Below are 57,671 nucleotides of genomic sequence, written 5' to 3'. Positions count from 1 at the left end.
GCACAAGCAAAACCCCTACCACAATGCGCAGCCACATGCTTATCGGTCCCCTTTCAACATCGGTGACAAGCGGGACACCCAGTACGCCAACCCGAGCAGCAGCAACGTTGTCGCAAGCAGCACGAGCGAAAGCGCTGCGGCCAGATTCCAGTTGAGCGTCGTTTGGATGTTTTCCTGAATCAGCTTGGAAATCATCATGTTGCCTTGCCCGCCCAGCAACGCCGGCGTAATGAAATAACCCAGCCCGAGTACAAACACAATCAATGATCCTGACATGACGCCCGGCAAGGAGAGCGGCAACATGATGTGGACAAAGGCCTGCCACGGCTTTGCCCCCATCCCTTGCGCCGCCTGGACCAACCGGCGATCAATCCGCTCCATGACCGCATACAGGCTCAACACCATGTATGGCAGCAAAATGTGGGTCATCCCGATGGTGACGCCGACCGTATTGTACAGCAGCTTGAGCGGCTCCTTGATCACCCCGAGATTCAACAAAACCGAATTGATCACACCATGCTCCTGCAAAATTACGCTCCAGGTGAACGTACGAACCAGCAAACTGATCCACATCGTAATCATGACCGTTCCCATGATGACTTTTTTCCATGTCCCGGATTCAATGACGACCAGCAAATACGCGATCGGATATGCCAGCACCACAGTCCACACGGTGACGAAAAACGCTTGTTTCAGCGTATTCCACAGCACTTTCAAATAAAGCGTATCCGTCAGCACATCCTTTACGTAGGTCAGCGTAAATCCGGTATGATCGACTACAGAGAGCTTCAGCACGCTGATCATCGAGTAGTACAGAAGAAACAGGACGTACACAAGCGGTACGATCAAAAGCAGCCACTTGAGTCCCGGCATTTTGGCGATTTGCAGCGTGGGCACTGCGGGCAGTGCAGCTGCCTCTATTTTACCTTTAGACATAAAGTTCCCCCTTACATATGGTCCGAACCTGGTCGTCTGCGCGTTCGATGATTCGGAGTGCGATTCCCACTGCCCGACAGAACCTTTTTATTGCAGCAGCCACTTATTGAACTTCGCGTTTACCTCATCGAAGTTCTTCGCCCAATAGTTGACGTCGAGGATCACCTGGTTCTCCTTGTCCTTCTTCAACTGCCCAAGCCGCGCTTTCAAGTCGTCAGACAGCAGGTCCAGCGCCTTGGCATTGGTCGGCGCATAATCGATCAGTTTGGAATATTCGGCCTGCGGTTCAGGCTCGGACACATAGGCGATGAACTTCATCGCCAAGTCTTTATGCGGCGTCCCCTTCGGAACGACCCATGAGGTCGACATGGCAAGTGCCTGATTGAACTCATTGTCGATTTTGGAGCCTTGTGCCTTCGCCGCAGAAATGCGTCCGTTCCACGCCATGGAAGCTGCCACTTCTTTGGTTGACAGCAGCTGTGGCGGCTGCGCGCCCGCTTCCCACCATACTTTCACGTCTTTTTTGATTTTATCGAGGCTTTTCAAAGCGCGGTCGACATCGAGCGGATACAGTTTGTCAGGAGCTACGCCATCGGCAAGCAGCGCCGCTTCCAGCGTCGACATCGGCGTCTTGTACAAGGCGCGAGGGCCCGGATACTTCGCGGTATCCCAGAAATCCGCCCAGCTTTTCGGATGGCTGCCCCCTGGAAACAGCTCGGTGCTGTATCCGATATTCGTATAGAACAGCTCCTGCCCGATGGAATAATCCGTGACAAGCTCCGGATACACATCCTTGGCATTGATGACGCTGTAATCCAGCTTTTCGAGCAGCCCTTCGCTGCCGAGTCGAATCGCCACATCGGTATCGGAATTGACGACATCCCACTCGACATTACCGCTCTCGACCATCGCCTTCAGTTTGCCTACATCGGTCGGGGAAACAACCGTAATCTTTACGTTGAATTTCTTTTCAAACGGCTCGTATTCCGCCTTTTTCGCCGCGTCTGACGAAGCGCCTCCCCAGTCGACGACGACCAGTTCCTGCTGTTCCCCACTCGCTTGTCCGCCGGTAGCGGAGGTGCTGGCTGGCTGCTCGCTCCCTCCCCCGCCGCAGCCCGCGACCACAAGTCCTGCAACAAGCGTAACCAAGCCGACTTTCAACCCTTTGCCCATGAAAATTCCCCCATTGTTTTTTTGTATTTTGTTATGCTAAGATCGCCTCGCGCTCGTACGGAATCACGGTCGATTCCGATCGGTTCCAGCCCAAGAGGATCGTATCACCGGCTTTGCAGCTTCCGGAGAGGCGCGTCGGGATCTTGACCGTCATCTCCTGTCCGCTTGCGGTTTTGGTCTTGACTTTGCACGCGTCCCCCACATAAATCGTCTCGCAAACCTGCACCTCCATCGTGTTTTCAAACGCGCCACGGTCAGAGGCGAGCTGAAGATTTTCCGGCCGGATCGCCACGTATGCTTCTCTTTCGCTGAAAACACCGTCATGATTGGAATGCAGCGTGATGCCGTCATCCGCAAACAGCCGGATCGCCAGCTGGCCTGCCTGGTTTCCAACGACCTCGCCTGCAAGCAGATTGATTTCGCCGATGAATTCGGCAACGAACTTGTTGACCGGCCTTTGATACAGTTCCTGCGGAGTGGCGATTTGCTCGATTCGCCCCTTGTTCATCACGCAAACCCGATCCGACATGGTTAGCGCTTCCTCCTGATCGTGCGTCACGCTGATCGTCGTGATCCCGATCTTTTCCTGAATATGCTTGATCTCCAATTGCATCTTTTCGCGCAAATTTTTATCGAGGGCACCCAAAGGCTCATCCAGCAGCAAAAGCGGCGGATTGAAGACGATCGCCCTCGCCAATGCCACTCGCTGCTGCTGACCGCCGCTCAACTGCCCGGGAAACCGGTTGCCGTACTCGGACAGATGCACCAGATCGAGAATTTTTTGGACCCGCTCGCGAATCTCCTGCTTGTTGACTTTTCGCAGGCGGAGCGGATAGGCGATATTGTCTGCTATGGTCATATGCGGGAACAGCGCATAGTTTTGGAAAAGCATGCCAATATCCCGCTCATACGGTTTTTTGCCCGTAATATCTTGATGGTTCAAGTAGATCGAACCGGCGCTCACTTCCTCGAACCCGGCGATCAGCTTCAACAACGAGGTTTTGCCGGAACCGGACGGCCCCAGAATGGTCAAAAACTCCCCTTTTTTCACCTCCAGATTGATCCCGTCGACCGCTTTGAATTTCTTGTACCATTTCGTCGCATCCGTGATGGCAAGATGTGTCTGATTCATGGCGCGCACACCCCTTTCGACTGACTTTTCGCTTTTTGTCGCCGACAAACAGAAAAAACCAGTCCAAGCTCCCGTACGCCAGAGGCATTCTGGTAACGGAAATCGGACTGGTGTCTACGTCTGTGATCTCGCAACGGGCATGAAGGAGGACAAACGTTTACAGTCTTGTCATTGTTTCTCTCATTTTAGAGCAAATTGAAAGCGCAGTCAATTACGTTTACAGAAAAATCTTATTTTTCGTATAATTTTTATTTATTTTGGATCTTCACCCAATGAGCGCTCATAATTGCGCACCTTGCGGGATGTGACAAAAAAAGCGCACATCCCCATCGCGGAATGCACGCTTTTTGCCTTGCTGATCTTTATTGCTTTACCTTTATCCGATCGAATGCTTGCTGACAAGCTCCAGTTCCTGATGCTGCATGATCATCTCGCAGACGGCCATCGCGCTGGAGAACGACAGCTCGGACAGCTGGCCTTGGCCTTGGCACCAGTCGCCTGCGAAGAACAGGTTGCGATAATCCGGGAAGAAGACCGGCATCGCTTGCTGGTTCATCGTCCATTTGATTTCCTGTACCACTGCGCGCTGCGATACGCGCGGCACGACCAGTTCTTCTCTCCAGCCCGGGAAGTGCTTGTCATACATATGCTCGATTTTTTCCTTGTACGCTTCCAGCACTTCTTTTTTGCCCATGTCTTCTTGGCGCAGGTACGCGGTCGCTTGCAGCAGCTGGCCGCCCTCCGGCGTACAGCTTGTATCGTAGTACGAGATGTCGGTGATGAACATGTTGTTTTGCTTGTCGTAAATGTAGGTATACGGGCTTTCGATCCGTTTTTTCAAGCCGATATCGTACACCATGACATAGGTTGGATCGTATTGCGCATAGTGCTTCACGAGACCTTCCAGACGGGAACCGGCCATGATTTTGTCCAGCTCCTTCGGCGGAATGCACATGATGAACTGATCGCCGGTAAACGTCGTTTCCTCGCCCGCATGTACAGCGGTGATGCGGTTGTCTTCAAAGGAAACGCGGTCGATTTTGGTTTTGGTGAAGATGGTGCCGTTGTTCGCTTCGATCACGCGCACGAATTCCTGGATCAGCGATTGCCAGCCCCCGCCGATGTAGGCGACCGGCTTGTTGGTCAAAAACAGGCGGGAATAGTAGCGGAAGAACACATCCGACGGGATTTTTTCCGGCTCTTTCGTAAAGAAGTTGGAGGACGCCAGCGTCAGCATCATCTCGCGCACTTCTTCATTGACTTCTTTTTTCTCCAGCCATTTTTGGATCGAGAGGTGCGGGTGGCCGGACTCCAGTTTGAGCATCGTTTTCAAGATGTTGAAGGTGAAGCTCACTTTATCTAAACCTGTCAGCACTTTTGTGCGGAAAAGACCTTGAATATTGGCTGGCACGTCCGTCACTTCGTCGCCGATGTCATATTTTGCCTTGCTCGGCGTAAAGTCGCGCCAATTGATGTGGATGCCCAGTTCTTTTTCAAAGGTGCGCAATACGGACGTATCGCGGCCATAGATCGCATGGGCTCCAAAGTTGAAGTGAAAACCTTTTATGGGTAATGTCACTGCTCGCCCGCCAAGTGCGCCACGTTCCAGAACAGCGACCTTTTTTCCTTTATTCGCTAAATAGGCGGCTGCAGACAAACCTGCAAGTCCTCCTCCAACGATGACGATATCGAAATGATGTGTTTGAGCAGTCATGGTAGCATCCCTTTCATCCAAATGTTTCTTGTTTGTGGAGCGGTTCTCTTATTGAAATGATGTAATTAATGTACCGAGTATATTTTTAATCCTACACTATTTTATTAGATCAGGGGGAGAAAAGGAAGTGGGAGATTGAAATATTTTTTTGGTTTGGGGAGGGGAGGGGATTTTCACAAGAAAGTTCCACGGAAGCGGTGACCATGCCTGCAGGATGTCGGTGTTTGTATCTGGCAATACCCCACAATGGTGAGGCAGAAACATTCTGAAAAATCTTCATTAAAAAATGGTTGAGGAGTATGTATTACCTTTGGTAAAATTACCCTAACTTCACATAAGCATCGACATACATTTAAGACGGGATTCCACATTGAAAATGGTACTGACCCGGTTCCCATACAAAGAGCTATACTTCGCAAAAACATTCTAACGACAATGGTTTATTCTTACAAAGTTATGGCTTGATTTATTCAAAAATGGTCTTTCAATAATCATATTAGAAATGAGATAAACCCACTGTACCTTATGATGTACAATGGGTTTATCTATGATATCTAAGTTGTTATTTTAGAGCGACAATGTTTTTTTGGATCACTAACCTTACTGAACTGATTCATACTTCACTGGTCTAAGTAAGGTTTCAATCAGGATTCTGCTCCTTTAATTCATCAGCCTGAATCCTAAGGTTTTCATAGTAGACATCATCGTAGTCAGGTGTATTAAAGTATAGTTCCGCCACATACTCATAGATCAATGACTCCTTCCCCTTCAACCGAGACGATCCCAGAACCTCTGAAATAAGGCTATCAGCTGCCTCAATAGGCGGCAATCCATCAGCCAAGTATCCTTCCCAAAAACGCTTAACGATAGATTTTACTCTTTCATCAGTAAGAGGTTCCCTAGTTACTGGTTCTGAAACTTCAATTCTTTTGGGAGCTGTTAAGGCCCCAAAATCTAAAGCTGCTGGGAACTCTCTTGGCTCAAAAACAGAAGTAACTACTTTTGTCGTTAAGTGCTTTTCAATAACTGCTGAAGTTATAAAAGGGTGTCTACTTTTTGCCAATGCGCGTCTAATTGCAAATGTACGTCTTGAATAAACCTTTGGAGCACCCTTTACTAATTTCACCAGAACATCTGGAGATAGGCTAGTAACAGCCACCTTCATTCTTTGAATTTTTCCGTCAGACCGTTTGCCTTTTACGTTTTTCTCTGCAGAAGAACCATATAGGTGTTTCATACACTATCTCCCTCCTCCATGTTTCTTGGGCCATTTAGGGTAGTGATCTTCAAAATAAATATTAAGTGATAATTTCGTATATTTTCTTAAAAACTGAATCATAACGTTATCGCAACTCAAGCATGGCTCTCGGTAAGTATATAAGTTCACTACACCATCACAAAAATAACCAATTCCTTGCTGCTGAAGCGTTAAGTCTAGAGCCAATAATATTCTCGCTTCGGAATCATTTTCCCGTATTGATCCCCTATTCAACTCTCGATGAACATTAACTTTTAGATACTCATATTGTGGAAATGTAGTTGGAAGTTGCGAATATATGAAAGTTGTTTTAGGAATCCAGGTAACAGCGTCGTTATTGATACGACTATGTGCAGCCATTTCGTAAGTTCTTCCATCTATCTCGGCTTTTGCAAAAGCAAGGTTACCTCCTAAAAGATCACCAATTTCGTCGTATGTTAGTCCAAGTTTCTTACATGTGTCGTCTAATAACCCATCGGCTTTTTCCTTTAAATCTCTCCCGATCATGCACTGATTGCAAGAACAAGAAATCTGGGAATTTGCATTTACATCAAACTTTGTAAGCGTTCTTGTACCGGTTTCCATTATCAAACGGAATCATTTCCTTATTATCAGTATAGTCCAACATTTACTTGTATATTCAGTATAACATATATGTCGAGAGTGGAGATTTTATTGAACAGCAAAACACGAAATTTGGGGATTGTACTTTTTTTGACCAAAGTCATTTGAAACGCCGCAGACAAGCTAATCGTTGTCAACCAAACATTCCCAGGTACAAAAATAAAAAAAAGACAGAGCCAAAAAGCTGGCTCTGTCTGTCGTCCCTATTACCTTTACACAACCCATTCCAAAAAATGAGTGACAAATCGTTCGACGTCGACCTCCAGGCAGACGTCCATGTTGGGAGCTTGTGCCGGGTTGGCGCGCAGGTCGCCGATTGTGCGGCCGATGGACAAGGCGCCTTCGGTGTCGACCTGCACATGCATCGCGCGCGTTTTGACGAATGTCGGGTCCAGGACTACGCCGACTGCGAGCGGATCGTGCAGGGCACAGCCGCCGAGCGTCGGATTGAATTGGTGGTAAGCGTCCATGTAAAAATCGCACATGTCAGCCAGCGTGCGGCCAAGATCCGTTCCTTTTGCCCGCCAGTCTGCGAGATGCTCGCGCGTCAAGAGCGTTTGCATCGTGACATCCAGGCCCACAAGCGTGATCGGGATGCCCGATTGGAAGACGTAAGCGGCCGCTTCCGGATCGGAATAAATATTGGCTTCCGCTACAGGCGTTACATTCCCGGGAACCGTGACGGCGCCCCCCATGATCACCACTCGTTTCACCAGCTTGACGATTTCCGGGTCTTTCATGATTGCGAGCGCCAGATTGGTTTGGCTCCCGACCGTGACCAATGTCACTTGCCCCGGGCGCTCACGCACCGTATTGACGATAAACGTGGCAGCGTCGATCGCCAGCGCCTCGGATTTGGGCAGCGGCAACTCCACATCGCCGATGGCATTTTCGCCATGAATCGCGGTCGCCTTCTGCTTGAGCGGAGCCCGCAGCAGCGGATGCGGCGCTCCCATTGCGACCGGAATGTGCTCCGCGCCGAGCAGCTCCAACACCTGCAGCGAGTTGCGGGTCGCTTCTTCGACAGACGTATTGCCGAAGCAGGTCGTCAGCCCAAGTACCTCAGCCAGCGGCGAACGAACTGCATAGGCAATGGCCAGCGCATCATCGATCCCGGTGTCCACGTCCAAGATTATAGATTCCATGTGACTTCCTCCTCATCCCGTCCTGCCAGCACAGCGACAAACCGTTTGATAAACCGCTCCGCATCGACGCTGCGGCACGTCGTAAGCACCCTGCCTACCCGCGGTACCGCCCGCATATCGGCGATGGTCGCGCCAGCCGATACGCTTCCTTTGCATTCGATCGCCACATGCAGTTGTTCCGTCTCCACCAGTGTCGGATCGAGCGCCACAGCTACTGCGAGCGGATCATGCAGCGGGCTGCCGTCGGTGATTCCGTTGCTTTTGGCATACGCCTCGAGGCGGAACGTGAGCAGTTCGCGCACCGTGCGGACAATCTGGCTGCGCTCCGGTGCGGCGATCCGCTCCAAAACACCCAGATGGGCCAATGTCAGCCGTGTTTTCATCGTGACGTCCAGGCTCACCAGTGTCAGCGGAATGCCGGACTCGACCACGAAATACGCCGCTTCCGGATCGCCCCCCATATTCGCCTCCACGACGGGTGTTACGTTGCCCGGCACCCGAATCGCGCCGCCCATGACGACGACTTCCTTCAGCTTTTCTTTCAGCGACGGATCATGTGCCAGGGCGTTTGCCAGATTGGTCATGCGACCGACCGTAACAAGCGTAATTTCACCAGGATATGTGTTCGCCAAGCGCGAAAGAAACACCGATGGATGCTCCGTGCTGACTGCCTGCTTCGGTTTGGGCAGCTCTACGTTGCCGATGCCGTTTTCACCGTGAATATGCGTGACAGGCCCCTTCCAGGCGCGTATAAGCGGCGCTTTTGCCCCAACCAGCACAGGCACCTCATAACCGCAATCCGCAAGCTCGACGATTTTCAGCGTGTTTTCGGCTGCCAGCTCGGCGTCCACATTGCCGAAACCCGCGATGATTCCTTCCACATGCGCCTCTTTTGCTTTCAGCAGATAGAGAATCGCCAGCGCATCGTCAATCCCCGTGTCCACATCCAATATGATTCGCTTCCGTTCGCTCATATGTCCCTCCTATGAATACTGTTTCAGCGCGTCGCAAAGCATCGTCCAAAATTTTTCCTGGTCCAGCTTGTCCGCCACTTCAACATTGGGTTCTCTGCCCGTCACCCCGTACAGGTCGACAACCGTCATCCCGTACGTGAACTCGCCTTTTGTCTCAATATCCACCCGCCGCTTGATCGTTGTAAACACGCTCGGATCATTCACATAGGCGATCGCGCAGGCATCATGGATCGGGGCGCCGCCAAAGCCGAATACATGAAAATACGTATCGCGAAAAAAGTTCAGCAGCTCGACCACGAATGTGCTCACCTTGTTGTCGATGGCAGCAATGCGTTCCACAATGTCGGGGGTCGCCATCGCCTGGTGTGTCAGGTCAAGTCCGACCATCACCAGCGGGACACCGCTTTCAAACACGATTTTGGCCGCTTCCGCATCGACGAAAATATTGAATTCCGCAGCAGGCGTGGTATTCCCGAACATGGCGCCGCCCATCAGCACGATCTCCTGGATTTTGGGAATGATCGCCGGTTCACGGCGCATCGCCAGGGCAATATTGGTTAAAGGTCCCACCGGAACAAGTGTAATATCCCCATCCGATGCAAGCAAGTGCCGGATGATCAAGTCTACCGCATGCTCCTCCACCGGGCTTTTCGTCGGCTGCGGCAGCAGCGGGCCATCCATCCCCGAGTCGCCGTGAATGTCCGGCGCGGTCCGACGCTCGCGCAAGAGCGGCTGTCCGGCGCCACGGGCAACCGGAACGTCGCCAAGCCCCGCGATCTCACATACTTTCAGTGCGTTGACCGTTGTTTTTTCCACCTCCGCATTGCCGGCGACGGTCGTAATTGCCACCAGCTCCACGTTTGGCGCCTTGGCCGCAAGCAAAATCGCGATTGCATCGTCATGGCCCGGATCGCAGTCCAGGATCACTTTCCGTTTCGTTTGATTCACACTCATTTCACGTAGCCTCCTCTGGTGGTTCTATGGTTCATGCTCCCGCTCCGGACATGGCAAGCTGCTTCCGATGCTTGCGCAGCGCCAAAATGACGAGAGCGACAATCGTTACGATATACGGAATCATTTTGACAAATTGGCTCGGCACACCGCTGCCGGCGGTCGTTTCGATCATCGTCGTCACCGCTGTCGCCAGGCCGAAGATCAGCGAGCCGAAAAAGACGCCGAGCGGATTGCGGTTGCCGAACACCACGACCGCGAGCGCCAAAAAGCCTGTGCCCGCCGTCATGTCTTTTACAAACATGCTGGTCATGCCCATCGATAAGTACGAGCCGGCCAATCCTGTGAAAACCCCGCTCCACATGAGCGCCGAATACTGCACCCGCTCCACCGGAATGCCCAAGGAACGCGCGGCATCAGGCGCTTCGCCGATCGAGCGGAGATGTCCGCCATACGGCGTGCGGTACAGCATGTAATAGCAAAACAGAACGGCCAGAAGCGCGATCCACACCATCAGGTTGTGCCCGCTCAATAGCTTGCCTACGACCGGAATCGCCTCGATTCCCGGGATGATGACCGTCGGGATTTTGTCCAGATCGCTTGGATTGTAGTTGCCCGTCGCCCCAAACAGCACGTTGAGCAAAAAGACCGTCACACCCGAGCCGAAAATGTTGACGGCAAACCCGGCGATGATGATGTTCACCTTGAGCCGCAACGTGAAAAAGCCCATCGCCAAGCTGATCAACACCGATGCGGCGACGCCTGCTGCGACCCCGAGCACCCAGCTGCCGGTCAGCGAACCAACAGCGATGGAAGCGAACGCGGAGATGAGCATCAGCCCTTCCAGCCCGATGTTGATGACGCCGGCCAGATCAGAAATGAGGCCGCCCAAAGCGGATAACAGAATCGGTACCGTCACCCGCAAGAGCACCGCAAACAGGCTCAAATTGATCACTTGTTCCCACAGATTACTGAGCAACATCAACACCCCCAGTCACCCTGACCGTTTTGCGCTGCCGCAAATAAGCGAACACCGCTTGCGCCGAAACAAACAGAACCAGGAGCACTTGAATGATGATGGCAAGCTCGCGCGGCACATCGGTGTTGGCTTGCATCAGCTGACCGCCCACCTGCAAATACGCGTAGAAAAAGCTGGCGACGACGACGCCCAACGGATGATTGCGGGCCAACAGCGCGATAATGATGCCGTCAAAGCCAAGCCCAACGGAGAAATTGTCTTTTAACGTGCCATGGATGCCGAGTACCTCCACGATCCCGCCCAGACCCGCCAACGCCCCGGACAGCACGACCGAAAGGACCACCACCCGCTTGATGCGAATGCCGCCATACTCGGCGAACAGCGCATTTTTGCCGACGAGCCGAATCTCATAGCCCCACCTCGTCTTGTACAGCAGCAGGTAGACGATCGCCACCGTCCCCAACGCGATGAACAGCCCGCTGTGCGCCGGGAAACCGTCGATGAATTTGCCCAGAAGCGACTCCTTGTCGATGAAATTCATCCGGGCATAGCCGCCGCTCGTCGGGTCTTTAAACACATTGTTCAAAAAATACGAAACGCCGAGCGTCGCGATGAAGTTGAGCATCAGCGTGCTGACGATCTCGTCCGCGCGAAAATACGCCTTCAACACGCCGGGAATCAGCCCGTACAAGGCGCCGCCCAGCACGGCGCACAACAAAATCAGCGGGATATGCACCCAAGCCGACAAGCCGTGTACATAAACGGCCACCAGCGAGCCGGTAAAAGCCCCTGCATACAGCTGCCCTTCCGCCCCCATGCTGAAAACCCCTGCCTGGAACACGACAGCGAGCGCCAGCCCGGTGAAAAGAAGCGGTGTCATCTTGTTTAAGACCGTGCCAAAATTGAAAGGGTTTGCAAACGGGTCAAACAGAAAGGACTGGATTGCTGTGAGCGGCTCCGTGCTGATGCACAAAATCACCAGAAAGCCGATCGCCACCGCAGCGATGGCGGCGCCAACAATACCTGTAAGCTCCAAGGTCAATTCACTCCGATTTTTCATGATCCCATCGCCTTCTTTTCATGCTTTTTCACACCGAGCATATAGAAGCCAATCTCTTCTTCGGTCAATGCGTGATTGTTTTCCAAAATGGCCACCAGCTCTCCGTTGTACATCACGCCGATGCGGTCCGACAGGCTCATCACCTCGGACAGCTCTGCCGAAATGAGCAGCACGGCGGTCCCTTCATCCCGCTTGCGGATGATCTCGCGGTGGATGAATTCGATCGCGCCGATGTCGACGCCGCGGGTTGGCTGCGCAGCCACCAGCAATTTCGGGTCTTTGGACAGCTCCCGTGCGATGACCACCTTTTGCAAATTTCCCCCGGACAGCGAGCCGGCCAAAAAATCCCCGCTCTTGGTCCGGATGTCATAATGGGCGATCAGCTCATCGACTTTCTGTTTCAAGCTGGACTGATGCAACAGCCCGCCCCGGTTGAACGCTTTTTGGCGATACAGATCAAGTATCAGATTCTCCTGAATGCTGGCGGTGAGGCACGCGCCGCGTGACTGCCGATCCTCCGGAATATGCCCGATGCCCAGATTTCGGATGCCCAGCACATCCAAACCGGTCAGTTCTTGCTGCAGGAAGCGCACAGACCCGCCGACACGCGCACGCAAGCCGGTGATCGCCTCCACCAATTCTGTCTGTCCGTTGCCCTCGACTCCGGCAATGCCAAATATTTCGCCGCTCCGCACAGAAAAGGAAAGTTGTTTGACTGCGATTGATCCGCGGTTGTCCGCAACCGACAGATTTTCTACCGCGAGAACGACATCCTGGGGATTCGCTGCTTTTTTCTCTACGCGAAGCAGCACGTCCCGCCCCACCATCAATCGTGAAATCTCTTCCTTGCTGGTTTCCTTTGTCGCAAGCGTCCCGATCGTCTTGCCGGCCCGCAGAACGGTGACCCGATCGGAAATTTCCATCACCTCGCGCAGCTTGTGTGTGATAAAAATGATCGTGTAGCCTTGGGTCACAAGCTGGCGCAGGGCTACAAACAGCTCGTCCGTCTCCTGCGGGGTCAACACCGCTGTCGGCTCGTCGAGAATCAGCAGCCGGGCCCCGCGATACAGCGCCTTCAAAATTTCCACGCGCTGCTTTTGTCCCACTGAAATCGTTTCTACCCTCGCCTCCGGCTGTACGCGCAATCCGTAGCTCTCGGACAACTGCTGGACCGACTTCACTGCAGCCTTGCGATCGGTGAACAGCGAAAGCGGTCCCCGCCGCTTCTCGATCCCCAGCACGATGTTTTCCGCTACGGTAAAGGAGGGCACGAGCATAAAATGCTGATGAACCATTCCGATCCCGTGCGCGATGGCGTCCTTGGGATTGTGAAATGTGACGGGTTGTCCTTTGTAGCGCAATTCGCCTTCTGTTGGCTGTTCGAGGCCGAACAAGATTTTCATCAGCGTGGATTTGCCTGCGCCGTTTTCGCCGACCAGCGCATGAATCTCCCCTTCACGGATCGTGAGGTTGACGCCTTGGTTGGCCTTGGTGCCATTCGGATACGTTTTGTGGATGTTTTTCATTTCCAGCAGGTCTGCCATCTTTCGCACCTCTTTAGCGTAATAGCGAGGGAAGCTTTCACTTCCCCCGTTATCCGTTCTAGATTATTGCATGATCGATTTCACCTGGATTTCGCCGCTGCTCAATTTCTTGGAGATTTCCGCCATTTTCTCTTGGATCGATTTCGGCACATGCTGTTTGTAGAGGTCGTCCTCAGCGAGGCCGACGCCCCCTTCCTTGATTCCCAGCACTTCATTGGTGCCGTATGCGAGCTTGCCTTGGATGTGCAATTCAAGCGCGCGATAGATCGACTGGTCGATGTTTTTCATCATGCTGGTCAGCACGCTGCCAGGGTAGAGCGGATTCTGGTTGCCATCGACACCGATCGAATATTTGCCCACTTCTTTGCCTGCCTCGAGCAATCCCAAACCGGCGCCGCCCGCTACGTTGTAGGAAATGTCCACGTTTTGCGTGTTGTATTGGGCAAGACCCAGCTCTTTGGCTTTCGGCGCATTGGAGAAATCGCCGACATACGATGCGATCACCTTCACATCTTTGTCCACGTACTGGGCGCCTTGCTCATAGCCTGCTTTGAAGTCGTTGATGATCGGAATATCCATACCGCCGACGAAGCCGATCACTTTGTCCGGATTCGCACCCGGCAGCTCTGTGCTGGTCGTCACCAATGCGGCGAACGCGCCTGCCAAAAACGAACCTTCGCTTTGCGAGTAGAGCATCGAGTACAAGTTCGGCACATCTTTGATCATTTCATCAAAGAAGATGAATTTCTGGTTCGGGTAGCGCTTGGCGATGTCGATCGCGATTTCTTTCATTTGGCTCGTGCCGGCGACGATGACTTCATACTTGCCGCCGGAGACGAGCGATTCCAGTCCGGCTGCCCAGTCTGCCTGATTGGTGCCGCCCTCGACTGTTTTCAGATCGATGCCCAAGTCTTTTTTCGCTTTCTCCAGACCGGCTTGCGCGGAATCGAAAAATCCTTTGTCACCCAAAGTACCATTCACGTAATAGGCCACTTTCAAAGCCGCTTTGCCGCTTGCACCGCCTGAATTGTCTGTAGAAGACTGTTGCTTTGCACCGGACGCACATCCGGCAAGAATCAACATCGCCGCAAGGAAAAGTAGTGCCGCTTTCAAAAACCTTGCTCTCATATGCCGTTTTCCCCCTCATCTTCTTTGTGTAATCGGTTACATAGTGATGTTTCTACGCTCGAACGCGAATTCCTTCTTGCAAATTCATATATTTATAAATTTTCAAACAAATATTTTTGCGGTAAGTTTGTTTCCCGTCTGGGCATAGTAGACGTAAAGTGAGGTGCACAACATGCAGAAACGTTTGCTGCTCATGGCAGCCTTGATCTCGCTGCTCCTTTTGCCGCTTGCCGCAGGTGTCCAGGCCGCTCCCCCTGCGACCCCGACGAAAGCCGCCTTTATCCGCGATGACACCTTGTGGCTTGGCGAAAACGGCAAGGAAGTCCAGCTGACCACCATAAAAGGCGCCCAATATCCCCAGTGGTCGTACGATGGGCGCTGGATTTCTTATGAACAGCCGGACGGCATTTGGGTGTATGACACTTTGGAGCGCCGGGCATCCCGCGTCTACCAGCAGCATGGCACGATGGCGCGATGGGCGCCGGATAAAAACGTGCTCGCGTTCCTCGATGCTCCCGTCTTGAACACCGTCGATTTGCGTCAAGGACGTCCGAAGCCGTTTGAAAATGTGGCGCTCGGGGTGAGTACATATTCCTGGCTGCCGGACGGCACGGGTTTTCTCGCTTCCGCCAATGCCGATCTGCTTCCGGATGGCTGGACCAGCCCCAAGCTGTATACGATCGCTTTCAACCAGAAGCAGGCGGATTTGTTTAAAAACGCAAAGCTGTTTTATACGATCCCCCAGCCGTTGACGTTGGGCCCAATCAACCTGCTGTCGATCCACACCTCACCGTTCAAATGGTCTCGCGATGGCCAGTGGGTCGCGTTCATCGTCTCTCCGACTGCATCTTGGTCCATGGACAGCAATCTGCTCTGTGTGCTGTCTGCAGACGGGAAGTCGTTTTCCACCGTCGCTGAAATGCTTGCCGATCCCCAGTGGTTCCAATGGGCGCCTACTCGCAGCGATCTCGGCTACATCCGGGGAGGCGACCGACTGGTTGCAGGTTTTACCAATAAAAAGCTGACCATCACCCGGCTGCCGCAAAAAAAGACGACGGACTTGACGCCCCCTTCGTTCATCGAGCTTGATTTCGACTGGTACAGCGCCGAGATTCTTGCGACTTCTCGCGCGAAGGAAGGCGAGTTTTCCCATGATCCTGCCAAACGGCCACACCCTGCGCTCTATCAGGTCAACGTCAAGACGAACCAGCAACATGCTTTGACCGCTCCGCCCGCAGGCTACGGCGACTATCAGCCGCATTACTTGAAAAAAACCGGCAAGCTGACCTGGATTCGCACGAGCATACGCGACTATGATGCGTGGCTGTCCCGTTCCACTCCGAAATCGAGCGACGTCTGGATGGCCGATGCGGATGGGCGAAACCAACAGCTTTTGATCAAGCAGGTGCAGCAAATCAGCTGGTATGAAGGCAAACCCTGATAGACGAAAACAAAACCCTAGCTCATTCACAGGCTAGGGTTTTCAAGGCTTCGAGGCAGAGGCTGTCTTTTTTCTGATTGTAGTCGTCAAGCAGGGCGTCAATCCGTTCCTTGCGCATCTGTTCGAACTCCGCGCGCCATGTTTTGCGTACATGTTGAAAATAATGCAGATTGTCTTCCTCCCACTGCATCGCGTCAGCAGGACTATGAAATGGATACAGCTTTTTTTCATGAAGATAAACGAACAAAATCTCCGCGTCGGTCTCGCATGCGCGCAGTGAGCGCTCCAGGTCCCGCTCCTCAGCATCGAACTTGCACAGATTGGGCCGGATCGTCAATACGCAATTGCGCCACGAGATGAGGGAGACGATTTGCGTTTTGGCGAGCAGTGCCGGCGATTGCAGCAACAGCGTCAACGCCTGCTGCGATGCATCGCACAGCATAACCTGCTTGCGTTCCAGCTTCCAGATGAAATGGAGCAGCTTTCGTTTTGCTTCCAACGCGTTGTCAACGATGACCGTGTTTCGGATATACTCTTCCAGCGTCTTTCCATACGGAGAGGGGCAGAAATTTTCCTTATACGGCGGAATACTCATCACAGCACCACTTTTCAGAATAATACAACTATTATAACAAGCGCTTTCATGAATCCGCCAGCCGCAAATAATGGGGACGAACAAAAAAATCCTCCACCTTGGGCGGATCGGTGGAGGAGCGTGTGTTAATGCCTTATACGGTTACTTGTTTCGCTGCGAATGCTTTCGCTACTTGCTTCGCGTTTTCGATCGCTTTCGCCTTGATCGCTTCCGCTTGGTCAGGAGCAGCGTTTTGGCCTTCCACGATCACGGATTCAACATCGGTGATGCCGACGAAGCCGAGAACGGTGCGCAGGTAGCTATCGCCAAACTCAACGGCTTTTGCAGGGCCTTCGGAGTAGAAGCCGCCGCGCGCCTGGATGTGTACAGCCGGTTTGCCCGTCATCAGGCCGACAGGACCTTCTGCTGTGTAGCGGAACGTTTTGCCTGCTACGCAGAACGAATCGATGTAGGCTTTCATTTTTGGCGGGAAGCTGAAGTTCCAGAAAGGTGTGACGAATACGTATTTGTCAGCGGAAACGAATTGATCGCTCAGTTGGGCCAGCGTACCCACTTTTGCTTGTTCCACTGCTGTCAAGGAATCGAACGCCTGGCCTGCTTGCAGTTTGCCCCAGCCGCTGAATACGTCCTGGTCGATGAAAGGCACTTCCATGTTGTACAGGTCGAGATGCACGATCTCATCTTGCGGGTTTGCCGCGCGGTATGCGTTCAAAAACTCTTCCCCGACGGTCAAGCTATAGGAAAGTTCAGTTGGTTTTGGGTTAGCGGTAATGTAGAGAACTTTTGCCATGGTCAAAATCTTCCTTTCAATGGTTGGTTGTCAGGCGGAAGGCAGGTCAATCAGCATGAATGATGCGCCTTCTGCCGTTTCGATCTGAAGCTTGGTGATGTCGGTGATCCGCGCAGCGTCGCGTCGGTTCAGAACCGCCTCGCCGTTTACGCGCAGCGTTCCTTCCATGACGAAAACATACGTATAACGATCTTGCGCTTGCTCAAACGTAATTGTATGATTTGCCTCCAGGTCAGAAAGATACATGGTCAAATCCTGGTGGATATGGACCACGTCTTCCTTCAGCGCCTTGCCGGATACGACAGGAAGCAGGTTGTTTTTCCGTTTGCTCATGTCATACGCCTTTTGCTCGTAGGAAGGGGTAAGCCCCTTCTCGGCGGGCAGGAACCACAATTGCAAAAAGTTGACTTCCTCGGTTTGCGACGGATTCATCTCGGAGTGGACAATCCCTGTCCCCGCGCTCATGCGCTGAATTTCCCCCGGGCGAATCACCTCTTTGTTCCCGGTGCTGTCCTCGTGGCCCAATTCGCCTTTCAGCACGACGCTGACGATCTCCATCTCTCTGTGCGGATGGGCGCCAAAGCCGTACCCCGGCTGGACGATATCGTCATTGAATACGCGCAGCGGTCCAAACAGCTGGTTGTTCGGATCATAATATTCCGCAAAGGAAAAGCTGAATTTGCTTTTCAACCAGCCGTGATCGGCTGCAAATCGAGATTCGGCAGGATAGATACGAATCATGTGATTGCCTCCTTCCTCAGTAGTGTGCGGGTTTTCGCGATGATTGTTGAGGGCGAAAAGTAAATCATGTCAGTAACTTACTTTCAGTTAGTATCATAACTTCACTCACTTACTTTTGTCAAGTAGCTTTCAATTAAGTTTTTTCTTTACATTACCGTTACGGAAAGGTTTAGTTGTAAAGAGTGAAAGGATGTGCATGCCCCGTGAAAATCAACGAAATCGCGCAAAAACTGAACATCTCGACCCGGGCCATTCGCTTCTATGAAGAAAAAGGCCTGATCGCCCCCCGGCATGCCGAGAACCAGTATCGGCACTTTTCCGAGCAGGACGTGTGGCGGCTGCAAACCATTATCGCCTTGCGCGAGGTGGGCATGACGCTCGACGATATTGCCAAAGCGCTGAACCATGTCGACTCGGGAAACAAGGACCTTTTGCTCGATTATCTCGAGCTTCAGCGCTCCGTCATGTATGCGCAATGGGTGGAGATGAAGCAGATTTTGTTTACGACCGATCAGATGATCGACCTGCTCAAAACGAACCAGTCGCTCGATATGGCCGACATATTCCAGCTGGCCGACGGCTCCAAACGGTTGCGTGAAGCCCGGAGCGCCTGGTACGATCGCTGGAATTATGACCATCGGGCCGAATCGCACGATGATCGGGTGCGGCCGAAAACAGAGGAGTTTTCCATCTACCGGGACTATGAGGAAACGCTTGCGCTGCTTGTTCGCCTGATTGGCCCGCGCCCCGGCGAATACGGGCTTGATCTCGGTACCGGCACCGGCAATTTGGCGGGCCTCTTTTTGCAGCAAGGCATCCGCATGGCAGCGGTCGATCAATCGCGGGAAATGCTCCGGCATTGTCAGCGCAAATTCCCCATGCTCACAGCGAAGCTTGGCAACCTGCTGTCCATCCCCTTCCTCGATCATCAGTTTGATTTTTTGGTCACAAGCTTTGCCCTGCATCATTTGACCGACGAGCAAAAAGCGGTGGCAGTAGCGGAGATGAAACGCGTGCTTGTCCCGCACGGGCGCATTTGCATCGCCGACCTGATGTTTGCCGATCGCGAGAAACGCGAGGCTTATTTTGACAGCTTGCTTCGCGAGGGCAAGCTGGAGCAGCATGCTCTCTTGTCTGAATTCCACTTCACCGATCTGTCGGTCTTTCTGCCGCTGCTGGAGCAGCACGGCTATTTGTACAAGCATCAGCAAATCAATGAGCTTTTGCACGTGGTGTATGCGGTACCGATGCGCTGATGTTTTTATGCTTGCCGGAATGTGCTGGCGGACTGCATCATGTTCCAGACAATTTGTATAATGCCGACTCCTATATTACACTAAGAACAGCCGTGTATATTGGGAGGAATTGGAATGAACGTTCTGATCTTTGGAGGCTCCGGCTTCGTCGGGCAGCATCTTGCCCGCACCTTGCAAGATTGCGGACATGCCGTCTTTATCGCTTCGCGCCATGACCGGCCCGTTTCTGCGGGGACCGTTCGGCCTTACCAGCTCGATCGCTTGCCCGCCTTGCTTGATTCGCTCGGTGACGATTATGCGATCGTCAATCTGGCGGGAGAATCGATCAATTCGGGACGGTGGTCGCCAGCACGCAAAGAGCGCATTTTGACATCGCGGGTGCGTTTGACCCAGGCGATCGTTCAGGCGATCTCGCAAACGAACAAAAAGCCGAGCGTACTCATCAACGCGTCGGCTGTCGGTTATTATGGCTATTCGGAAACGACTGTATTTACCGAAAACTTCCCACCCGGAAAAGGCTTTCTTGCCGATGTGACAAGCCGGTGGGAACATGCTGCTCTGCCTGCCGAGGAATACACCCGTGTCGTCCGTTTGCGACTGGGGGTCGTGCTGGGGCAAAACGGCGGTGCTCTGGGCCGGATGGTTTTGCCGTACCGGCTTTTGATCGGTGGAAAGGTCGGCACCGGCAAGCAATGGCTGTCCTGGATTCATGTCGAGGACGTTGCCCGCTTGATTCACTTCTGCATGCAGACCCCTGCAATCAACGGCCCAGTGAACGCCACCGCCCCGAAGCCGGTTACCATGAACCAGTTCGGCCGATCCGTAGCAAGCGTGCTGAAGCGCCCCCATTGGCTGCCCGTGCCAGCCTTTGCCCTGGAGCTTTTGCTTGGCGAGATGGCGGAAATCATTTTGCAAGGCCAGCATGTCGTGCCGCAAGCCGCGCTCCAACACCAGTTTGCGTTTCGATACGCAGATTTGGACACCGCTTTAGTAAACCTTTTGGGCAGCGGTCGCTAACGGCAGGGTCAGACGAAACACCGTCCCCTGCTGCTCACGGGACTGGACCTCGATCGATCCGCCATGGTCATTCATGATTTTATGGCAGATGGAGAGTCCCAGCCCGGTCCCCGTCTCTTTTGTTGTGAAAAAGGGATTGAAGATTTGCTGCAGCTCCTGCTCGGACATGCCTGTACCGGTATCCATCACCTCGATCGTGCACCACTCATCGGTACGGCCTGACGTAATCGTCACCGTACCTGGTTCAGGCATGGCATCAAACGCATTTTTGAGCAGGTTGAGCAGCACCTGGACCAGCTTGTCCCGGTCCATCCGCACATAAAGCGCCTCGCTTTCCGGTTCATAGCAGATCAGATGGCTGTAATAGTTCGCTTCTGCTTCTGCGAGCGACACGGCCCGCTGAATGCTCTCCTGCAACTGAATCACACGCACATCGCCCGCATGCGGTTTGGAAAATTGCAACAGTTCCGAGGTCAGCTCGCTCACCCGCGATACTTCCATCATCAAAAGCTCGTAATACGGCTCGATGTTGTAGCTGTTTTCCTTCGCGATTTGCAAAAAGCCTTTCACCGTTGTCATCGGGTTGCGAATCTCATGTGCCATGCCTGCCGCCAATTCGCCGACGACCCGCAGCTTTTCGGCGCGCAGCATATTTTCCTCCCGCTTCAGCCACAGCTCGCGCTTGACCAAAAACAGCTTGCGCTCGGCTGCGGAAATCATTTCGTCCCGCGTCCCGCCTTCTTCCGGAAAAACCGCCTCGCCATAGATCAGCTCTACTCCCAGCTCTGGCCCCACCCGATGATCGAGCAATTCTTTGCAATTTTGTACCGTCCTGCCGTTTTGCGTTGCCGGCACCACCAGCGCGAAATCGTCTCCGCCGCAGCGGGCGATCAGAAGCGCGTCGGGAAATGCCTTTTCTAAAGATTCTGCCAACTTGATCAACAGTTGGTTCCCTCCGGAATAGCCTTGCTCAAAATTGATCGTTTTCAGATCGTGACAATCAAGCAAAAACAAAATGAACGGCTCCGTAGAACGTGTCAATGCCTGCAATTGCTTATGGAACTCCGTAAAATTCATCAACCCTGTAAGCGCGTCCCGGCTGACCAGACGGCGCGTCTCCTCTTCCAGCTGCCGCCGTTCTTTTTGCACCTGCAAGAAGAGAAAAATAAGAAAGACGACAAACAGGGAACTGAACAAATCAGCGATCGTCACCAGCAAATCGTACGCATTGGCCGGAGAATAGCTGAGTCGAATGCTTGAATAGAGGACAAAATAAAAGACAGCCACCCCGACGGAGCGGTGGATGCTCTGCGTCCGATGGTACTCCCGTGCGGTCAAGATCAGATAGAGCGGGTGGCACCAGTTGATTTGCGCGGTGAAATGGAACGCAACGAGAAAAAGAATCTGCATGCTCTGCATATGCCTGGAGCGGTTTTCATTCAAGACGGTGCACATGAAGCAAGCGGCTGCCACAATAACCCAGACAGGGTGCAGGGCCCGTTCCAACCAGATCGATGAAAAGACGACGAAGCTTACATACAAAGCGATTGAAAGAGGGTAAAGCATCAGCAATTCACTCCAGTGAGGGATATAAGATGTCAGAAAATATCGCCTATCCGTCTATAGTTCGCTGTTGCTCCCCTGCCCCCCTTCTTTCGCTTCCTTACAAATACTTATCCATGAAATGATAGTAAAAGGACGCCGCTCCGAGCAGCAGCACACGCTGGCTGTGAAACGGAACGATACGGATCGGCAGCCGCTCCAGGCTGGTTTTTTCCCGCAGCGGGTCGCACACGTTTTCCGCAAGCAGCTTGCCCATCAATGTTGAAATCGATGCGCCGTGCCCGCAATAGCCGAGCGCAAAATGAATGCCTTCTTCCGTTTGACCGATATGCGGCATGAAATCGAGTGTAAAGCCGAGCAGTCCGCCCCAGCGATAATCGATTCGCGTCTGGGCAAGCGTCGGAAACACCTCGATCAAGCTTTGCTGCACCTGCGTAAACAGCGCATCGCCCTCTTTTCCGTTAAAATCGACGCGCCCGCCCAGCAAGATCCGGTCATCCGGCGTTCTGCGGAAGTAGTAGAGGAAATTTTTCGTATCCGCAATCATCCGGTTATGCGGGATGAGCCGTTCCACCGTTTCACGCGACAGCTGTTCGGTCGCCACGATGAAGCTGCCGATCGGCACCACTTTCCTGGCCAGCGATTTGGCCAGCGCTGTCGTATAGCCGTTGGTCGCCATCACGACATGTTTGGCCCTGATGCGGCCGCTTGGTGTGGTAACGAGATAGCTGCTTCCCTGTTTCGCAATCCCGGTCACCTCTGTCCGGTCATAGATGACGGCTCCAGTTGCTTCCGCCGCATCCGCCAGCCCGAGCGCATAATTAAGCGGATGGAAGGAATAGCTGTGCGGGTCCACCAAACCGCCGTGATACAAGTCCGAATTGACTTCCTCCCACTTCATCCGTTCTTTGTCGATCACATACGTTTCGTAGCCAAAATTCGTCTGCATATACTCCTGGTTTCGCTTCAGCGCCTCCAAATGGGCCGGCTTGAAGGCGGCATCGAAATTGCCGCAGTTTTCCAGCGAGCAGCTGATGCGATGCTTCCGCACGATGGTTTCCACCAGCTTGATTCCCTCGACCGACATGTGCAACAGCTCGCGCGCCGTTTCCTTGCCGTGCTTCTTGGCCAATGAGTCGATGCTCGGCTTGTAGCCGGTCAGCACCATCCCGGCGTTGCGCCCGCTCGCCCCCCAGCCTGCCTGCTGCTGCTCCAATACGACGCAGCCCACCTGCTTTTGCGCCAGATGGTAGGCTGTGGACAATCCTGTGTACCCCCCGCCGATAATCGCAACATCTGTCGCGAGCTCCCCTTCAAGAGTAGGCCTGATCCGGTGATCGTTTGCCGTCGCTGCCCAAAGCGAGTCGATATGTGCCATCTCGCATTCACCTGCTTTCACGCTTCTTTTCCCCACTATACCGTCGTCATGCACAGCACACATTAGACGCAATGTTAAAAATCCTCTATACTATTTTTAACATTTTTGTCTGCAGCACGAACGCAAACGGTCCAAGCCACGTTTCGTAGATAAGGGGGTACGCAATCATGTCAGACATGACCGTTACATTGGACGAAGCGCTGAAACGTCCCCTCTTTGCGCATGCAGAGGTTGTTGCCGGCAAGTCGGGTCTGCATCGCAGCGTACGATGGGTGCACATTTTGGAAATTCCGCTTTTTGACGAAACGATCATTCAAGGCGACGAGCTGATCCTTTCCACAGGAGTCGGCTTGCCGTGGGGGGACATTTCGCACACCGAATTTTTGCAAAACCTGATCGACCGAAAAGCAACCTGCCTCTGTATCGAGCTGGGTCATTACTTTTTAACCATTTCGGATGAAATGAAAGCGCTGGCGGACGCGCACCATTTTCCGCTGATCGTCTTTCGCCAGCCGGTCAACTTCATCGAAGTGACGCAGGTTTTGCATTCGCTGATCATCAACCGCCAGCATCAGTCATTGGTGAAGCTTGATCTGATCTCGCGCACCTTCCATACGCTGTCGCTCACCTCTCGCGCGACGAGCGGCATCATCAAGGAACTGCAGCACCACACCGGGGCACAGGTCGTGTTTTTGCCTGTGCAAGATTCGCCCTTCTTCTTCCCCCGCACGCAGCCGCAGCAGGAGGCCGCGTGGCTCAAGGCCATCCACAACCATCGCGCTGCCCTGCCTGTCGCGAATGCCGCCGATGAGCCGCTGCAATGGCTGGAGCCGGACGAGACGACCTTTTTGCTTCACCCGATCGTGGCGCTGGAGCAAACATTCGGGCTGATCGGACTGATCATCTCGAGGCGGGCGGCAGACCGGTTTGACTCGCTGATCCTGGATCGGGCAGCTACTTCGCTGGCCCATGATTTTTTACGCAAGCATTATATCGAAGAAAAAAAGGCGCAATCGGAAGCAGCCTGGCTGGAAGACTTGATTCACGGTCGCCATACGAACGAAGAGGACGTCCGACAGTTCGTCAGCCGCACGGTGAAGCGTCCCGCTGCCCGCAACTACCGAATCGTGCTCCTTGAACTGGAGGAAGCAGCGCTGCCTGATCACCAGGAGCGGCCAGACAAGGGCGACTCGCTCCGCATCCACTTGGCCCTCCAGATCCGATTCGCGTTTCTCTCCCAGCTGTTTCAACCGTTCATCTCCATGCGCGCGCAGCAGATCATCGTGCTCGCCCTGGATGTCGGCGCGCCCGAACACGCGACGTCCCGGCTGAAAAAAGCGGTCGAGACGCTGACGGAGCCTTCCCGCTACGCATCATTCGGGTTTGCCCATGCGTACGCAGGGATCGGTCGGATGAAACAGTCGTTTTTGCAAGCGAGCGAAAGCTATCGCGAGGCTGTGCAAATGCTGCGGATCAGGCGCTTGCTTGATCGTCCCGTCAGCCCGTTTTATGAAGAAGCGGGCATCTACCGCCTGCTGCTGCTGATTGAAAAGGAGGCTGCTACCGTTTCGTTTGTCGAGGACACGCTCGCGCCGCTGCTTGCCTATGATCGGGCGAAAGGTACAGAGCTGCTAAAAACGCTGGAGGTGTACCTGGCCGAGGACGGCTCCAAGCAAAACACGGCACAGAAGCTGTTCATCGTCCGGCAGACGCTCTATCATCGGCTGGAAAAAATGAAAGAGCTGCTCGGCCACGATTTCATGGCTCCTGACAAACGGCTTGCATTGGAAGTGGCGCTGCGGGTTTACGCTTTGGGGAAACGGCAATGAACCCTTCCTTGCTGTCAGCGCATATGATAACGGGAAGCTGCCCGAAGGAGGGTTTACCCGATGTCAACGCTATACCTTTCGCCGCGAGCCGCCCGGCAAATCCAGCAAGCGGTCAAGCGCAATCCCGGCGTGGAAACCGGCGGGATCATGATGGGCTACCAATTGAACGCCCGCGACTGGCTGGTCACATATGCGAGCGAGCCAGGCCCGAAAGCGGTTCATCAACCGCTCACCGTCGTCTTTGACGATTCATATTTGCACAACCTGGTAACGCGATTGCAGGCGCGAAGCACGCGCCGCTGGCAATATATCGGCGACTGGCACAGCCATACCGTCCGCAACCTGTCGCCAAGCCGCGCAGACAAGCATACGATCGCTACAAAGGCACTCGAGGCCAAATACGGCTCCAAATCCCCTATCATGCTGATTGTCGGGCTGGGAAAACAGCAGCAACTTCAGGCCAAAGGCTTCATTTTGGCAGGCTCGCTCCGGCCGTTCCGTCAAGTGACTTTGTATGATCGTGAAAAGCAAGGCGATCCACAACCGATTTGAACAATTTCGTGGCCAAATGAGTGCTGCCGTTTGGCCGATTTTCAGCCACCACAGCGATGGCGTAACGCGGTTCATCGGCGGGAGCATATCCGACAAACCATTGATGGTTGCGGGGCTCGCCGTTTTTTTCTGTCTCGGCGGTCCCGCTTTTGCCGGCCACACTCCATGCCGCCTGCTGCAGCAGCTTGCCCGTTCCGTTTTCCACGACCTGGCGCATCATCCGCCTGAGCTTGTACGCGGTGACGGGATCAATCCCTTTTGCCGGGGATGGCTTGGACTCGAACGTGAAAAAATTGCCCCCGTCCCGATACAAAATATGGGAGACAAGCCGTGGCTGATAGACGCGCCCGCCGTTTGCGACCGTCACCATCATGTTGGCCGCCTGAAGCGGCGTCATCCGCACATCGCGCTGCCCGATGGCGGTCTGGATCAGCACGCCTTCATCCTCGCGCGATACAGCAGGAGAAAATACGCGCCCGGCTTCCTCGCCCGAAAGCTGGCGGAACTGCTCCTGTTTGAAAAGCGCTGCCGTCACATGCCCCACCTCAGCCCCTAACCCAAACCGTTCGGCATAAGCGGCGATCGTGTCTCCCCCGACCTGTTTGGCAATTTTGGCAAAAGCGATATTGCAAGATTCGGCGAACGCTTCCTCCAACGTAATGCTGCCGTGCCCCGCTTTGTTCCAGCAGGAAAATCCGAACTTGCCGTATTCGCCCTCACACAAAAAACGGTCAGTGGGCGAAACGATCCCCTCTCCCAATGCCGCCGCAGCCACTACCGTCTTGAATACAGAGCCCGGCGCCAGCTGCTTCGTCGCATGGTTTTGCCAAGACGCATCGCCGGCCTGCAGCTTGGTGGGATCAAACTGCGGACGGGAAACTATCGCGACGATGTCGGCATTGGTCACGTCGAGCACGACGATCGCGCCTTCGGCAAGCCCGCTCTCATCGGCGGCTTGTTCAAGCTGCTGCTGAATTGTCCGATCGAGCGTCGTTTTCACAGACAGCGGATAAAACTGGTTGTGCCCCGCATGGTGGCGGAGGTCCAATCCGCGCAGCAGATGCCCCTGCCCGTCCACATAATAAGAGACTTCATCAGGCTCCACCCCCTGCAAAAAACGGTCGAAGCTTTTCTCAAGCCCCGATGCCCCGACCTGTGTGGCGAGCGTCATTTGATTGGCTTTCCATTCCTGCAAATAGCGCTCTTTCACCAGCTCAGGGCTCTGGTGGATGTAGCCGACCACCTGCCTGGCGATTTCATTTTCTTGATACCGCTCGGCAACGGTGATGGCGACAATCCCCGGAAGTGCGAGGCGGTTGATTTGCGCCATCTGTTCTGTCGTTAACCGGACAGGCTCCCCTTTTTCATTGCGCGCAATCTCGGGCTGTCTTGCCGTTTGCAGCTGCTTGCGCAAGCGTTGCTCGGGCTGCGCGATGATCCGCGCCACCTCTTTGAAAGCTTTTTCATCCAGCAGATTTTTGCGGGCAAGCGGAAACAGCGCCAGCACCCGCTCTTCTTTTCCTGTCAGCGACACGCCGTCCTTGTCCACGATCTCGCCGCGCCCGCTGGACAGCTTGATCGTCTGCTCCCGCTGCTTCACCGCGCTTTTGACCAAATCGACATCATGATCGGAAAAGTGGTGGGTAGCCACGACCTGAATCCACCCGAGCCGTGCCACCAGCCCGGCCCATAACAATGTAAAAAGGAAAAGCGCAAGCGTGCTGCGCTGTTTGATTTGCCTCGTCTTGTGCAACAAAAAATCCCCCCAATCGGCACTTAGTATTTGCCAAATGGAGGGAACACACGCATCTTATTGCTCCTGATATTCTCGTTTTTCCGCCAAAATGCTGTCGATCTTGTTCGCGAGCAGATCAAGCGCGACACGGTTGTAGCCGCCTTCAGGTACGATGATGTCCGCATAGCGTTTGGTCGGCTCGATGAATTGCAGGTGCATCACGCGCACCACATTCAAGTACCGGTCGATGACCGATTGGAGCGTCCGGCCCCGTTCCTCGATGTCACGCTGGATCCGCCTCACGATCCGCACGTCGGCATCCGTATCGACGAAAACCTTGATGTCCATCAAATCGCGGATGCGCTCGTCCTCGAAAATCATCATCCCTTCCAGGATGATGACATCTTTCGGCTCAACCAGGACGGATTCTTTGGCGCGGTTGTTCACCTTGAAGTCATAGACCGGCTTGCGGATGCTTCTGCCTGCCATCAGCTCTTGCAAATGATGCAGCAGCAAATCATTGTCGAACGCAAGCGGATGATCATAATTCGTATTGACCCGTTCCTCCGGGAGCATGTGCGACTGGTCTTTATAATAGGAGTCCTGCTCGATCATCGTAATGCTTTCATGTTGAAACTGTTTATATAAGGCGGAAGCAACGGTCGTTTTGCCGGAACCGCTTCCTCCCGCAACCCCGATCAAAATTGGGTGGTGCGCCATCTTGTAAATTCCCCTTCCTTACGTACGCAATACGCTGACAGCCAGTCCATCGCCGATGGGGATGAAGGTCGTGTCGAGCTGTGGATGCGCTGCCAAATAACGATTAAAACCATCGATTTTCTCAACCATTGGCCGCTGACGTGGCGTTGCGGATTCAGGATCAGCCACCTGACCGCGAAACAGCACATTATCGCTGATAACCAGGCCGCCTGGATTCAGGTGCGGCACATACAGATCGAGAAACGTGCGGTATTGCCCCTTTGCTGCATCAATGAACAGGCAGTCGAAGCGATAGCTCTCAGGCAAGCCTGTCGTCGCATCCTGATCCAACAGCTCGATGCGCTCGGTCACGCCCGCTTCAGCGAAATTTTGCCGTGCGCGGCTGATCCGCTCCTGGTCGATCTCCATCGTAACGATCCGGGCAGCGGGTGCTGCTTCCGCAAGCCAGATCGTCGAATACCCGATCGCCGTGCCGATTTCCAGAATCGATTTGGGCTGATGCTGCATCACCAAAAAACGCATCAGCTGCGCGGACGGCAGCTGGATGATCGGAATGTGCTCGGCGTGAGCCTCTTCCTCCATCCGGGTCAACAGCGGCGAACGTGCCGGAATGAGCGAGGCGATATACGCCTCAATTTGCGGTGCCGTAATCATACAAAAAAACCTCCTTCACACATTTGCTTACCAGTTTCCTCTGCTCTTTGCATCCTTGGCCAAATGCTCCGCGAGCGTTTTGGAAAAAAAGTGCTCGGAGGACCCGTCCTTTTTGGTGACGAAAAAGAAATAATCGGTTTTTGCCGGCTCCACGACAGCGGCCAGCGAAGCTCTGCCCGGATTGGCGATCGGTCCAGGCGGCAAGCCTTTGTGGATATATGTGTTATAAGGGCTGTTGATTTTGAGATCGTCAAACGTGATCCGATCCCGCTGCTTGCCCAGCACGAACTGAACGGTCGCACAGGACTGCAGCATCCAGCCATCGCGCATCCGGTTAAAAAACACACCCGCGACAATCGGACGCTCCTTGTCAACGACCACTTCCCGCTCAACGATCGAAGCCAGATTGACCGCGTCATCCACTGTCAAATTGTGCGCCTTCAGTGCGTTTTTCCATTCTGGCTTGAATTCCTTGTCGAACTGCCCCAGCATCTTGGCGAGAATGTCATGTGCGTTCGCGCCTTTGTTCACATCGTACGTTTCCGGAAACAAATAGCCTTCCAATCGATTTTTTCGCTCTTTGTTTTGCGGAATTTGGGCGACAAACGGAAATTCGGGAAACTGTCCTTCATTCGCTTCCTTTAAAAAATCGGCTTTGGCCACCAGACCTTTTTCCTCCAGCGACGCTGCGATTTGCTCGATATTCCAGCCTTCCGGAATCGTGAAACGGACCGAATTGTCTACCACGTCGCCCTCTTGGATCGGTGCGATCAGCTGCTCGATCGGAAGCCCTGCCGTGAGCTTGTATTCACCGGCCTGCAAATGGTTGCCGATTCCTTTCAGCTTCACATAATAGCGAAACAACGTACCGTTTTTGATGAGTCCGGCTTGCTCCAGAATCGTTCCGATCTCGGCGACCGATGAGCCTGGAGGAATTACAACCTGCTTGGTACCCGTGCCTTCGACGGGCTGCAGCTCGCAATAAACATAGAGTCCCCCTGCGCCCAATGCCACTATACCCAAGATGATGACACCGAGAATCAGCTTGATGATCCGATTGCCCCGGCGCCTCATCCCGTTATTCGCCGATCTGATCACAACCGGTCTCTCTATTTTTTTGTTCGGTTGGTTCAAGCACATAGCCTCCTCTGTCCCTCGTCGCCATACATTATACCGAAAGATTGTCCCGCTTGCACCATCTCGCGGCAGAAAAGTTGTCATCTTCCAACTGGCGATTGCAGCCAGCAAAAAAGCCGGCGGCCATGATGGCCCACCGGCTTTCCTCTTAGATGTCGTCTTTTTCCAGATCCGCGATCAGCGTCTCGAACGTAGCCTCGACGCGCTCCCACTCTTCATCGTCCTCGATCGGCTGGAGCATGTCCGTACCGTCGTAACGCAGGAAGTGCACCTCGTACTCTTCGTCCTCTTCTTGATCTACCGGGACCAACACCAGATAGGACTGGTCCTCGATGTCAAAAATGTACATGATCCGAAAATCGCGGGACTCGTCGTTCCCTTCCTCGGTCAACGCGATTACGTCGCCTACTTCAAACTCTTCCATCATCTCTTCACTCATGTTCGTCACCTCGAATTGGCGTCCAGGTATCCCTGCAAAATGAGGGTCGCCGCCATTTTATCAATTACTTTTTTGCGTTTTTCCCTGCTCACATCGGCGGAGATCAACATTTTTTCGGCTGCCATCGTGGTCAGTCGTTCATCCCATAGTGTAACCGGAAGAGAGAATTCCCGTGCCAATTTGTCAGCAAATTTTTGGCAAAGCTCGCCTCGCGGGCCGATCGTCCCGTTCATGTTTTTCGGAAGACCGACGACGATCTTCCCTACCTGATACTGTCCGATCAGCTCGCGCAGACGTGCCAAATCTTTTTCACCCGATTGGCGCCGGATCGTTTCGACCCCCTGGGCCGTCCAGCCCAATTCATCGCTGACCGCGACGCCAATCGTCTTGTCGCCATAATCCAAGCCAATTACTCGCATAATCCTCCGCTACGATTCTTTCTTCTGGTTGGCTAAATAGCCCCGCACCAATTCTTCAATCAATTTGTCGCGTTCGATCTTGCCGATCAGGCTGCGCGCGTTGTTGTGCCGTGGAATAAACGCCGGGTCCCCGGAGAGCAAGTAGCCCACGATCTGCGTGATCGGATTGTATCCTTTCTCCTGCAGCGCTTTGTACACCTCGGTCAAGGTTTCCCTCACCTCAGCTTCGCTATTGTCTTTAGGAACGGAGTATTTCATCGTATTATCCATGAAATTCATCTGTAACACCTCGGTTCGTCAAGGGTTTGATACCCAGTTTATTCGTCTGGCACCCCAAAAACTCCTGCTTGTTTATTTTGCAACCGCCTGGGTTTGTACCATTTCGAGTGCAGCTGCCAGCGCTTCGTTCAATTTGGATGGATCTTTTCCGCCGGCTTGCGCCATGTCCGGACGTCCGCCGCCGCCACCGCCGCAGCGCGTTGCCACCTCTTTGATGATTTTGCCGGCATGGAAGCCTTGGTCGATCAAATCTTTGGTGACGCCTGCAACCAGGTTCACCTTGTCGCCTTCCGCAGCTCCAAGCACGATGACGGCAGAGCCCAATTGGTTTTTCAATTCATCCATCATGCCGCGCAAGTTGTCCATATCGGTTGCGGATACGCGCGCAGCCAATACTTTCACGCCGCCGACTTCCTTGACTTGCTCGACGAGCGATGCAGCCTCGATGTTGCCCAGCTTGGCACGCAGCGATTCGTTTTCACGCTGCACTTCTTTGAGCTGCTGCTGGACCGCTTCCACACGGGCAGGCGTTTCCGCCAGAATTGGCGATTTAACGGCATGTGCCACCTCGCGCAGCGTCGACAGCTGCTGGTTCAGGTACTGGAACGCGCCGCGTCCGGTTACCGCTTCGATACGTCGCGTACCTGCGCCAATACCGCTCTCGCTCACGATTTTGAACAACCCGATTTCCGCTGTGTTGTTCACATGGCAACCGCCGCACAATTCCAGGCTGTAGTCTTCCACTTTTACCACACGCACGATGTCGCCGTATTTCTCACCGAACAGCGCCATGGCGCCCATTGCTTTCGCTTCCGCGATCGGTTTGAGCGAAATGTCCACAGCCAGATTCGCCCACACCTTTTGGTTGACGATCTGTTCGATTTGCTCCAGCTCCTCAGGCGTGATCGCGCTGATGTGGCTGAAGTCAAAGCGCAAACGCTCCGGCGCAACCAGCGAGCCTGCCTGGTTTACGTGTTTGCCCAGCACATCTTTCAGCGCCTGGTGCAGCAAGTGGGTCGCGGTATGGTTTTTCACGATATCGAGGCGCGCTTCGCGGTCAACCGCGCTGTGTACCTCTGCTCCTTTGGACAGGGAGCCTGCCTCAATCACGACGGTATGCACGTTTTGGCCCATCGGCCCTTTTTGCACATCAAGCACGCGCGCTTTGACCAAATCGGAGGTCAGCGTACCTTGGTCATTGATCTGACCGCCGCTCTCCGCATAAAATGGCGTGCGGTCGAGCACAACCTGCACGGTTTGCCCTTCCTCGGCTGTATCGACCAGCTGGTTGTCGGCAATGATCGCCACGACGGTGGAAGTGCTTTCCAATTCAGTATACCCAACAAATTCGCTTGTAACCGTCAGCTCGCCCAGCGGGCCGCCTTGAGTCTTCATGCTGTCCACATCTTGGCGGGCAGCGCGGGCACGCTCACGCTGTTCGTTCATCGCCTGGTCAAAGCCTTCGCGGTCAACGGTCAGCCCTTGCTCCAATGCGAAATCCTCGGTCAAATCAACCGGGAAGCCGTATGTGTCATACAGCTTGAACGTGTCTGGTCCGGAGAGTTGCGTGCCGCCGGCTGCTTTCGTCGCCTTCACCATGTCGGAGAGAATGTTCAAGCCGTCATTCAATGTTTCATGGAAACGCTCTTCTTCGGCGCGAATCACTTTTTCGATAAAGGAGCGCTTCTCGGTGATTTCCGGATAATGGTCGCCCATCATGTCGCAGACAACACCGGTCAATTGCCACAGGAACGGCTTCTCGATCCCGAGCAGCTTGCCCATGCGGACAGCGCGGCGGAGCAAACGGCGGATGACATAGCCGCGGCCTTCATTGGATGGCAGCGCGCCGTCGCCAGTCGCGAACACGACGGTACGCACGTGGTCGGCGATCACTTTCAATGCCACATCGGTTTCCGCGCTCGCTTTGTAAGCGACGCCGGACAGTTTGCTGGTTGCCTCGATCAGCGGGAACAGCAAGTCCGTTTCGAAGTTGTTGTCTTTTCCCTGGATAACGGATGCCATCCGCTCCAGCCCCATGCCGGTATCGATGTTCTTTTTCGGCAATGGCGTGTACGTGTGGTCCGGATTATGGTTGAACTCGGAGAACACCAGGTTCCAGATTTCCAGATAGCGTTCGTTTTCTCCGCCAGGATACAGTTCAGGATCATTCGGATCGTTGCCGAAGCTCTCGCCGCGGTCATAGAAAATCTCGGTGTTCGGACCGGATGGGCCTTCGCCGATGTCCCAGAAGTTGCCTTCCAAACGGATGATCCGCTCTGCCGGAATGCCGATCTCGTTGTGCCAGATCGCATACGCCTCGTCATCTTCCGGATGGATGGTAACGGACAGCAGCTCAGGATCGAAACCGATCCATTCCGGGCTGGTCAAAAATTCCCATGCCCAGTGAATCGATTCTTTTTTGAAATAATCGCCGATGGAGAAGTTGCCCAACATTTCAAAGAACGTATGGTGGCGGGCTGTGCGGCCGACGTTTTCGATATCGTTGGTGCGGATCGATTTTTGCGAGTTCGTGATGCGCGGATTGTCTGGAATCTCGCGTCCATCGAAATATTTTTTCAGCGGCGCCATCCCGCAGTTGATCCACAAAAGAGACGCATCGTCATGCGGCACAAGCGGTGCGCTCGGCTCCACATGGTGCCCCTTGCTTTTGAAGAAATCGAGATACATTTGACGAATTTGATTACCGGTTAATTTCTTCATCATTACCAAACCTCCTAAAAAAATAAAAAAAGCCCTCATCCCCTCAGGGACGAGAACTGTTTTCTCGCGGTACCACCCTGCTTACAGATTCGCCGTGGCGCACATGCGCGTCGTGGCAAAACTGTCGCTTTCAGAGACGATAACGGCGTCTGACCGCTGGTTTTTTCCCAGTCTTCGGATTAGCCTTCGGCAACTCTTCTTTTGAACGCCCTTGCAGCCGGGGGGCGCTCTCTCTGGAAAAGGTCTGCTGCCTACTCGATCCTTCATCGATCACTATTCCATTTTGCTGGAATGGTAGTTCATTCGTATTATAGATTTTTCCTGCAGCGATGTCAATCTTCGCGCATGATCAGGGCGATTCTGCTGATGACGACCTTCAGGATGGCCAGCACTGGCAGCGCGACGATCAGCCCGACAATCCCGCCGATCGCCTCCCCGGTGAGCAAGGCAAGGATGATCAGGAGCGGGTGCAGATGAAGCGAACGTCCGACGATGTTGGGCGAAATGATGTTGCCTTCCAGCACCTGAATGACCAGGTTGACGGCCAAGACGACCAGCACGGTTTTCGTCGAGATGGTAAATGCGATGACAAGCGCAGGCGCCGCCCCGATGATCGGCCCGATGTACGGAATGATGTTCGTCAGGCAAACGAACGAAGCGAGCACAAACGGATACGGCATATCCACCAGCCAATACGCCAAATAGGCGCACGCCCCGACGATTAAGGCCACGACCATTTGCCCGTGCAAATATTTGCCCAGCGAGTCGTTTACATCGCGCAGCAATGCCTGTGCGTGCTTGCGGTAGCGCCGCGGGATGATCAGCATGCCGCCCTCATGGATCGACTTCATGTCTTTAAGCAAATAAAACGCGATAAACGGAATCACCGCATAGGCAAGCAGCTTCCCGATCGTGCTTTTGGCATTGTTGACGATTTGTCCGATCCCTGCCGCCATCTTCTCCTGCGACTGGACGATGACACGGTCCACCCCGTTGGAGATGCTTTGCGGCAAAAAATATTTGTGATATTCCCACTCCTGCAGCCACGAATGGTACCAATTGGTCAGCCGGGGAATATCGTCTGACAGCTCGATCAGCTGTTTGGTGAACACCGGGATCGCATTGACGCACGCAATCACGACGACAAGCACGAACGACAGGTAGATCAGCAGCACGGCCACCATCCGTGGAACCCTTCGCCGCTCGAGCATGCAGACGATCGGGTGAAGCAGGTACGCGATCAAAATGCCGAACAAAAACGGAACGAGAATTTCCTCGATGACATGCCAAGCCTTGGTCCAGATCGGCCGCAGAAACCATAGCAGGCTCAGAATCACGAGCACCAGGATCACATTGACCGCGATCTGCACGAAGCGGGATTGCCGCACCGTTTCCATGCCCGAATCCCTCCTATTCTTTCCTCTCCACTAGCATGTGCAGTGCCAAAAAGAAACATGTACACCTATTGACAGCCAGCCAGTAACAGATTAGAATCAACTTATATGATTCACCTCCAAAGGGGAGTAGCTGGACTGTACAGTCGTCATTACGGGAATCACATTCCCCGGTTGTACAGACAACGGACACGTTGTAAGCAAGACCTTTGCCATTTACGGTAAAGGTCTTTTTTGCGCAAAAAACGACCTTTGCCAAGCCTTGGCGAGGTCGTTTTGGTTTTTCGGCCTTGCGTGAGAAAAAAACAGAAAGAAAAAGGAGATGGGAGTATGGAATGGTTGTCACTTGATTTTTTCTCCGCGCTGTTGGCCATCGTTGTGATTGATTTGGTGCTGGCCGGCGACAATGCGATTGTCATCGGCATGGCCGCGCGCAACCTGCCGAAAGAGCAGCAGAAAAAAGCGATCGTGTACGGGACGGTCGGCGCGATCATCATCCGTGCGCTGGCGACGCTTGCGGTTGTGTATTTGCTCAAAATACCCGGCCTATTGGTCGCAGGCGGCCTGATGCTGGTCTGGATCGCCTACAAGCTGCTGCAGGAAGACAAAGAAGCGCACGGGAGCGGCATGAAGACCGGCACCAGCCTGATGGCGGCGATCCGCACCATCGTCGTGGCAGATACGGTCATGGGCATCGACAATGTACTCGCCGTCGCCGGTGCCGCGCACGGAAGCTTTGGGCTGGTCATCACCGGCCTGGTCATCAGCGTTCCGCTGATGGTGTGGGGAAGCAGCTTCGTGTTGAAGCTGATGGAGCGGTTTCCGTCGACGATTTACATCGGGGCCGCGGTGCTCGCTTATACGGCTGGCAGCATGATCACGAGCGAAGCCTTGTTGAAGCCGTATGTTGGCGAAAACCCGCTGATCAAATGGGGCATCATCCTGGTCGTGATCGCCGGTGTCCTCTGGTTTGGCCGACGCCGTCCGCAGTCTGCGCAAGCCGATGCGCATGAAGTGGACGAACGCAGCGCAATGTAATGACTCCGCAAGGCAAACGTGAAACCCCGTCCGGGCAGCCAGACGGGGTTTTTCCATTCTCACTTCATATCGACCCATTTCAAATCGCTGTTGCCAAGCGGATCTTGGTAAATGCCGTGGGCCACATTGTCCCCTTCGACCCATGCGCGCGTATAGTAATAGATCGGGATGAACGGCATTTCATCCATGATGATCTGCTCTGCCTCCGCGAACAGCGCTTTGCGTTTCTGTGGATCAGTCTCTTTGCCGGCCTGGTTGACCAGCTCCTTGTATCTTGGATTTTCCCAGCGCGTATCGTTGTTGCCGCCGTTTTTGTCCTTGAACACCTCAGCATAATTGATCGCGTCGTTGAAGTCCGGAATCCAGCCGATGCGGCCGACCTGGTATGTTCCTTGATGCAGCGTTTCCAGGTAAACCTTGAATTCCTGACTCTCGATTTTGGTATCGACCCCGAGCGCTTTTTTCCATTGTCCCTGAATCGCTTCCGCAATCTTTTTGTGCCCGTCTCCGGCATTGTGCGAAATCGTGATAGGCGGCCGCTTGGTAATGCCGAGCTCCTTCATTCCTTCCGCCAACAATTGCTTGGCGGTCTCGACATCGTTGTCTTTAAAATATCCGTCAGGCTTCACGGCCATCGATGGTGGAAAAAGTCCCATCGCCGGCAACTGGTCAGCTTGCGTGACATTGTCGATCAGGCTTTTGCGGTCGATCGCATAGGCGAACGCTTTGCGAATCTTGGCATTGTTGAAGGGAGCTTTTTCTGTGTTGAATTTGTACCAGTACGATGTGGCGATCGGTTTGATTTTCACCTTGCCGGAATCTTTCAGCGATGGCATCGCATCGAGCGGAATGGTGTTGTATGGCGCGCCATCCCAATCCAATTCGCCATTATCAAACATGGACAAAGCGGTGTTTTCGTCCTCGATCATGCTGACATCGATTTTATCCATTTTGACGTTGTCTTTATCCCAATAGGTGTCGTTTTTCGTCAACTCGATTTTGCTTTTGTGCTGCCAATCGGCCAATTTGTACGGTCCGTTGCCAACATGCGTCGCAGCCTCGAGCGCCCATTTCGGATTGGCTTTGACCACCTTCTCATTGACCGGCATATAGGTCATGAATGCCGTCAGCTCCAGGAAGAACGGCGTCGGATTCGCCAGCTTCACTTCCAGCGTCTTGTCGTCAAGCGCTTTTACGCCGACATCTTCCACTTTCCCTTTTTTCGTATTGTAGGCTTCCCCGCCTTTGATGTAGTAAAGCTGGTACGCATAATTGGATGCCGTCTCCGGCGCGAGCGCCCGTTTCCACGCGAACTCAAAATCATGGGCAGTCACCGGATCGCCGTTGCTCCATTTCGAGTCGCGCAGGTGGAACGTATAGGTCAAGCCATCGGGCGACACGTCGATTTTTTCCGCAACTTCCTCATGTGGCTTGTCGTCTTCGCCGATTCGGGTCAAACCGGCAAACGTCGAGGTCACCATCATATTGGACTGATTATCCTCGGCGATCGCCGGATCAGCCGTAGAAGGCTCTGACGTAATGGCGATGCGGAACAGCTTCGGCTTGGCACTGTCTGTTTTTGCAGCCGATGGCGCAGTCGCCTCCTGGTTTGTTGTGGATGGTTGTGCGCTCTCTTGCGTCTGATTGCCCGCACAGCCTGCCATCGCGGCGGAAGCCAAGGCGATGGAGCTGAGTAATACAAAAGCGTTCTTTCTCATGGATGATACCCCCTAAACGGTATTGACCATTAATTTACAACGCTTTCAAATTTATTTGAATACTTCGTGAATATATTTTATTTTGATTTATCTAAAAATTATTTATAAAAAATCATGAAGATCGCAAGTGTTTTCCTTTGTTTATTTTTCCGTTGTCCAAACGGGTTTTCCCTTTATTTCCCTTTATAAAAAATAATGATTTCACAGATGCAAAAAAACAGCCGCCCGCATCGGACAGCTGCTTTTTTGATTATCTGGCTACGGCTGTTCGCAAGGAACGAAAAAGCATCGTTCCTGCTTTCATCATATTTTTGCGCGACAGAGGCAAACGATTGATGTTCAACGAAAACCCATTGCGACGTTTCGGGATCAGCATATAGCCGATGGCGGCTACGATACCGCTTGTGATCAGTACACTTAACAGATTGCGTCGAGACATCTTCATTCCTCCTCTAAGCGTTTTGGGCGAAACGATCGATGGCTGTTTTATTGGGCAGGCAAAACCTGATCTTCAAAAAACAAATCGTTCAACGACTGCAGAGAACCATCTTCTTCGACCTGGTAGATCGAGGATACCTGTTCTCCCGCCACGCTCAATTCGACGTAGCAGTTCCAGCAATAGTATTGGTTTGTACCAATTTTGCCGATATCTTTGGAATTACAATTGGGGCAAATCACTCGCATGACGCTCTCCTCCTTGCACCTCTTACGCCTGGATACGAATTGAATTGGGTACGATCAGCGTTTCATCCCCGATAATACAACCATCTTTTGCGGCGAGACGTTTGCGCCCCTCCGTCAAATCCGTTATCCACCCGTTTGATAATTCATACCCTACAAGCTTCTCCCAATTCGTGGAGAAGTAAACATCTTCGATGGTTCCCAGCCGTTCCCCTTTATCGGTCACGACTGTTTTTCCTTTAAGCTTGGACTTTCCCGTAACCAGGCTGATCGTTTCCAGGTTTCGCAGCGTATGCAGAGGAGTTAACGCCGAATCGTCATGCACGGTCAGGTAATCCTGGCCCACTGAATGAATCGCTTGAAACGGAATGTACATCCCATCGTGCATCCAGTTTGCCTCTTTGGTGACGACTCCCAGCGTACGTCCGCAAGCGTCACAAAGAATATCGCGGACCATTCCTGTCACTTGTCCGCTGGCAACTGAAAGAATCGGCAGGCCTATAGCATCCAGTGCTTTGCGCATCAGGGACATCCCTCCCGCCTTTGTAGTATCAGGCAAGAGGCTACTCCTCATACGAAACAAACTGTTCCAACCATCAGCTGTTCACACGAAGGCGCTGGTTCAAATGACTGTAGCGCACGCCTTCGTCATCGTTTTCGACCGCCATGCGAAACGCTTCCTGATCACCACACATAATCAGAAACGACTTGCTCCGCGTGATGCCGGTATACACCAGCTTTCTGCGGAGCATCCGGAAATAATTCCGGACGAATGGCATGATCACGATCGGGAATTCACTGCCCTGCGATTTATGAACGGAGCAGCAGTACGCGAGCGTAAGCTGGTGGTACTGCGACCGCCGATAGACAACATCTCTCCCGTCAAAGGAAATGACCATCTGCTCTTCATTTTCCTCATTCTCATTCGGACGGAAAATCGCCTCAATTTCGCCCATATCGCCGTTGAACACATGTTCTTCCGCGTTGTTGACCAATTGCAGCACTTTGTCTCCCGTACGGAATACGGTCTCCCCGAACGTAATCTCCCGTTTCGTCTCGGAAGCGGGATTAAACAGGGCCTGCAGCTCTGCGTTCAGCTGGTTGACCCCTGCCACACCTTTGTACATCGGGGCCAAAACCTGAATATCTTTCGCAGTATACCCTTTTTTTACGGCCCCGGCGCAAATTTGTTTCACAATTTTTACGACATCTTGTGGCGAACTTGTGAAAAAGCGCCGATCCGGCAAAAACGTCAGCAAATCATCCGGTACTTTTCCTTGGCGAATGTCATGTGCAAGCCTGATGATGGACGATTCTTCCGCCTGACGATAAATATCGGTAAGCTGGACACGCGGTAAAAAATCAGCTGACAACAGATCGAGCAGCACATTTCCCGGGCCGACGGATGGCAGCTGGTCCGGGTCGCCGACCAGAATGATCTGGATGTCGTCCGGCAGCGCACGGAACAGCTGATTGGCAAGCCAAATGTCGACCATGGACATTTCATCGACGATCAGCAATCGCCCCCGCACCTGCTGCTCCTGATCGTGCTCGAATTGCTGCCCGTTCCACCCCAATAGACGGTGAATCGTCATCGCGGGCAGCCCCGTTGTCTCGGTCATGCGCTTCGCGGCACGGCCTGTCGGTGCGACCAGCAAGATCGGAAACGGATTTTCATGCTGATCGTATTTTTTCAGATCAAGGGAGATGCCGTGCAGCTGTGAAAACACGCGGCAAATCCCCCGAATGACCGTCGTCTTCCCTGTACCCGGTCCGCCTGTCAACAGCATGAAGCCGGAGGAAACCGCTTTTTCGACCGCCTCTCGCTGCGTCGGGGCATAGGTGATGCCCAGCTCATCCTCCACCCTGCCAAGCGCACTGTAAAATTCGGATGCGGGAAAAACGGTCTCCGGCTCCCGATCGGCATAGTAGCGCACGCGTTTGGCAAAACCGATTTCCGCAAAGAACAGCGACGGCAAATAAATTTTGTCGTCATCATCGTAGTACAGCTTTTGGGCGAGATGCATCTCCTGAAGGGCGCCCTCCGCTTCTTCGTGGGTAAACGTGTGGCCCCCGGCTTCCTGCAACAGTTGCAGCGTCCGCTCGCACACATCTTTCATGGGCAAATATACGTTTCCTTCCCCATAGGACGCTTCCTGCATGATATAAATCGCAGCCGCCTGCAGCCGCTCCGGCGAGGATGCCGCCACACCGGTTGCCCGCGCAATTTCATCTGCACGTTTGAACCCGATCCCTTGAATATCCTCGATCAGTTTATACGGCGTTTCGGTCAGAACCGTCATCGTCGCCAGCTTGTACGTCTGATAAATCCGCAGCGCCAAATGCACGCCGATGCCGAATTCGTACAGAAAGACCATCGTCCTCTCCAGCGAGCGATGCTCCAGCACGGAATCATAAATGAGCTTTGCCCGGGTCGGCGAAATGCCCGGAATCGCTTGCAGCTGGTCCGGATCATCTGCGATGACGCTGAGCGCGTCCACCCCCAGATGCTCGACGATCCGTTTGGCCAGCTTTTTGCCGATGCCGGTAAACAGTCCGCTCGCCAAATAGCGTTCCACGCCTGACTTTGTTTTCGGTGTTTCCCGTTCGTACCGGCTCACGATATATTGCGAGCCGAATTTGGGATGAACCTTCCATTCCCCGTAAAAGGTATACAATTCTTCTTCATGCGGCCGAGGGAAGTGTCCGACTACAACGGTTTCCTTGTCTTTGATTGGCTCGGTGGTCTCTTCCACCCGTACCCGAAACACGCCGTACCAGTTTTCTTCGTTATAAAAAATTTCTTGGACAACATGGCCGCGCACGTAGGTTTCGGCAAACAGCGAAAGGGATTCTTGCGCCATCAAGACCCCTCCTTTCTCCAGTACCGTAATAAAAAGAATCCACTTACAAGACAAGTGGATTCTCATGATCGCTCCATCTCTTCGTTAAATTGTAAACCGTTTCACCTGCTCTGACAACTTCTCCGCCATGATTGCCAGCACGTCTGATGCCGCGCTCATCTCTTCCGACGTAGCGGTTTGCTGTTCGGACGCAGCGGCGACCTCCTGCGTGTCGACAGCAGCCTGTTCAGCAAGGAGCGAAATTTTGTCCGCATCTTCGACAATTTTTTGCGTATCCCGGGCAATCGCCTGTGACGATTGGTTCATCCGCGTAATTTGCTTGTTGACGTCATCGACCGAGTGCAAAATGCGCTGGAACGCTTCCCCTGCCGTCGACACCCCTTCGCGTCCGAAGCGCACAACCTCTGTCGTCTGCTCCATTGCGCGGACCGCTTGGCTGATCTCGTCGTTGATCGTATGGATCAAGGCAGAAATCTCTTCCGCCGATTTGCCGGATTGCTCCGCAAGCTTGCGCACCTCGGACGCAACCACCGCGAAGCTGCGTCCTTGCTCGCCTGCGCGCGCCGCTTCGATCGCGGCATTCAAGGCCAGCAAATTCGTCTGGCTGCTGATTTCCCGAATCATTGTAATAATTCCGAGTATTTGTTCCGATTGCGCTCCCAAGTCCCGGATCACCTTTTCCGTCGACTGGACTTTACAGGTGATCTCATCCATCTCCTTGACCAGCTCGCCCAGCTTCTGCTCGCCCTCGTGCGCGAACTGATAGGCTTCCTGGGAATCGGAATTGACATGATCGGCATACTTGGCGATCTGCCCGATATCTTGTCCGATGCTATGCAGCGACCTGGTGGTCCGCTGCACCGTTTCCTTTTGGGCTTCCGAGCCTTGCGCAATGTCGGTCGCCGCGATCGAAATTTGTTCGGAGGCACGCGCACTTTCCGCCGCGCTTGCGGTCAGCTGCTGCGATGAAGCCGCCACTTGCTCGGAGACCTCCTGTACTTCCGCGAGCATCCTGCGGAAGACCGTCATCATCTCATTGAACATGGCAGACAGCTGGCCCAGTTCGTCACCCGTCTGAACCGGCACCTGCACGGTCAAATCCCCGGTCTCCGCCGCTTTCATCGCTGTGACCAGCTTGCGCAGCGGAACAAGAATGCGGCTCACGATAAAAATTCCCGCGATGGCTGCGACGACAAAGGCCGCGACGGCAATCGCGAACATGACGATTTTGTTTTTGTTGATCGGTTGCAGCAAATCGTCTTCATAGCTGCCGATCGCCAGCATCCAGCCATTCGGCAGCTCCTCATACGCCGTGATTTTTTTCTTGCCTTCCCATAAATATTCCAAATAACCGGTTTTCTCCTGAATCATTTGCTTCATGAACGCTTCCTGTCCGACGTTTTTGCCTGGTTCTTTCGGATGGAACAAAAGCGTTCCGGTATTGTCAAAGATGTATGCGTAGCCAATCATCCCGTTTGGTTGATAGTAGGTGGTCGCGACATCCTTCACCATTTCGTCAACCTTGGCCTTTTCGCTGTCGGTCAGGTCGGTCTTTTGCAGCAAAGGAGCCAGCTCCATCGCTTTAAGGTGCGTCAAATACTTCAGATCCTGTGTCGTCAGGTTTTTGACAGCTTTTTCGGCGCTTATGTACTGCAGGTAACTCAGCGCGAAAATCGGCGCCAACGTGATGATAATGATCGTTACCAGCAGTTTAAAGCGGATGGAAACCTTTTTGTTCATAAAATCGAATAACCTCCTATGACTGCATATGCAGACCAGTAATAGGTAAAGTGTACCATTACCAGCGTCACGAATAAATCTACACGCATGTGAATCTTTAACATTTTTTTGTCAAATTTTCGCAATCGCTTTTTCACCGTTTATTCACCATCCATCTTGCCGGTGAGAAACAATCGGATCGTGTGGAACCCGGGGTTAGACGGAAAAAAAATAGCCGAACACGCGGGCAGGGTGCATGTTGGGCTGTGGGTAACGCTATCGATTGGCGATCGGCTGATTCGCTTTCAAACCGTTTTGGGTCATAAATTTTTTCAAGTATTCATTCATTTGCTCCCGCTTTTCTGTTGCCGTTTCCAGTGGCACCGTCATCGCAGCTGCCAGTTTGTCGTCAGCGTAGTGGCAATGATGGTGGAAGGGGAACGGCTCCGCCAAATGCGTCATGATCAGCGGGATGTTTGTCGAGACACCTTGATTTTTCGGATGCAAGATCCACTCCAACGTTTTCCAGTCGAGGATGCCCTCCTCTGTCTTCCGGGGCGTCGCATACGCGAACGGTTCCGCAACGGAAGCAGCATACAGATACATGCCTCCAAATTGCTCGCGATCAACCGTCCACGATACCAGCCCTTTGTAGGTCAGCAAATACGCTGCATCTGTCAGACCCGTTTCCTCTGCAATTTCACGGATCATCGACTGACGTGGTGATTCATGCGGCTCGAGTTTGCCCCCGACGCCATTCCAGCATCCCATCCAGCTTGGCTTCTCTCGATTCAGCAGCAGGAAGCGATCGCCTTGTTGAATGAAACAAATGTTATAACGTATCATGTTTCCTCCTGAAGCTCCCGCATTTCGTTTTTTTAAAAAACCACCCACTCCAAATGAGCGGATGGTTTCCTGACTTTCTTTTCTACCCGCTGCCAAGCCTATCGCTTGATCCGCTTGATGATCGCCACGACCGCTTGCGCTGCGTGAACCGCATCCTCGACATCCACGCCCAGACCAAAGCTGAAGCGGATGGCAGAATTGGCCCGTTCCTCTGGCAATCCCATCGCGACGAGCACATGGGAAAGCTCCAGCGAACCGGACGTGCACGCAGAACCGCTCGCAGCCGCGATGCCTGCAATGTCGAGATTCATCAGCATCGTTTCGGTATCGACCGCAGGAAAGCTCACGTTCAAAATATGCGGCAAATAGGTTTCGGGATGGCCATTGACGGCAAACTCGATGCCGCTCTCCGCCCAGACGGACAGCATCGCCTCGCGCATCGCTCTGTATTTCGCAACCCGCTCGTCAAGCTCTTGCACGCTGCGTTTAAGCCCTTCCGCGAAACCGACGATGCCCGCTACGTTTTCTGTACCGGCACGACGCTTCCGCTCTTGTGCGCCACCGTGGATAAACGGATGGAAATTGACGTTTTTATGCACATACAAAGCGCCGATGCCTTTGGGACCGTTGATTTTGTGGGCCGTGAGCGAAAGCAGATCGACCGGCAGCTGCCCCACATTCAGCGGAATCGCTCCGGCCACCTGAACGGCATCCGTATGGAACAAAATGTCTTTCTCACGCAAAAACGCTCCGATCGCCTCGATCGGCTGGATCGTTCCCACTTCGTTGTTGCCGTATATGATCGAAACCAGGATCGTATCCTCACGTACCGCAGCTTTCAGCGTTTCCAGATGAACCATTCCGGTTTCATCGACAGGCAAATAGGTTACGTCAAAGCCAAGCGATTGCAAATACTCACAAGCATGCAAAACCGCATGGTGCTCAATCGCCGTCGTGATGATGTGGTTGCCTTTGTGGCGAAGCCCCAACGCCATCGAAATGATCGCCGTATTGTCCGCTTCCGTCGCGCCGCCGGTAAAAATCAGTTCGCGTGGCGTAATCCCCAGCAAGCGGGCCATTTCTTCCCGGGCCGTTTCTACTGCCGCACGTGCAGCGCGACCGTACCGATGAAAACTGGACGGATTGCCGAAATGCTCATGCAAATACGGCTGCATCGCGTCGACGACCTGCGGGTGCAACGGCGTAGTCGCCGCATGATCAAAATATCGCACGTCTGTCACCTGAACTTCCTCTCTAAACTGATCAATCCGTTAAATATAGAACATATAGCCGTCGGACAAACCATCATCCTTGTAATTGATGAGGTCTGCGAGCGTGGTCGAATCCAGCACCGCTGAAATGCTGTCGCGGATGCGCAGCCACAGGTAGCGTTTTGCCGGATCTTCCTCTTCCGTGAACTCGACCGGGCTGATTGGCCCTTCCAGAACACGAATCACATCGCCGGAAGTGATCTCCTCCGGTGATTTTGATAAAACATAACCGCCATACGCACCGCGGATGCTTTTCACCAGGCCGGCGTTGCGCAGCGGAGCGATCAGCTGCTCCAGGTAATGCTCCGACAGCTCATGGCGTGTGGCAATGCTCTTGAGCGATGTCGGCCCTTCGCCGTGGCGGGAAGCAAGCTCCATCATAATGGTCAATCCATAACGTCCTTTTGTTGAAATTTTCACTCCCAACAACACTCCTCTCTAAGCCTTTGTCTGTTGCGTGATCACGCATTATTTGTCATACATGTGCAGATATGATGTGGAGAAAATACGGTACAGGAGGTGACGGCCAAATGGCTACCAACAAACGTTCCGAACGCGGACGCAATCACCCGTCTGACACGATCTACGAGTATCCAGCCGGAACCATCGCGCATAAAGCGCGCTTTGGCGCGGATATCATCAGCAAAGTGCCGGATGAAGCCGGCGATTTGCCGAACAAGCCTGACGGCACCGTTCGCACCTAACCTTTTTTTACGCTCCTGATGGGATTCCATGAGGAGCTTTTCCTATGTGAATATCCGCTATTCGCCTTTTTCAGCGCGCTGTCTGCGCTTTTCTTGACGCGCGCGGATCTCATGTTCGTAGCCAATCTCTTTCGGTTGATAAAACCGGTAAGAAACCCCGTCGGGGAAGTATTGCTGCGGAATGTAGCCTTCCGGATCATCGTGCGGGTACAAATACCTTGCGCCATGCCCAAGCTTGGCCGCTCCCTTGTAGCTTTGGTCGCGCAAGTGCATGGGAACAGGCTTGTGCCCGTCGGTTTGGATGCGAGCGAGCGCTTGATTGATCCCGTTGTAGGCCGCATTGCTTTTCGGAGCGCATGCCAAGTATGTGGTCGCCTGTGCAAGCGGAATCCGCCCTTCCGGCATGCCCACCAGCTCAAGCGCCTGAAAACACGAGATGGCAACCGTCACCGCATTCGGGTCCGCATTGCCGATATCCTCGGAAGCGGAGATGACCAGCCTGCGCGCGATAAAGCGGTGATCTTCCCCCGCGTCGATCATGCGGGCCAGCCAATACAGCGCGGCATCAGGATCGGAGCCGCGAATCGATTTGATAAATGCAGAGATTGTATCGTAGTGGTTGTCTCCATTCTTATCATAACGAACCGCCCGCCGTTGAATCGATTCAACCGCAACGTCCAGCGTGATTTCGATGGAGCCGTCGGCAGACAGCGGAGTCGTGGAAGCAGCCAGCTCCAATGCGTTCAGCAGCCGTCTCGCATCGCCTTCCGCATAGTGGATCAAATGCTCCTCCGCCTCGGGCGTCACGCGAACATACAGTTCACCGAGCCCGTCCTTCTCATCGGTCAGCGCCCGCCGCATCACTTCCCGCAGTTCATCCGTGTCGAGCGAATGAAGCCGGAATATTTGCGAACGGGAAAGCAGTGCCGCGTTCACTTCGAAATACGGATTTTCTGTCGTGGCTCCGATCAAAATGATCGTTCCTTCCTCGACAAATGGCAAAAGCGCATCTTGCTGCGCTTTGTTGAATCTGTGAATCTCATCGACGAACAAGGTCGTGCGCGTAGACGACATGACCAGCCTGTCCCTCGCTTCGTCCACCACTTTCCGGATGTCGGCGACACCGGCAGTCACCGCGTTCAATTCCACAAAATGCGATTTGGTCGAATTGGCAATCACCTTTGCCAGCGTGGTTTTCCCTGTTCCCGGCGGTCCGTAAAAAATGAGCGACGAGAGATGGTCAGCCTCGATCGCCCGGCGCAACAGCTTGCCCGGCGCGATGATATGGCTCTGCCCGATGATCTCGTCCACCGTTTTCGGACGCATCCGTGCCGCCAGCGGCTTCATTCGGCCTGAATCTTTTTCTTCATACGAAAACGAAAACAGATCATCCATCATACTCACCCTTTAGCCGGCTGCCAGTTTAACAGATCCCGAACCACGACGCTGGCCAAAATCAACCCTGCCACCGACGGAACAAACGCGTTGCTCGCTGGAGGCTGTTTTACCTTGCGAATCGGCGAGTCTGGATTCGTGACGATTTTTTCGCGCACATCGGTATGGATCGCGACGGGAATCTCTTTGGAGTAAACAACCTTCACGCCTTTGTAAATGCCGTAATTTTTCAATTCGCGGCGCAGCACCTTGGCGATCGGGTCATAGCTCGTTTTGGAAATGTCCGTCACTTCAAAACGGGTCGGGTCCATTTTGTTGGCTGCACCCATGCTGGAAATGATCGGAATGTTGCGCTTTTTCGCTTCTACGATGAGGTGGATTTTGGCAGACATCGTGTCCATCGCATCCACGATGTAATCGAGTTTGTGGGCAAACAATTGCGGTGCGGTGGTTTCGTCATAAAACATTTGCATGGTGACGACCTCGCACTCCGGGTTGATCGCGGCGATGCGCTCTTTCATCAGCTCGGTCTTTTGCTGGCCGATCGTATGCAGCGTGGCATGAATCTGTCGGTTGATGTTCGTGATGTCCACGACGTCTTTGTCGATCAGGATCAGTTTGCCGACACCCGTCCGGGCCAATGCTTCAACCGTAAACGATCCGACGCCGCCGACGCCCAAAACCGCTACGGTACTGTTTTTCATCGTTTCGAGCCCTTCGGGACCCATTGCTAATTCGCAGCGTGAAAATTGATGCAACATAATTGAAACAACCTTTCACTTTATATTCAATCGGAAAAGTAGGATTGGTAAACGGCGAAAAAAAGCCCCGTTATGCCGTACTGTACCTCAGTTTTGAACCTGCCAGCTAGCAGGTGGGTGCATGGCCGACCAGCATCAGACTTCCACTCGAACGAGGCATGTCTTCGCCGGCCGGACGCAAAACTCCCGATAAAACATTTGTGGCTCAAAACAATCGGTAGGCACGTACATCGCAGGGCTTATTCGTTATTGTTATGGTAACACAAGAAAAAGCAGGCGTGCAAGTTAGCCCAAGGGAAAACCGCTTACGCTTCAACCTCTTCTTTTACTGCTGTTGTGGCAATGTGAATTTGCTTCAGCTGCGCAGCGTCCACTTCGCTTGGCGCATTCAGCATCAAATCGCTCGCGCTCGCCGTTTTCGGGAACGCGATGACCTCGCGCAGGTTGGTGCGGCCGGCCAGGAGCATGATCAGACGGTCGAGGCCCAGCGCCATTCCGCCGTGCGGAGGCGTACCGTAATCGAACGCATTCAGCAGGAAGCCGAATTTTTCGCGCGCGCTTTCAGGGGAATGCCCCAGCGTTTGGAACATTTTTTCCTGTACGTCGCGGTTGTAGATCCGCATCGAGCCTCCGCCCAGCTCATAGCCGTTCAACACCATGTCGTACGCTTGCGCACGCATTTGGCCAGGGTTCGTGTCGAACAGGTGCAAGTCTTCGTCTTTTGGACGAGTGAACGGATGGTGCAGGGCAACATAGCGGCCTTCTTCCTCATCCCACTCAACCAACGGGAAGTCAACCACCCACAGGAACTTGAACTCTTCATTGTTGATCAGGCCAAGCTCCGCGCCGAATTTGCTGCGCAGCGCGCCGAGTGCGTCCGCGACCACTTTCGGTTTGTCAGCAACGAACAACAGCAAGTCGCCTTCTTCCGCTCCCATGCGCTCTTTGATCGCGTCGATTTCTTCCGGGCTGAAGAACTTGGCGATCGGCCCTTTGATCTCGCCGTCCTTGAAGCCCATCCATGCCAAGCCTTTCGCACCGTAGCGGTTCACGAACTTGGTCAGATCGTCCGCTTCTTTGCGGGAATAATGACCGCAGCCTTTTGCATTGATCCCTTTTACTTGACCGCCGCCAGCGACTACGCTTGCGAACACTTTGAACTGACAGTTTTCCACCAGGTCGGAAATGCTGGTCAATTCCATGCCAAAGCGCACATCCGGTTTGTCGGAGCCGTAACGATCCATCGCTTCGGCATAAGTCAGGCGCGGGAATGGAGTTGGAACGTCGATGCCGACGGTTGCTTTGAATACGTGTGCGACCATTTGTTCCATCATCGGCAAAAGTTCTTCCATCGGCAAGAAGGAAGTCTCGATGTCCACCTGCGTGAATTCCGGCTGACGGTCTGCGCGCAAGTCTTCGTCGCGGAAGCAACGGGCAATTTGATAGTAACGCTCAAAGCCGGAAACCATCAGCAGCTGCTTGAACAATTGCGGCGATTGCGGAAGCGCGTAGAACTCGCCTGGATGCACGCGGGACGGTACCAAATAATCGCGCGCTCCCTCTGGCGTGCTGTTGCCGAGAATCGGCGTTTCCACTTCCAGGAAGCCGTTTTGATCCAGGAAGTCGCGGAACGCTTTCGTCGCTTTGCTGCGCAGCAAGAACGTTTTTTGCATTTCCGGACGGCGCAGGTCCAGATAACGATATTTCAGCCGCACCTGCTCATCGACTTCGATGTCGTCTTCCAGCAGGAACGGAGGTGTCTTCGCTTCGTTCAAAATGGTGATCTCGTTGATGTGAACTTCGATCTCGCCTGTTTTCAGCTTGGGGTTGATCGCTTCTTCGGCGCGCGCTACGACTGTTCCGCGTACGGAAAGAACGTATTCGCTGCGGACGCGGTCCGCTTTTTCCCATGCCGCTTTGTCATACTCCGGATTGAAAACCACTTGCACCAGACCGCTGCGGTCGCGCAAGTCTACGAAAATGACGCCGCCCAGGTCGCGGCGCTTTTGAACCCAACCGTTGAGCACAACTTCCTGCCCGATTTGTTCCTTGCTCACGTCCCCGCAAAACAGGGTGCGATAAATGCTTGCCATTGTTAAACCCTCCACTTTGTCTCTACTGTGTATGTGTTTATTTCCGTATTGCTGCTGCCAATTCGCCCAGCGGCAATTCACGCTGCTCGCCGGTCGCCATTTCTTTTAAAACAACGGTTCCGTTTGCCAGCTCGGATTCGCCGATAATCGCGGTAAATTTCGCCTGCAGACGGTCCGACGCTTTCAGTTGGGCTTTCATTTTGCGCCCGAGGTAATCCATTTCGGCGATCACGCCTGCTTGCCGCAGCTGGTCGAGCAGCTTGAAGGCGGTCGCTTTCGCCTGCTCGGTCTGCACGACGATGAAGCAATCGATCCCGGTTTCCACCGGAAGCGCGATCCCTTGCTTTTCCAGCGCCAAGAGCAGGCGCTCGATGCTCAGCGCAAACCCGATGCCCGGCATATCCTCGCCGCCGAGATCGGCAACCAGCCCGTTGTAGCGTCCGCCGCCGCAAAGCGTTTCGACTGCGCCGATTTCCGCCATTTTGATCTCAAAGGCCGTTTGGGTGTAGTAATCGAGCCCACGCACCATCCGCGGGTTGATGGTAAACGGAATGCCGATCGCTGCCAAATAATCTTGCACTGCCTGGAAGTGGGCGGAAGACTCTTCGCTCAGATGCTCCAAAATCGATGGGGCGTCTTTTGTCAGCGTCTTGCATTTCTCCACTTTGCAATCGAGCACGCGCAGCGGGTTGCGGTCCATCCGCTCCTGGCAGTCCGGGCACAGATCATGGCGGACATTTTCCAAAAACGCCATCAGGTGCGTGCGGTGGCGCGCGCGGTCTTCAAGGGTGCCGACGCTGTTCAGCTCGACGGACAGCCCTTTGATCCCCAGCTCCTCATACAGGCGGATCGCAATCGAGATCACCTCTGCGTCGATCGCCGGATCAGCCGATCCGATCGCTTCCACGCCGAATTGGGTAAACTGGCGGAAGCGGCCTGCTTGCGGACGCTCGTGGCGGAACATCGGTCCGATGTAGTACCATTTGGTCGGCTGGTTCGCCGCGCCGTAAAGCTTGTTCTCCACATAGGAGCGCACAACCCCCGCCGTATTTTCCGGCCGGAGCGTCAATCCCTCCTGCTGTGTTTCGCCGAGCGTCAGCTCTTTCGTTTGTTTGTCCTTGATCCATGCGAGCGAGTAAACTTCCTTCTGCACGACATCGGTCGTTTCCCCTACGCCCCGCAGGAACAGGTCCGTCGATTCGAAGATCGGCGTGCGGATTTCACCGTAATTGTAACGGCGGCACAGCTCGCGCATTTTTTGCTCGATGTACTGCCACAGCTCGACCTGCCCGGGCATGACATCTTGCGTGCCGCGTGGAATTTGAATTTTGGCCATAAGCGCTTCCTCCAACAAAACGTGATTGAAATAAAAAACTCCCGTCCCTGATACGACGAAAAAAATCGCCATATCAGGGACGAGAGATGTTCGCGTTGCTACACATTTGCTCCCGTGGTGCCACCCTGCTTGGATCATGGTCATGATCCCGCTTCAAAATCGTTAACGCCGATCATACGCTGTCCGGTTACTGGTATCATGCGTTCACCGGAAGTCCTCGTGGAGGTCATTCGCTGCATCGTCATAGAGAAGTGCTTTCAGCCACGACACTTCCTCTCTAGCTACTCGTCATGCAGGTACTTGGTCCCGTCATCAGATCATCTCTAATTATTTCCGAATCATATCAAAATCAAACATGGCCGTCAAGCAGGCGCGCGTGGAGTTTTTGCCAACTGCTATTTCTTCGCCGTCATTTCGAACCACTTTTTGAAATCGTCCGCAGCGTATTCGCCTTCGATGCGGTCCACTTCCTTGCCGTCCTTGAAGTGAATCAGCGTCGGTGTTCCGGTGATTTTGTAATCGTCCCAACTTTGCTCAAATTCAAGCACGTTGTTCTTTTTCATATCGATGCCCAATTCTTTCGCTACCGGAACCAAAATCGGCGTGGTGCGCTCGCAGTGCTCGCAAAGCGGGCTGTAGAAGTAGACATAGGTGTCTTCTTTTTTCGCCAGTCGCTCTTTCAGCGCATCCGGCACGATCTGGTTGTCGTAGAGCGGATCGTTCAGCTGCGCCACCGTGGCGGGATTCAACGTTTCTTTGCCGTACGGATTTCCTTTGGCCGCTTGCTTGTTGGAGTAGTCCGAGTACACCATGCCGCCGATGAAAACCAGGACGATCGCGACCAGAAAAATAACCAGTTTTTTCATGGATTAGTCTCCCTTCGTTTGTTTCCAGATGTAAAGATTCAGTCCCGCGATCAGGGCAAACGCAATCAAGGCCAACAACGGAATGGTGATGAAGCCAAACCAGTTGATATAGTCGGTGTTGCAAGGGATGATGCCGCAAGATTTGCCGAGTTCCTGCATCGCCGGCAGCTTTTGAATCAGGTAGTGATAGATGGAGAACAGCCCGCCGATGACCGAAAGAACGGTGACATAGAGGGATTGCTTGTAGTCTTTGCGCACGACGGCGATGCCTAACAGGACGGTGAGCGGATACATCAAAATCCGCTGGAACCAGCACAGCTCGCAGGGAAGGAACTTCATCACCTCGGAGAAATAAAGGCTTCCGAGCGTCGCAATCACCGCGATGACAAAAGAGAGGAAAAAGGCTTGTTCGATGGTTGAATCCCGTTTTGGCATAGTGACTCCTTACGATCTTGATTTTGGATGATACTTTTCCATCTTATCACAAAAAGATATGTGCTAACATTAAGTTAGTGACAACTTTTTTACCATTTTTCTGCCTCGCCTAGCGCAGACGATTCAGCATCTTTTGGTAGTGCTGCTTGACGTCCTCGATATGCTCCCTCATCCATTTGCTGCTGCGTTCGCTGTCCCCGGCTTTGACGGCCTGCAAGATTTCCTTGTGGTAATAAAGCGCCTGGTGCACATCGTCTTCGGTGGCCATCTCAATCCGCACTTTTTTGAAAAATTCGGCGATCGAGTTATATACCTGCAAAATGATCCCGTTTTGTGTGGAACGGGCAAGCGTGTTGTGAAAGACGAGATCGGGCACAATGATCGGTGCGTCCATTTTGATGCATACCTCGAGATCGATGATCGATTGTTCAAGAATCTGGATATCCGCTTTCTCGATCCGCTTGGCTGCCAGATGGGCGATCTCCCCTTCGACCCCCTGACGCAATTCCAGGAGGTGGAGCGAGCTGGTGAAATCAACCAGCATCATCAGCGTTTGCGTAATCTCCCCGCTGTTTTGGAACGGATTTTTTTTCACATAGACGCCTTTTCCCGGCCGCTTCTCGACGATTCCTTGCTCTGAGAGCGTTTGCAACGCCTCGCGAATCGACGATCGGCTGACCTCGAGCATGTTGACCAGTTCGCGCTCCGAGGGGAGCTTGTCCGCTGGTTTCAACTCTTTTTTGCGGATGAAGTCCAGCAAATACTTTTGAACCGTTTCACTCACGATCACCATGGCTGCCAATTCCTTTCTTGTTTTCAGTCGGACCGGTCGGACCGGAATTGTGCGCAAACATTTTGCCTACATCGTACTGGAGCGCCCACGCCCTGTCAATCGGCGCATGCGTCCAATGTTGAAAAACAGGCTGTGCCGGCCTGCGCTTTCGTACGCTTGCCTTCACAACCTGTCCGCTACGATGCTTTATGCAAATTCATAGAGGGCGTCCAGCGCCTTGATCTTTTCGTCTACTAGCTCTCGGTATGTGTCGTTGTAGGTTTTCGGATCTTTCGGATTGGGGAAGCGGGTAAACTGCTCGCTGCCTGGCTGCATCAGCTTGGAGACGGCGCCGCAGCCGAGCCCGAGGATCGTCTGCACCTCTTCCATGATCATGATGTTGTAGATGCTTTCCTTCCCGGGAAGCGAATAGCCCACGTTCTCCAAATTGCCCAAAATGTTTTTTTGCCGATAGAGATAATAGGGCAAATAGCCGTTTTCCCGTGTCCATTCCGTGCCCAGCTCCATCATCGCCCGGATTTCGTCGCGGCTTGCCACCTTGTACCGCTCCTTGTTTTGGGTCATTTCCGAGGCGCGCTTGAAGGACAGCGTGTGGACGGTGAGCGATGCCGGCATCAGCTTCGCCGTTTCCGCCAGGCTGTGCCGCCATTCGTCCATCCCCTCGTTCGGCAGGCCGATGATCAAATCCATATTGATGTTTTCAAAGCCCAATTCCGTGGCCAGCTTGTATTTTTCGATCGTTTCCGCAACGGTATGGTGACGTCCGATCGCCTGCAGCGTCTCTTGCGTGAACGACTGCGGATTGATGCTGATCCGGTCGGTCTTCCACTTTTTCATTACAGCCAGCTTTTCGGGCGTAATCGTATCCGGCCGGCCCGCCTCTACCGTCAGCTCGCGCACCTTGTCCATATGCGGGAACGATTCATGCAGCGTGACGAACAATGCGTCCAAATCTTCCGCCGTTATGCTGGTCGGCGTTCCCCCGCCAAAGTAGAGCGAGGTGATGCGCAAATCGTGCCTGGTCAGCCATTTGCCCATCTCGCGAATTTCGTAATGGAGCCCTTCCAAAAACGGGTTGACGGATGCGGTATGACTTTTTATCGCATAGGCAGGAAACGTACAGTACGCACACTTCGTCGGACAGAATGGAATGCCAATATATACCGAAAGCTCCCGACTGATGTCGTACAGATCAGGCACCACCTGCAGCTGGCGATCGACAATTTCCTGCAAGAGCGACAGCTTGTACGGCCGCATCATGTAGTCCTCGCGCAGATGGCGGTGCACTTTTTCTCGCGGCGTCCCTTGCGCCAGCATTTTATGCAAAAGCTTTGTCGGACGAATGCCGGTCAAAATTCCCCAGCCTTGCTCGATGCCGGTGTACTGTTCCAACAGCGTCAGCAGCGTGTAGCTGATCGCCTGTTTGGCTGTCTTGCGCTCCGCCTTTTCCTCGCGAACGGTATACGGGCGGAAATAGCGAAACTGTTTTTCGCCTGCTTGTCCGCTCAGCTTTCCTTCCGCCTGCACGCCTTCGGCCGTATGGGCGCAAGACAGCTCGATGTACAGGTCATCCGGCGCTGCAGCCTGCCGCTGCGCTACATATGTCACCTCTGGATCTTCAAAAAACAGAGCGAGAATAAAACCGACTTCTCGCTCAAACGCATGTCCAATGCAATGTATTTGAATCATTCGTATGTGTTCACCTGCTTTTCTCGTGTACCCATCCATCTTACCGAACACGAAAAGCGCGGTCAATCAATGAACATGCGGGAGAAGCGGCAGGTCACCGCTTGTTTCGGCGCAGCTTCTGCACCTCGCGAATGGACAAGCCCAACTCCTGTGACATTTCCACATCGTTCAACGCAGCTTCCTTTTCCAGATGATCATGAAAATCTACGGAAAACTGCTGGCGATTCAACTGGTTTACAAACGTTTCGTTCAATGATTGGCGCATGGGAATCCTCCTGGGGCAGATTTTCGAATGACCATCAAATCCCGCTGATTTTGTCCCTTTTTGCAGGAAAATGCAGGATGATGCAAGAACTTTTCCAAAGAAGAATTTGGCAAACATCAGCGAGTCTATCAGAAAGGGAGTTCAACAGTGTTAAAACGTCTTCTTGCCTTTTTCATCGCAGGCACACTCGTTTGCGGCGGGCTTCCCGGTTATGCCTCTGCCCGCACCATCCAAACAACCGTCGACAAATTAAACGTGCGTACCGGCCCAAGCTTAACCTCATCGGTCACCACCACCTTGCCGCTCGGCACGAGCTACACCGTCGAAAAGCAGCAAGGCGATTGGCTGCAAATACGGCTGCCTGCCAATCAAACGGGCTGGGTAGCAGGCTGGCTGGTTCAAGAAACTGCTTCTGCCACAGCACCCGTGAAACCGGCAGGACCGACCGGCAACGCAGCGCAAAAGCCTCCTGCGCCTGAACTGGCCGCCGGCACGGTCATCCACCTGCACGTAACCGTTAACGTTTATGCCTCACCGAATGCGGCGCAAGCGCCGATCGGACAGATCAGCGAGGGCGATCAGGTCACAATCCTCGGCAGCGCCAACAGCTGGTCGCAGATCATGTACGACGGCATGGCAGCCTGGATTCAGCCTGACGTCGCCGCACCATCAGGGACGCCGGCAGCACCGGAGACAAGCACCCATCCGACCGCGCCAACTCCACCGGCGTCGCTCGGGACCATCAAGGTGAATGCGCCTGCCGTCAACCTGCGCAGCATGCCGACGACAGACAGCGACTTGTTGACAACGATGCCGCTGGGAACGGTACTGACCGTACTGGGCGCGGACGGCGACTGGTACCAGGTCCAAACGTCTGACGGACAAAGCGGCTGGGTGGCTGGCTGGCTCGTTACCAAGCCGGAGCGCACCGTCCCAAGCACGCCACCGGCACCCTCGTCCACCGCGAAGACGGTGACGGTGCTCGGCTCCGACACCAATATTCGCAGCGGCCCTGGCACGAACACCGCGATTCTGACTCGCGTGCAAACAGGCGACAAGCTGACACTAGTCGGAAGCTCCGGTGACTGGTACCAGATCAGGCTGGCAAACGGGCAGCTTGGCTATATCGCAAGCTGGCTGGTCACGACGGACGATCATCCTGACAACTCGACACCAATCGTCGTCAAAGGCGACGAACTGCAAGGGAAAATCATCGTCGTCGATCCGGGGCATGGCGGAACGGACAGCGGCGCGACCGGGACAAGCTACTCCACGCTGGAAAAAACGATCAACCTGCAGGTAGCCCTCAAGCTCCGCAACAAGCTCGAGGAATCCGGTGCGACCGTGATCATGACCCGTTCCGACGACCGTGCCCTGACGCTTCAGCAGCGGGTGGATGTAGCCATCACGAACAAAGCAAATCTATTTGTCAGTATTCACCACAACACACATCCCAATACGCAAACAAACGGGTCGATCGTCTTTTACTACAACCAGACGACCTCAGGCAAGCTCGCATCCATCGTCCAAAATGAGCTTGTCCTGGCGACAAATTACACCAACCTGCAATCCCGCTTTGGCGACTATTATGTCCTGCGTGAAAATCCGGTGACATCCATACTGGCGGAGGTCGGCTTCCTCACCAACCCGCAAGAAGAGCTTGCCGTGCGCTCGGACAGCCAGCAAGAAGCGGCAGCGCAAGGACTATACAACGGCATTGTGAAATACTTTGCATCGATCCGATAATCTCCTGCAATCAAACGAACGAGCCCATGGAGAACTTCCCGGGCTCGTTTCTTTTTGTCCTGTAGTTCAATTTAACTAAAAACAAGCTGCGTCATTTTCTACTTTTTACCTAGAGAATGCTTGTAAAAATTTGTTTAGAACTGTAAATTATGAAGAGATTGACTAATTCAATG

At 53.6% G+C, this 57,671-nt stretch carries 54 protein-coding genes and 1 other RNA gene (1 of these 55 running past the window's edge); 8 read left to right on the top strand and 47 right to left on the bottom strand.

The annotated features are described in order from the left end of the window. From ACTID9_RS10060 to ACTID9_RS09995, 14 genes are all read right to left on the bottom strand, one after another. Positions 1-37 carry the 5' end (the start) of an ABC transporter permease gene (locus ACTID9_RS10060; RefSeq protein ID WP_441071118.1) on the bottom strand. Its footprint begins 734 nt before the window's first position, so the window shows 37 of its 771 coding nt (coding positions 1-37); it begins with the start codon at positions 35-37; its stop codon lies beyond the left edge, outside the window. A 2-nt stretch (positions 38-39) separates the two neighbouring features. Beyond that, entirely contained in the window at positions 40-936 is an 897-nt protein-coding gene (locus ACTID9_RS10055; protein ID WP_441071117.1) for an ABC transporter permease, read from the bottom strand. Between the two features lie 87 nt (positions 937-1,023). Then, positions 1,024-2,109, bottom strand: a complete 1,086-nt coding sequence (locus ACTID9_RS10050; protein WP_441071116.1) for a polyamine ABC transporter substrate-binding protein — start codon at positions 2,107-2,109, stop codon at positions 1,024-1,026. A 31-nt stretch (positions 2,110-2,140) separates the two neighbouring features. Then, positions 2,141-3,241, bottom strand: a complete 1,101-nt coding sequence (locus ACTID9_RS10045; RefSeq protein WP_441071115.1) for an ABC transporter ATP-binding protein — start codon at positions 3,239-3,241, stop codon at positions 2,141-2,143. A 376-nt stretch (positions 3,242-3,617) separates the two neighbouring features. Beyond that, a complete protein-coding gene (locus ACTID9_RS10040; protein WP_441071114.1) occupies positions 3,618-4,955 on the bottom strand; it encodes a phytoene desaturase family protein in 1,338 nt (445 codons plus the stop codon). Between the two features lie 640 nt (positions 4,956-5,595). Then, entirely contained in the window at positions 5,596-6,192 is a 597-nt protein-coding gene (locus ACTID9_RS10035; protein ID WP_441071113.1) for a hypothetical protein, read from the bottom strand. A 3-nt stretch (positions 6,193-6,195) separates the two neighbouring features. Further along, positions 6,196-6,798 carry a deaminase domain-containing protein gene (locus ACTID9_RS10030; protein WP_441072535.1) on the bottom strand — a complete coding sequence of 201 codons (603 nt, stop codon included), beginning with the start codon at positions 6,796-6,798 and terminating at the stop codon, positions 6,196-6,198. 251 nt (positions 6,799-7,049) lie between these two features. Continuing rightward, positions 7,050-7,982: a nucleoside hydrolase gene (locus ACTID9_RS10025; protein WP_441071112.1), complete on the bottom strand. Its 933-nt coding sequence runs from the start codon at positions 7,980-7,982 to the stop codon at positions 7,050-7,052. Further along, complete coding sequence (locus ACTID9_RS10020; protein WP_441071111.1) at positions 7,970-8,956, bottom strand: nucleoside hydrolase; 987 nt, start codon at positions 8,954-8,956, stop codon at positions 7,970-7,972. Before ACTID9_RS10020 ends, ACTID9_RS10025 begins: the two co-directional genes overlap by 13 nt. A gap of 9 nt (positions 8,957-8,965) precedes the next feature. Then, on the bottom strand, positions 8,966-9,910 hold the full coding sequence (locus ACTID9_RS10015; protein ID WP_441071110.1) for a nucleoside hydrolase: 945 nt from the start codon (positions 9,908-9,910) through the stop codon (positions 8,966-8,968). Positions 9,911-9,941: 31 nt separating this feature from the next. Then, complete coding sequence (locus ACTID9_RS10010) at positions 9,942-10,889, bottom strand: ABC transporter permease (protein ID WP_441071109.1); 948 nt, start codon at positions 10,887-10,889, stop codon at positions 9,942-9,944. Beyond that, entirely contained in the window at positions 10,876-11,946 is a 1,071-nt protein-coding gene (locus ACTID9_RS10005; protein WP_441071108.1) for an ABC transporter permease, read from the bottom strand. The genes ACTID9_RS10010 and ACTID9_RS10005 overlap by 14 nt, the downstream gene beginning before the upstream one ends. Then, complete coding sequence (locus tag ACTID9_RS10000) at positions 11,943-13,490, bottom strand: ABC transporter ATP-binding protein (RefSeq protein WP_441071107.1); 1,548 nt, start codon at positions 13,488-13,490, stop codon at positions 11,943-11,945. The genes ACTID9_RS10005 and ACTID9_RS10000 overlap by 4 nt, the downstream gene beginning before the upstream one ends. Before the next feature lie 63 nt (positions 13,491-13,553). Further along, positions 13,554-14,618 carry a BMP family lipoprotein gene (locus tag ACTID9_RS09995; RefSeq protein WP_441071106.1) on the bottom strand — a complete coding sequence of 355 codons (1,065 nt, stop codon included), beginning with the start codon at positions 14,616-14,618 and terminating at the stop codon, positions 13,554-13,556. 172 nt (positions 14,619-14,790) lie between these two features. On the opposite strand from ACTID9_RS09995, the gene ACTID9_RS09990 reads away from it, so the two are divergent. Then, positions 14,791-16,059 carry a TolB family protein gene (locus ACTID9_RS09990; protein WP_441071105.1) on the top strand — a complete coding sequence of 423 codons (1,269 nt, stop codon included), beginning with the start codon at positions 14,791-14,793 and terminating at the stop codon, positions 16,057-16,059. Between the two features lie 22 nt (positions 16,060-16,081). Here the strand turns inward: ACTID9_RS09990 and ACTID9_RS09985 are convergent, their stop codons facing one another. From ACTID9_RS09985 to ACTID9_RS09975, 3 genes are all read right to left on the bottom strand, one after another. Then, complete coding sequence (locus tag ACTID9_RS09985; protein ID WP_441071104.1) at positions 16,082-16,654, bottom strand: hypothetical protein; 573 nt, start codon at positions 16,652-16,654, stop codon at positions 16,082-16,084. Between the two features lie 133 nt (positions 16,655-16,787). Beyond that, positions 16,788-17,444 carry an FMN-dependent NADH-azoreductase gene (locus ACTID9_RS09980; protein ID WP_441071102.1) on the bottom strand — a complete coding sequence of 219 codons (657 nt, stop codon included), beginning with the start codon at positions 17,442-17,444 and terminating at the stop codon, positions 16,788-16,790. A gap of 30 nt (positions 17,445-17,474) precedes the next feature. Continuing rightward, a complete protein-coding gene (locus tag ACTID9_RS09975) occupies positions 17,475-18,185 on the bottom strand; it encodes a pirin family protein (RefSeq protein WP_441071100.1) in 711 nt (236 codons plus the stop codon). A 203-nt stretch (positions 18,186-18,388) separates the two neighbouring features. Here ACTID9_RS09975 and ACTID9_RS09970 point away from each other — a divergent pair, with 203 nt between their 5' ends. After that, a complete protein-coding gene (locus tag ACTID9_RS09970) occupies positions 18,389-19,441 on the top strand; it encodes a MerR family transcriptional regulator (RefSeq protein WP_441071098.1) in 1,053 nt (350 codons plus the stop codon). A 114-nt stretch (positions 19,442-19,555) separates the two neighbouring features. After that, complete coding sequence (locus ACTID9_RS09965; RefSeq protein ID WP_441071096.1) at positions 19,556-20,458, top strand: TIGR01777 family oxidoreductase; 903 nt, start codon at positions 19,556-19,558, stop codon at positions 20,456-20,458. Here ACTID9_RS09965 and ACTID9_RS09960 read toward each other — a convergent pair. Continuing rightward, positions 20,429-22,024 (bottom strand): ATP-binding protein, encoded by a 1,596-nt coding sequence (locus tag ACTID9_RS09960; protein ID WP_441071094.1) that lies wholly within the window; start codon positions 22,022-22,024, stop codon positions 20,429-20,431. The genes ACTID9_RS09965 and ACTID9_RS09960 overlap by 30 nt on opposite strands. 97 nt (positions 22,025-22,121) lie before the next feature. Then, entirely contained in the window at positions 22,122-23,420 is a 1,299-nt protein-coding gene (locus ACTID9_RS09955; RefSeq protein WP_441071092.1) for an NAD(P)/FAD-dependent oxidoreductase, read from the bottom strand. A gap of 146 nt (positions 23,421-23,566) precedes the next feature. Here ACTID9_RS09955 and ACTID9_RS09950 point away from each other — a divergent pair, with 146 nt between their 5' ends. Next, positions 23,567-25,228 (top strand): PucR family transcriptional regulator, encoded by a 1,662-nt coding sequence (locus ACTID9_RS09950; protein WP_441071090.1) that lies wholly within the window; start codon positions 23,567-23,569, stop codon positions 25,226-25,228. Positions 25,229-25,288: 60 nt separating this feature from the next. Then, entirely contained in the window at positions 25,289-25,780 is a 492-nt protein-coding gene (locus ACTID9_RS09945; protein ID WP_441071088.1) for a Mov34/MPN/PAD-1 family protein, read from the top strand. On the opposite strand, the gene ACTID9_RS09940 is transcribed toward ACTID9_RS09945, so the two are convergent. The 9 genes from ACTID9_RS09940 to ACTID9_RS09900 form a co-directional block, all read right to left on the bottom strand. Continuing rightward, on the bottom strand, positions 25,698-27,533 hold the full coding sequence (locus tag ACTID9_RS09940; RefSeq protein ID WP_441071086.1) for a peptidoglycan D,D-transpeptidase FtsI family protein: 1,836 nt from the start codon (positions 27,531-27,533) through the stop codon (positions 25,698-25,700). The two genes, ACTID9_RS09945 and ACTID9_RS09940, sit on opposite strands and share 83 nt — an antisense overlap. A gap of 57 nt (positions 27,534-27,590) precedes the next feature. Then, positions 27,591-28,235, bottom strand: coding sequence for a uridine kinase (udk, locus tag ACTID9_RS09935; protein ID WP_441071084.1), 645 nt, complete (start codon positions 28,233-28,235; stop codon positions 27,591-27,593). A gap of 18 nt (positions 28,236-28,253) precedes the next feature. Then, a complete protein-coding gene (locus tag ACTID9_RS09930; protein ID WP_441071082.1) occupies positions 28,254-28,889 on the bottom strand; it encodes an O-methyltransferase in 636 nt (211 codons plus the stop codon). 27 nt (positions 28,890-28,916) lie between these two features. Continuing rightward, positions 28,917-29,963 carry an endolytic transglycosylase MltG gene (gene mltG, locus ACTID9_RS09925; protein ID WP_441072533.1) on the bottom strand — a complete coding sequence of 349 codons (1,047 nt, stop codon included), beginning with the start codon at positions 29,961-29,963 and terminating at the stop codon, positions 28,917-28,919. Between the two features lie 211 nt (positions 29,964-30,174). Further along, positions 30,175-30,465 carry a DUF1292 domain-containing protein gene (locus ACTID9_RS09920; protein ID WP_441071080.1) on the bottom strand — a complete coding sequence of 97 codons (291 nt, stop codon included), beginning with the start codon at positions 30,463-30,465 and terminating at the stop codon, positions 30,175-30,177. Between the two features lie 5 nt (positions 30,466-30,470). Continuing rightward, the gene (gene ruvX / locus ACTID9_RS09915; RefSeq protein ID WP_441071078.1) at positions 30,471-30,884 is read right to left on the bottom strand and encodes a Holliday junction resolvase RuvX; all 414 of its coding nucleotides are present in this window, start codon (positions 30,882-30,884) and stop codon (positions 30,471-30,473) included. Positions 30,885-30,893: 9 nt separating this feature from the next. Then, complete coding sequence (locus ACTID9_RS09910) at positions 30,894-31,163, bottom strand: IreB family regulatory phosphoprotein (RefSeq protein ID WP_122917571.1); 270 nt, start codon at positions 31,161-31,163, stop codon at positions 30,894-30,896. Between the two features lie 72 nt (positions 31,164-31,235). Beyond that, positions 31,236-33,884 (bottom strand): alanine--tRNA ligase, encoded by a 2,649-nt coding sequence (gene alaS / locus ACTID9_RS09905; protein ID WP_441072531.1) that lies wholly within the window; start codon positions 33,882-33,884, stop codon positions 31,236-31,238. 332 nt (positions 33,885-34,216) lie between these two features. Then, positions 34,217-35,281, bottom strand: a complete 1,065-nt coding sequence (locus tag ACTID9_RS09900; protein ID WP_441071075.1) for an AI-2E family transporter — start codon at positions 35,279-35,281, stop codon at positions 34,217-34,219. 327 nt (positions 35,282-35,608) lie between these two features. Here ACTID9_RS09900 and ACTID9_RS09895 point away from each other — a divergent pair, with 327 nt between their 5' ends. After that, positions 35,609-36,316, top strand: a complete 708-nt coding sequence (locus ACTID9_RS09895; protein WP_441071073.1) for a TerC family protein — start codon at positions 35,609-35,611, stop codon at positions 36,314-36,316. A 59-nt stretch (positions 36,317-36,375) separates the two neighbouring features. Here the strand turns inward: ACTID9_RS09895 and ACTID9_RS09890 are convergent, their stop codons facing one another. The 9 genes from ACTID9_RS09890 to cymR all read right to left on the bottom strand — a co-directional run bounded on the left by ACTID9_RS09890 (position 36,376) and on the right by cymR (position 45,835). After that, positions 36,376-38,034 carry a peptide ABC transporter substrate-binding protein gene (locus ACTID9_RS09890; protein ID WP_441071071.1) on the bottom strand — a complete coding sequence of 553 codons (1,659 nt, stop codon included), beginning with the start codon at positions 38,032-38,034 and terminating at the stop codon, positions 36,376-36,378. Between the two features lie 250 nt (positions 38,035-38,284). Further along, a complete protein-coding gene (locus ACTID9_RS09885) occupies positions 38,285-38,473 on the bottom strand; it encodes a hypothetical protein (protein WP_441071070.1) in 189 nt (62 codons plus the stop codon). Positions 38,474-38,520: 47 nt separating this feature from the next. After that, the gene (locus tag ACTID9_RS09880; protein ID WP_122917566.1) at positions 38,521-38,718 is read right to left on the bottom strand and encodes a hypothetical protein; all 198 of its coding nucleotides are present in this window, start codon (positions 38,716-38,718) and stop codon (positions 38,521-38,523) included. Between the two features lie 22 nt (positions 38,719-38,740). Further along, the gene (locus ACTID9_RS09875; RefSeq protein ID WP_441071068.1) at positions 38,741-39,238 is read right to left on the bottom strand and encodes a PRC-barrel domain-containing protein; all 498 of its coding nucleotides are present in this window, start codon (positions 39,236-39,238) and stop codon (positions 38,741-38,743) included. Positions 39,239-39,311: 73 nt separating this feature from the next. Further along, the gene (gene recD2 / locus ACTID9_RS09870) at positions 39,312-41,579 is read right to left on the bottom strand and encodes an SF1B family DNA helicase RecD2 (protein WP_441071065.1); all 2,268 of its coding nucleotides are present in this window, start codon (positions 41,577-41,579) and stop codon (positions 39,312-39,314) included. Positions 41,580-41,663: 84 nt separating this feature from the next. Beyond that, entirely contained in the window at positions 41,664-43,319 is a 1,656-nt protein-coding gene (locus ACTID9_RS09865; protein ID WP_441071063.1) for a methyl-accepting chemotaxis protein, read from the bottom strand. Between the two features lie 255 nt (positions 43,320-43,574). Continuing rightward, positions 43,575-44,144, bottom strand: coding sequence for an NUDIX hydrolase (locus ACTID9_RS09860; RefSeq protein ID WP_441071061.1), 570 nt, complete (start codon positions 44,142-44,144; stop codon positions 43,575-43,577). A gap of 98 nt (positions 44,145-44,242) precedes the next feature. Further along, the gene (locus ACTID9_RS09855; protein ID WP_441071060.1) at positions 44,243-45,385 is read right to left on the bottom strand and encodes a cysteine desulfurase family protein; all 1,143 of its coding nucleotides are present in this window, start codon (positions 45,383-45,385) and stop codon (positions 44,243-44,245) included. Positions 45,386-45,415: 30 nt separating this feature from the next. After that, entirely contained in the window at positions 45,416-45,835 is a 420-nt protein-coding gene (cymR, locus tag ACTID9_RS09850; RefSeq protein WP_441071058.1) for a cysteine metabolism transcriptional regulator CymR, read from the bottom strand. 110 nt (positions 45,836-45,945) lie between these two features. Here cymR and ACTID9_RS09845 point away from each other — a divergent pair, with 110 nt between their 5' ends. Then, on the top strand, positions 45,946-46,119 hold the full coding sequence (locus ACTID9_RS09845) for a hypothetical protein (RefSeq protein ID WP_441071056.1): 174 nt from the start codon (positions 45,946-45,948) through the stop codon (positions 46,117-46,119). 57 nt (positions 46,120-46,176) lie between these two features. Here ACTID9_RS09845 and ACTID9_RS09840 read toward each other — a convergent pair whose 3' ends face one another. The 10 genes from ACTID9_RS09840 to ACTID9_RS09795 all read right to left on the bottom strand — a co-directional run bounded on the left by ACTID9_RS09840 (position 46,177) and on the right by ACTID9_RS09795 (position 55,752). Beyond that, positions 46,177-47,514: a replication-associated recombination protein A gene (locus ACTID9_RS09840; RefSeq protein ID WP_441072529.1), complete on the bottom strand. Its 1,338-nt coding sequence runs from the start codon at positions 47,512-47,514 to the stop codon at positions 46,177-46,179. A 5-nt stretch (positions 47,515-47,519) separates the two neighbouring features. Further along, a complete protein-coding gene (locus ACTID9_RS09835; protein ID WP_441071055.1) occupies positions 47,520-48,275 on the bottom strand; it encodes a tRNA threonylcarbamoyladenosine dehydratase in 756 nt (251 codons plus the stop codon). A 60-nt stretch (positions 48,276-48,335) separates the two neighbouring features. Further along, positions 48,336-48,517, bottom strand: a non-coding RNA gene (gene ssrS / locus ACTID9_RS09830) — 6S RNA. 63 nt (positions 48,518-48,580) lie between these two features. Beyond that, positions 48,581-50,368: an aspartate--tRNA ligase gene (aspS, locus tag ACTID9_RS09825; RefSeq protein ID WP_441071053.1), complete on the bottom strand. Its 1,788-nt coding sequence runs from the start codon at positions 50,366-50,368 to the stop codon at positions 48,581-48,583. A 37-nt stretch (positions 50,369-50,405) separates the two neighbouring features. Then, on the bottom strand, positions 50,406-51,704 hold the full coding sequence (hisS, locus tag ACTID9_RS09820; protein WP_441071051.1) for a histidine--tRNA ligase: 1,299 nt from the start codon (positions 51,702-51,704) through the stop codon (positions 50,406-50,408). A 395-nt stretch (positions 51,705-52,099) separates the two neighbouring features. Next, on the bottom strand, positions 52,100-52,570 hold the full coding sequence (locus ACTID9_RS09815) for a thioredoxin family protein (protein ID WP_441071049.1): 471 nt from the start codon (positions 52,568-52,570) through the stop codon (positions 52,100-52,102). 3 nt (positions 52,571-52,573) lie between these two features. Next, positions 52,574-53,005, bottom strand: coding sequence for a disulfide oxidoreductase (locus tag ACTID9_RS09810; protein ID WP_441071047.1), 432 nt, complete (start codon positions 53,003-53,005; stop codon positions 52,574-52,576). 109 nt (positions 53,006-53,114) lie between these two features. After that, a complete protein-coding gene (locus ACTID9_RS09805) occupies positions 53,115-53,798 on the bottom strand; it encodes a FadR/GntR family transcriptional regulator (protein WP_441071046.1) in 684 nt (227 codons plus the stop codon). Between the two features lie 186 nt (positions 53,799-53,984). Further along, complete coding sequence (locus ACTID9_RS09800; RefSeq protein ID WP_441071045.1) at positions 53,985-55,487, bottom strand: coproporphyrinogen III oxidase; 1,503 nt, start codon at positions 55,485-55,487, stop codon at positions 53,985-53,987. 94 nt (positions 55,488-55,581) lie between these two features. After that, positions 55,582-55,752, bottom strand: coding sequence for a hypothetical protein (locus ACTID9_RS09795; RefSeq protein WP_441071043.1), 171 nt, complete (start codon positions 55,750-55,752; stop codon positions 55,582-55,584). A 147-nt stretch (positions 55,753-55,899) separates the two neighbouring features. On the opposite strand from ACTID9_RS09795, the gene ACTID9_RS09790 reads away from it, so the two are divergent. Next, positions 55,900-57,498, top strand: coding sequence for an SH3 domain-containing protein (locus tag ACTID9_RS09790; protein WP_441071041.1), 1,599 nt, complete (start codon positions 55,900-55,902; stop codon positions 57,496-57,498). The last annotated feature ends 173 nt before the right edge of the window (positions 57,499-57,671 follow it).

Origin of the sequence: Brevibacillus fluminis, assembly GCF_052072235.1 — a bacterium.
Lineage (GTDB): Bacteria > Bacillota > Bacilli > Brevibacillales > Brevibacillaceae > Brevibacillus_D > Brevibacillus_D fluminis_A.
Note: the sequence above shows the minus strand (reverse complement) of the source record. Positions and strands in the feature narration are given on the sequence as shown.

Bases quoted from the DNA above. Each gene is read 5' to 3' on its own strand.
- ACTID9_RS10055 (WP_441071117.1), bottom strand. From the start codon at position 936: ATGTCTAAAGGTAAAATAGAGGCAGCTGCACTGCCCGCAGTGCCCACG.
- ACTID9_RS10050 (WP_441071116.1), bottom strand. From the start codon at position 2,109: ATGGGCAAAGGGTTGAAAGTCGGCTTGGTTACGCTTGTTGCAGGACTT.
- ACTID9_RS10045 (WP_441071115.1), bottom strand. From the start codon at position 3,241: ATGAATCAGACACATCTTGCCATCACGGATGCGACGAAATGGTACAAG.
- ACTID9_RS10040 (WP_441071114.1), bottom strand. From the start codon at position 4,955: ATGACTGCTCAAACACATCATTTCGATATCGTCATCGTTGGAGGAGGA.
- ACTID9_RS10035 (WP_441071113.1), bottom strand. From the start codon at position 6,192: ATGAAACACCTATATGGTTCTTCTGCAGAGAAAAACGTAAAAGGCAAA.
- ACTID9_RS10030 (WP_441072535.1), bottom strand. From the start codon at position 6,798: ATGGAAACCGGTACAAGAACGCTTACAAAGTTTGATGTAAATGCAAAT.
- ACTID9_RS10025 (WP_441071112.1), bottom strand. From the start codon at position 7,982: ATGGAATCTATAATCTTGGACGTGGACACCGGGATCGATGATGCGCTG.
- ACTID9_RS10020 (WP_441071111.1), bottom strand. From the start codon at position 8,956: ATGAGCGAACGGAAGCGAATCATATTGGATGTGGACACGGGGATTGAC.
- ACTID9_RS10015 (WP_441071110.1), bottom strand. From the start codon at position 9,910: ATGAGTGTGAATCAAACGAAACGGAAAGTGATCCTGGACTGCGATCCG.
- ACTID9_RS10010 (WP_441071109.1), bottom strand. From the start codon at position 10,889: ATGTTGCTCAGTAATCTGTGGGAACAAGTGATCAATTTGAGCCTGTTT.
- ACTID9_RS10005 (WP_441071108.1), bottom strand. From the start codon at position 11,946: ATGAAAAATCGGAGTGAATTGACCTTGGAGCTTACAGGTATTGTTGGC.
- ACTID9_RS10000 (WP_441071107.1), bottom strand. From the start codon at position 13,490: ATGGCAGACCTGCTGGAAATGAAAAACATCCACAAAACGTATCCGAAT.
- ACTID9_RS09995 (WP_441071106.1), bottom strand. From the start codon at position 14,618: ATGAGAGCAAGGTTTTTGAAAGCGGCACTACTTTTCCTTGCGGCGATG.
- ACTID9_RS09990 (WP_441071105.1), top strand. From the start codon at position 14,791: ATGCAGAAACGTTTGCTGCTCATGGCAGCCTTGATCTCGCTGCTCCTT.
- ACTID9_RS09985 (WP_441071104.1), bottom strand. From the start codon at position 16,654: ATGAGTATTCCGCCGTATAAGGAAAATTTCTGCCCCTCTCCGTATGGA.
- ACTID9_RS09980 (WP_441071102.1), bottom strand. From the start codon at position 17,444: ATGGCAAAAGTTCTCTACATTACCGCTAACCCAAAACCAACTGAACTT.
- ACTID9_RS09975 (WP_441071100.1), bottom strand. From the start codon at position 18,185: ATGATTCGTATCTATCCTGCCGAATCTCGATTTGCAGCCGATCACGGC.
- ACTID9_RS09965 (WP_441071096.1), top strand. From the start codon at position 19,556: ATGAACGTTCTGATCTTTGGAGGCTCCGGCTTCGTCGGGCAGCATCTT.
- ACTID9_RS09960 (WP_441071094.1), bottom strand. From the start codon at position 22,024: ATGCTTTACCCTCTTTCAATCGCTTTGTATGTAAGCTTCGTCGTCTTT.
- ACTID9_RS09950 (WP_441071090.1), top strand. From the start codon at position 23,567: ATGTCAGACATGACCGTTACATTGGACGAAGCGCTGAAACGTCCCCTC.
- ACTID9_RS09945 (WP_441071088.1), top strand. From the start codon at position 25,289: ATGTCAACGCTATACCTTTCGCCGCGAGCCGCCCGGCAAATCCAGCAA.
- udk (WP_441071084.1), bottom strand. From the start codon at position 28,235: ATGGCGCACCACCCAATTTTGATCGGGGTTGCGGGAGGAAGCGGTTCC.
- ACTID9_RS09930 (WP_441071082.1), bottom strand. From the start codon at position 28,889: ATGATTACGGCACCGCAAATTGAGGCGTATATCGCCTCGCTCATTCCG.
- mltG (WP_441072533.1), bottom strand. From the start codon at position 29,963: ATGAGGCGCCGGGGCAATCGGATCATCAAGCTGATTCTCGGTGTCATC.
- ACTID9_RS09920 (WP_441071080.1), bottom strand. From the start codon at position 30,465: ATGAGTGAAGAGATGATGGAAGAGTTTGAAGTAGGCGACGTAATCGCG.
- ruvX (WP_441071078.1), bottom strand. From the start codon at position 30,884: ATGCGAGTAATTGGCTTGGATTATGGCGACAAGACGATTGGCGTCGCG.
- ACTID9_RS09910 (WP_122917571.1), bottom strand. From the start codon at position 31,163: ATGAATTTCATGGATAATACGATGAAATACTCCGTTCCTAAAGACAAT.
- alaS (WP_441072531.1), bottom strand. From the start codon at position 33,884: ATGAAGAAATTAACCGGTAATCAAATTCGTCAAATGTATCTCGATTTC.
- ACTID9_RS09900 (WP_441071075.1), bottom strand. From the start codon at position 35,281: ATGGAAACGGTGCGGCAATCCCGCTTCGTGCAGATCGCGGTCAATGTG.
- ACTID9_RS09895 (WP_441071073.1), top strand. From the start codon at position 35,609: ATGGAATGGTTGTCACTTGATTTTTTCTCCGCGCTGTTGGCCATCGTT.
- ACTID9_RS09890 (WP_441071071.1), bottom strand. From the start codon at position 38,034: ATGAGAAAGAACGCTTTTGTATTACTCAGCTCCATCGCCTTGGCTTCC.
- ACTID9_RS09885 (WP_441071070.1), bottom strand. From the start codon at position 38,473: ATGTCTCGACGCAATCTGTTAAGTGTACTGATCACAAGCGGTATCGTA.
- ACTID9_RS09880 (WP_122917566.1), bottom strand. From the start codon at position 38,718: ATGCGAGTGATTTGCCCCAATTGTAATTCCAAAGATATCGGCAAAATT.
- ACTID9_RS09875 (WP_441071068.1), bottom strand. From the start codon at position 39,238: ATGCGCAAAGCACTGGATGCTATAGGCCTGCCGATTCTTTCAGTTGCC.
- recD2 (WP_441071065.1), bottom strand. From the start codon at position 41,579: ATGGCGCAAGAATCCCTTTCGCTGTTTGCCGAAACCTACGTGCGCGGC.
- ACTID9_RS09865 (WP_441071063.1), bottom strand. From the start codon at position 43,319: ATGAACAAAAAGGTTTCCATCCGCTTTAAACTGCTGGTAACGATCATT.
- ACTID9_RS09860 (WP_441071061.1), bottom strand. From the start codon at position 44,144: ATGATACGTTATAACATTTGTTTCATTCAACAAGGCGATCGCTTCCTG.
- ACTID9_RS09845 (WP_441071056.1), top strand. From the start codon at position 45,946: ATGGCTACCAACAAACGTTCCGAACGCGGACGCAATCACCCGTCTGAC.
- ACTID9_RS09840 (WP_441072529.1), bottom strand. From the start codon at position 47,514: ATGGATGATCTGTTTTCGTTTTCGTATGAAGAAAAAGATTCAGGCCGA.
- ACTID9_RS09835 (WP_441071055.1), bottom strand. From the start codon at position 48,275: ATGTTGCATCAATTTTCACGCTGCGAATTAGCAATGGGTCCCGAAGGG.
- aspS (WP_441071053.1), bottom strand. From the start codon at position 50,368: ATGGCAAGCATTTATCGCACCCTGTTTTGCGGGGACGTGAGCAAGGAA.
- hisS (WP_441071051.1), bottom strand. From the start codon at position 51,704: ATGGCCAAAATTCAAATTCCACGCGGCACGCAAGATGTCATGCCCGGG.
- ACTID9_RS09815 (WP_441071049.1), bottom strand. From the start codon at position 52,570: ATGAAAAAACTGGTTATTTTTCTGGTCGCGATCGTCCTGGTTTTCATC.
- ACTID9_RS09810 (WP_441071047.1), bottom strand. From the start codon at position 53,005: ATGCCAAAACGGGATTCAACCATCGAACAAGCCTTTTTCCTCTCTTTT.
- ACTID9_RS09805 (WP_441071046.1), bottom strand. From the start codon at position 53,798: ATGGTGATCGTGAGTGAAACGGTTCAAAAGTATTTGCTGGACTTCATC.
- ACTID9_RS09800 (WP_441071045.1), bottom strand. From the start codon at position 55,487: ATGATTCAAATACATTGCATTGGACATGCGTTTGAGCGAGAAGTCGGT.
- ACTID9_RS09795 (WP_441071043.1), bottom strand. From the start codon at position 55,752: ATGCGCCAATCATTGAACGAAACGTTTGTAAACCAGTTGAATCGCCAG.